The organism is Massilia putida (assembly GCF_001941825.1).
Lineage (GTDB): Bacteria > Pseudomonadota > Gammaproteobacteria > Burkholderiales > Burkholderiaceae_D > Telluria > Telluria putida.
Genome location: NZ_CP019038.1, coordinates 1895283 through 1951814 on the forward strand (window position 1 = coordinate 1895283; position 56532 = coordinate 1951814).

Annotated in this window: 49 protein-coding genes and 1 riboswitch (2 of these 50 running past the window's edge); of the genes, 21 read left to right on the forward strand and 28 right to left on the reverse strand. The window is 67.7% G+C overall.

All coding sequences use genetic code 11. From position 1 onward, the window contains the following. From BVG12_RS10685 to BVG12_RS10695, 3 genes are all read right to left on the reverse strand, one after another. Positions 1 to 397, reverse strand: partial view of a M2 family metallopeptidase gene (locus BVG12_RS10685; RefSeq protein WP_075792366.1) — the 5' portion only. The gene continues 1481 nt to the left of window position 1, outside the view; 397 of the gene's 1878 nt are visible here — the first part of the coding sequence; the start codon lies at positions 395 to 397; its stop codon lies beyond the left edge, outside the window. A 99-nt stretch (positions 398 to 496) separates the two neighbouring features. Next, entirely contained in the window at positions 497 to 2413 is a 1917-nt protein-coding gene (locus BVG12_RS10690) for a flagellar assembly protein A (RefSeq protein ID WP_083684896.1), read from the reverse strand. A gap of 129 nt (positions 2414 to 2542) precedes the next feature. Continuing rightward, on the reverse strand, positions 2543 to 2911 hold the full coding sequence (locus BVG12_RS10695; protein ID WP_156895604.1) for a hypothetical protein: 369 nt from the start codon (positions 2909 to 2911) through the stop codon (positions 2543 to 2545). Positions 2912 to 3126: 215 nt separating this feature from the next. Between BVG12_RS10695 and ompR the strand changes: the two genes are divergently transcribed. The 5 genes from ompR to BVG12_RS10715 all read left to right on the forward strand — a co-directional run bounded on the left by ompR (position 3127) and on the right by BVG12_RS10715 (position 7068). Continuing rightward, positions 3127 to 3891: an osmolarity response regulator transcription factor OmpR gene (gene ompR / locus BVG12_RS10700; protein WP_036230457.1), complete on the forward strand. Its 765-nt coding sequence runs from the start codon at positions 3127 to 3129 to the stop codon at positions 3889 to 3891. Positions 3892 to 3920: 29 nt separating this feature from the next. Next, on the forward strand, positions 3921 to 5267 hold the full coding sequence (locus BVG12_RS10705) for a sensor histidine kinase family protein (protein WP_075792367.1): 1347 nt from the start codon (positions 3921 to 3923) through the stop codon (positions 5265 to 5267). Between the two features lie 119 nt (positions 5268 to 5386). Then, a complete protein-coding gene (locus tag BVG12_RS10710) occupies positions 5387 to 5746 on the forward strand; it encodes a YXWGXW repeat-containing protein (RefSeq protein ID WP_075792368.1) in 360 nt (119 codons plus the stop codon). A 137-nt stretch (positions 5747 to 5883) separates the two neighbouring features. Then, complete coding sequence (locus tag BVG12_RS33990) at positions 5884 to 6111, forward strand: hypothetical protein (RefSeq protein WP_156895605.1); 228 nt, start codon at positions 5884 to 5886, stop codon at positions 6109 to 6111. 174 nt (positions 6112 to 6285) lie between these two features. Continuing rightward, the gene (locus BVG12_RS10715) at positions 6286 to 7068 is read left to right on the forward strand and encodes a helix-turn-helix transcriptional regulator (RefSeq protein ID WP_075792369.1); all 783 of its coding nucleotides are present in this window, start codon (positions 6286 to 6288) and stop codon (positions 7066 to 7068) included. Here BVG12_RS10715 and BVG12_RS10720 read toward each other — a convergent pair. Together BVG12_RS10720 and BVG12_RS10725 are read right to left on the reverse strand one after the other, a co-directional pair. Further along, complete coding sequence (locus BVG12_RS10720) at positions 7007 to 7204, reverse strand: hypothetical protein (RefSeq protein WP_056436405.1); 198 nt, start codon at positions 7202 to 7204, stop codon at positions 7007 to 7009. The genes BVG12_RS10715 and BVG12_RS10720 overlap by 62 nt on opposite strands. Before the next feature lie 19 nt (positions 7205 to 7223). Continuing rightward, positions 7224 to 7556: a hypothetical protein gene (locus BVG12_RS10725; RefSeq protein ID WP_156895607.1), complete on the reverse strand. Its 333-nt coding sequence runs from the start codon at positions 7554 to 7556 to the stop codon at positions 7224 to 7226. Positions 7557 to 7734: 178 nt separating this feature from the next. Here BVG12_RS10725 and BVG12_RS10730 point away from each other — a divergent pair, with 178 nt between their 5' ends. Then, complete coding sequence (locus tag BVG12_RS10730; protein WP_075792371.1) at positions 7735 to 8679, forward strand: DMT family transporter; 945 nt, start codon at positions 7735 to 7737, stop codon at positions 8677 to 8679. 25 nt (positions 8680 to 8704) lie between these two features. Here the strand turns inward: BVG12_RS10730 and BVG12_RS10735 are convergent, their stop codons facing one another. From BVG12_RS10735 to BVG12_RS10745, 3 genes are read right to left on the reverse strand one after another with little or no spacing between them, the layout of a single operon-like run. Continuing rightward, positions 8705 to 9751, reverse strand: coding sequence for a c-type cytochrome (locus BVG12_RS10735; RefSeq protein WP_075792372.1), 1047 nt, complete (start codon positions 9749 to 9751; stop codon positions 8705 to 8707). Continuing rightward, entirely contained in the window at positions 9748 to 11520 is a 1773-nt protein-coding gene (locus BVG12_RS10740) for a GMC family oxidoreductase (RefSeq protein ID WP_075792373.1), read from the reverse strand. The genes BVG12_RS10735 and BVG12_RS10740 overlap by 4 nt, the downstream gene beginning before the upstream one ends. Beyond that, on the reverse strand, positions 11520 to 12323 hold the full coding sequence (locus BVG12_RS10745; RefSeq protein ID WP_075792374.1) for a gluconate 2-dehydrogenase subunit 3 family protein: 804 nt from the start codon (positions 12321 to 12323) through the stop codon (positions 11520 to 11522). Before BVG12_RS10745 ends, BVG12_RS10740 begins: the two co-directional genes overlap by 1 nt. Before the next feature lie 177 nt (positions 12324 to 12500). Here BVG12_RS10745 and BVG12_RS10750 point away from each other — a divergent pair, with 177 nt between their 5' ends. Then, complete coding sequence (locus tag BVG12_RS10750; protein ID WP_075792375.1) at positions 12501 to 12833, forward strand: DUF4124 domain-containing protein; 333 nt, start codon at positions 12501 to 12503, stop codon at positions 12831 to 12833. A 27-nt stretch (positions 12834 to 12860) separates the two neighbouring features. Here BVG12_RS10750 and BVG12_RS10755 read toward each other — a convergent pair whose 3' ends face one another. The 4 genes from BVG12_RS10755 to BVG12_RS10770 form a co-directional block, all read right to left on the reverse strand. Continuing rightward, the gene (locus BVG12_RS10755; RefSeq protein WP_083684899.1) at positions 12861 to 15821 is read right to left on the reverse strand and encodes a putative bifunctional diguanylate cyclase/phosphodiesterase; all 2961 of its coding nucleotides are present in this window, start codon (positions 15819 to 15821) and stop codon (positions 12861 to 12863) included. A 100-nt stretch (positions 15822 to 15921) separates the two neighbouring features. Further along, positions 15922 to 16692 (reverse strand): hypothetical protein, encoded by a 771-nt coding sequence (locus tag BVG12_RS10760; protein WP_075792376.1) that lies wholly within the window; start codon positions 16690 to 16692, stop codon positions 15922 to 15924. A gap of 134 nt (positions 16693 to 16826) precedes the next feature. After that, positions 16827 to 17684 (reverse strand): PhzF family phenazine biosynthesis protein, encoded by an 858-nt coding sequence (locus BVG12_RS10765; protein ID WP_370662835.1) that lies wholly within the window; start codon positions 17682 to 17684, stop codon positions 16827 to 16829. A gap of 28 nt (positions 17685 to 17712) precedes the next feature. Beyond that, a complete protein-coding gene (locus BVG12_RS10770; RefSeq protein WP_075792377.1) occupies positions 17713 to 18609 on the reverse strand; it encodes a LysR family transcriptional regulator in 897 nt (298 codons plus the stop codon). 258 nt (positions 18610 to 18867) lie between these two features. Between BVG12_RS10770 and BVG12_RS10775 the strand changes: the two genes are divergently transcribed. Together BVG12_RS10775 and dkgB are read left to right on the forward strand one after the other, a co-directional pair. Continuing rightward, positions 18868 to 20082: an MFS transporter gene (locus tag BVG12_RS10775; RefSeq protein ID WP_075792378.1), complete on the forward strand. Its 1215-nt coding sequence runs from the start codon at positions 18868 to 18870 to the stop codon at positions 20080 to 20082. Between the two features lie 17 nt (positions 20083 to 20099). Next, the gene (gene dkgB / locus BVG12_RS10780) at positions 20100 to 20906 is read left to right on the forward strand and encodes a 2,5-didehydrogluconate reductase DkgB (protein WP_075792379.1); all 807 of its coding nucleotides are present in this window, start codon (positions 20100 to 20102) and stop codon (positions 20904 to 20906) included. Positions 20907 to 20953: 47 nt separating this feature from the next. Here the strand turns inward: dkgB and BVG12_RS10785 are convergent, their stop codons facing one another. After that, a complete protein-coding gene (locus BVG12_RS10785) occupies positions 20954 to 21661 on the reverse strand; it encodes a glutathione S-transferase (RefSeq protein WP_075792380.1) in 708 nt (235 codons plus the stop codon). Between the two features lie 29 nt (positions 21662 to 21690). Next, complete coding sequence (locus BVG12_RS33995) at positions 21691 to 21933, reverse strand: hypothetical protein (protein ID WP_156895608.1); 243 nt, start codon at positions 21931 to 21933, stop codon at positions 21691 to 21693. Between BVG12_RS33995 and BVG12_RS10790 the strand changes: the two genes are divergently transcribed. The 3 genes from BVG12_RS10790 to BVG12_RS10800 all read left to right on the forward strand — a co-directional run bounded on the left by BVG12_RS10790 (position 21932) and on the right by BVG12_RS10800 (position 26552). Beyond that, complete coding sequence (locus tag BVG12_RS10790; RefSeq protein WP_075792381.1) at positions 21932 to 22888, forward strand: DUF535 family protein; 957 nt, start codon at positions 21932 to 21934, stop codon at positions 22886 to 22888. The two genes, BVG12_RS33995 and BVG12_RS10790, sit on opposite strands and share 2 nt — an antisense overlap. A 90-nt stretch (positions 22889 to 22978) precedes the next feature. Next, positions 22979 to 24136: an iron-containing alcohol dehydrogenase gene (locus BVG12_RS10795; RefSeq protein ID WP_075792382.1), complete on the forward strand. Its 1158-nt coding sequence runs from the start codon at positions 22979 to 22981 to the stop codon at positions 24134 to 24136. 102 nt (positions 24137 to 24238) lie between these two features. Beyond that, a riboswitch (TPP riboswitch) is annotated at positions 24239 to 24338 on the forward strand. Positions 24339 to 24419: 81 nt separating this feature from the next. Further along, on the forward strand, positions 24420 to 26552 hold the full coding sequence (locus BVG12_RS10800) for a TonB-dependent siderophore receptor (protein WP_075792383.1): 2133 nt from the start codon (positions 24420 to 24422) through the stop codon (positions 26550 to 26552). An 85-nt stretch (positions 26553 to 26637) separates the two neighbouring features. Here BVG12_RS10800 and BVG12_RS10805 read toward each other — a convergent pair whose 3' ends face one another. Then, positions 26638 to 27192, reverse strand: coding sequence for an AAA family ATPase (locus tag BVG12_RS10805; RefSeq protein WP_075792384.1), 555 nt, complete (start codon positions 27190 to 27192; stop codon positions 26638 to 26640). After that, entirely contained in the window at positions 27192 to 27821 is a 630-nt protein-coding gene (gene pnuC, locus BVG12_RS10810) for a nicotinamide riboside transporter PnuC (protein ID WP_075792385.1), read from the reverse strand. Before pnuC ends, BVG12_RS10805 begins: the two co-directional genes overlap by 1 nt. A 198-nt stretch (positions 27822 to 28019) precedes the next feature. Here pnuC and BVG12_RS10815 point away from each other — a divergent pair, with 198 nt between their 5' ends. The 6 genes from BVG12_RS10815 to BVG12_RS10840 are packed head-to-tail and all read left to right on the forward strand — an operon-like array spanning position 28020 to position 35165. Continuing rightward, complete coding sequence (locus BVG12_RS10815; RefSeq protein WP_075792386.1) at positions 28020 to 29267, forward strand: efflux RND transporter periplasmic adaptor subunit; 1248 nt, start codon at positions 28020 to 28022, stop codon at positions 29265 to 29267. Positions 29268 to 29283: 16 nt separating this feature from the next. Further along, positions 29284 to 29967, forward strand: coding sequence for an ABC transporter ATP-binding protein (locus BVG12_RS10820; protein ID WP_075792387.1), 684 nt, complete (start codon positions 29284 to 29286; stop codon positions 29965 to 29967). Next, the gene (locus BVG12_RS10825) at positions 29957 to 31198 is read left to right on the forward strand and encodes an ABC transporter permease (RefSeq protein WP_075792388.1); all 1242 of its coding nucleotides are present in this window, start codon (positions 29957 to 29959) and stop codon (positions 31196 to 31198) included. The genes BVG12_RS10820 and BVG12_RS10825 overlap by 11 nt, the downstream gene beginning before the upstream one ends. Beyond that, positions 31198 to 32394 (forward strand): ABC transporter permease, encoded by a 1197-nt coding sequence (locus tag BVG12_RS10830; RefSeq protein ID WP_075792389.1) that lies wholly within the window; start codon positions 31198 to 31200, stop codon positions 32392 to 32394. Before BVG12_RS10825 ends, BVG12_RS10830 begins: the two co-directional genes overlap by 1 nt. A gap of 9 nt (positions 32395 to 32403) precedes the next feature. Next, the gene (locus tag BVG12_RS10835; RefSeq protein ID WP_075792390.1) at positions 32404 to 33798 is read left to right on the forward strand and encodes a sigma-54-dependent transcriptional regulator; all 1395 of its coding nucleotides are present in this window, start codon (positions 32404 to 32406) and stop codon (positions 33796 to 33798) included. Continuing rightward, positions 33795 to 35165, forward strand: a complete 1371-nt coding sequence (locus BVG12_RS10840) for a sensor histidine kinase (RefSeq protein WP_075792391.1) — start codon at positions 33795 to 33797, stop codon at positions 35163 to 35165. Before BVG12_RS10835 ends, BVG12_RS10840 begins: the two co-directional genes overlap by 4 nt. Before the next feature lie 118 nt (positions 35166 to 35283). Here BVG12_RS10840 and BVG12_RS10845 read toward each other — a convergent pair whose 3' ends face one another. After that, entirely contained in the window at positions 35284 to 37422 is a 2139-nt protein-coding gene (locus tag BVG12_RS10845; RefSeq protein ID WP_075792392.1) for a S46 family peptidase, read from the reverse strand. Between the two features lie 245 nt (positions 37423 to 37667). Between BVG12_RS10845 and BVG12_RS10850 the strand changes: the two genes are divergently transcribed. Then, entirely contained in the window at positions 37668 to 38660 is a 993-nt protein-coding gene (locus BVG12_RS10850; RefSeq protein WP_075792393.1) for a bile acid:sodium symporter family protein, read from the forward strand. A 71-nt stretch (positions 38661 to 38731) separates the two neighbouring features. Here BVG12_RS10850 and BVG12_RS10855 read toward each other — a convergent pair whose 3' ends face one another. The 10 genes from BVG12_RS10855 to BVG12_RS10900 all read right to left on the reverse strand — a co-directional run bounded on the left by BVG12_RS10855 (position 38732) and on the right by BVG12_RS10900 (position 54853). Then, entirely contained in the window at positions 38732 to 39121 is a 390-nt protein-coding gene (locus BVG12_RS10855) for a hypothetical protein (protein WP_075792394.1), read from the reverse strand. A gap of 2 nt (positions 39122 to 39123) precedes the next feature. Then, complete coding sequence (locus BVG12_RS10860) at positions 39124 to 40578, reverse strand: efflux transporter outer membrane subunit (RefSeq protein WP_229503856.1); 1455 nt, start codon at positions 40576 to 40578, stop codon at positions 39124 to 39126. Positions 40579 to 40586: 8 nt separating this feature from the next. Then, a complete protein-coding gene (locus tag BVG12_RS10865; RefSeq protein ID WP_075792396.1) occupies positions 40587 to 43877 on the reverse strand; it encodes an efflux RND transporter permease subunit in 3291 nt (1096 codons plus the stop codon). Next, a complete protein-coding gene (locus BVG12_RS10870) occupies positions 43874 to 46990 on the reverse strand; it encodes an efflux RND transporter permease subunit (protein ID WP_075792397.1) in 3117 nt (1038 codons plus the stop codon). The genes BVG12_RS10865 and BVG12_RS10870 overlap by 4 nt, the downstream gene beginning before the upstream one ends. Before the next feature lie 232 nt (positions 46991 to 47222). Beyond that, positions 47223 to 48608, reverse strand: coding sequence for an efflux RND transporter periplasmic adaptor subunit (locus BVG12_RS10875; RefSeq protein ID WP_075792398.1), 1386 nt, complete (start codon positions 48606 to 48608; stop codon positions 47223 to 47225). Positions 48609 to 48918: 310 nt separating this feature from the next. After that, complete coding sequence (gene sppA / locus BVG12_RS10880; protein ID WP_075792399.1) at positions 48919 to 50790, reverse strand: signal peptide peptidase SppA; 1872 nt, start codon at positions 50788 to 50790, stop codon at positions 48919 to 48921. 11 nt (positions 50791 to 50801) lie between these two features. Next, positions 50802 to 52274: a sodium:solute symporter gene (locus tag BVG12_RS10885; RefSeq protein WP_075792400.1), complete on the reverse strand. Its 1473-nt coding sequence runs from the start codon at positions 52272 to 52274 to the stop codon at positions 50802 to 50804. A gap of 45 nt (positions 52275 to 52319) precedes the next feature. Beyond that, positions 52320 to 52748: a hypothetical protein gene (locus BVG12_RS10890; RefSeq protein ID WP_229503857.1), complete on the reverse strand. Its 429-nt coding sequence runs from the start codon at positions 52746 to 52748 to the stop codon at positions 52320 to 52322. A 107-nt stretch (positions 52749 to 52855) separates the two neighbouring features. Then, positions 52856 to 54337, reverse strand: coding sequence for an NYN domain-containing protein (locus tag BVG12_RS10895; protein ID WP_075792402.1), 1482 nt, complete (start codon positions 54335 to 54337; stop codon positions 52856 to 52858). A 93-nt stretch (positions 54338 to 54430) separates the two neighbouring features. Beyond that, positions 54431 to 54853 (reverse strand): DUF1810 domain-containing protein, encoded by a 423-nt coding sequence (locus BVG12_RS10900; protein WP_075792403.1) that lies wholly within the window; start codon positions 54851 to 54853, stop codon positions 54431 to 54433. Positions 54854 to 54914: 61 nt separating this feature from the next. Here BVG12_RS10900 and BVG12_RS10905 point away from each other — a divergent pair, with 61 nt between their 5' ends. Further along, the gene (locus tag BVG12_RS10905; RefSeq protein WP_075792404.1) at positions 54915 to 55124 is read left to right on the forward strand and encodes a DUF3820 family protein; all 210 of its coding nucleotides are present in this window, start codon (positions 54915 to 54917) and stop codon (positions 55122 to 55124) included. A 102-nt stretch (positions 55125 to 55226) separates the two neighbouring features. After that, positions 55227 to 55928, forward strand: coding sequence for a pirin family protein (locus tag BVG12_RS10910; RefSeq protein ID WP_075792405.1), 702 nt, complete (start codon positions 55227 to 55229; stop codon positions 55926 to 55928). Between the two features lie 39 nt (positions 55929 to 55967). On the opposite strand, the gene BVG12_RS10915 is transcribed toward BVG12_RS10910, so the two are convergent. Then, on the reverse strand, positions 55968 to 56532 hold the 3' portion of the coding sequence (locus BVG12_RS10915; RefSeq protein WP_075792406.1) for a class I SAM-dependent methyltransferase. It continues 194 nt past the right edge of the window; 565 of the gene's 759 nt are visible here — the last part of the coding sequence; its start codon lies off the right edge, out of view; the stop codon is at positions 55968 to 55970.

The window sequence follows — 56532 nt, forward strand, 5'->3', positions numbered from 1 at the left end:
CGGCGCGGTCGTCGGCGTTTTCCAGCATCAGCGACTGCTGCATCAGCATCAGCTTGCGGGCGCTCGCTTCCGAGACCTTCAGGCCGTTGTAGCGGCGCGCCTTGAGGGCGATGTCGCCGCTGGCGGTCAGGTATTGTTCGTTGGCCAGCGCCGTCAGCATCTCGGTGTCGAGCGTGATGAAGTTCTCGGCCACCCACTCGGCGCGGCCGGCGTCGAGGCCCAGCTGGTCGAGCTTCTTTTCGGACTCGGCGACGAAGCGTTCGGCATCAAGCACGGTCGGTTTGGCTTTGGTGTTCGTGGCCTTGGTTGCGGCGCTTGCCGGGTTGGCGAGCAGCGCACCGGCGCACAGTGCAGCGACCAGCGCGCCGATCGGGCTGCGCTGGTGAATGGAACGCATGTTGTTCAAGGTTTCCCCTCTTATCTTGTGTGGATTCGCGTTGAATGCGGCCTCGCGGCCGCCCACAAGTATATGCCCTCGCGCGGGCGCCGGGGACCTTTACGCGGCGGTAGGCGCGGCGGCGGGCACGGCGTCGCTGCTCCACGCGAACGTGCCTGCGCCGCCCATGAACAGCAGCTCGCCCGCCTGCGGACCGCGCAGGCGCGTGCGGATCTCGCGCGGCGTCCAGAGGTACGGCTGTCCGCCGGCCGGGCTGTAGCCGAGGATGCGCACCTGCGTCTCGCCCTGCACCGACTGGATCGTCACGCCGGAGACGCTGGCGGCGTCGCTGCGCTGCGCCTCCAGGTTCGCGAGCATGCCCGTACCGGCCTGCTGCTCGGCCTCCGCGGCCTTGATCTTGGCGGAGACGTCGGTGATCGCCTTCAGCGCGGGCCCCACGTCCTGCGCCAGTTTCTGGAACTGGCGCGTCTGTTCGGGCGACAGATTGAGCTCGCCCTTGCGCACGCGCGCAGCCAGCATCAGGTAGCGGCGCACATCCGGCTTGCCCGTCATGGCGTCCATCGCCGCCTTGAGCTGCGCGGCCAGCGCGCCGAACTGCGCCACGCGCTGCGTCACCGCGGCGATCACCTCGTCGAGCTGCCGGCCTTCCGCCTGCAGCACGGCGACGAGCATCTCGCTCTGCTTGCGCGGCATGCTGCATTCGACCGTCACGCGCCGGCCCGCTAGCGCGCAGCCTTCGGCCATGCCAATGACGACTTCATCGCCGACGATCTCGCAATTGACGGCATGCCCGACCTCGACCCGCGTGCCCGCGATGACGCAGCTTTCGGCGCGCTCCAGCACGATCCTGCCGTCTTCCGCGCTGAGCATCGCGGCGGACGCGACGCCGCGCACGTGGATGTCGCCGCGCGCGTTGCGGGCGCTGCCGCCCATGAGGTTCGCCTGCATGACGATCGTGCCGCCGCGCGAGACCAGGCTGCCGAACACGTCGCCGTGCACGGTGATGCTGTCGGCCTCGATCACGCGCTTTTCCTGGACCTCGCCGAACTCCTCGTAGTCGCCCGTCAGGTTCAGGTTGCCCGTCGTCTTGGCGCTGACGCCGTCGTGACTGACGACTTTCTCGTCGACGGAAATCCGGCTCGTCTTCGCGTCGACCATCAGGAAACCGGCCTGGCTGGAGACGAGGAATTCACCGTCGGGCGTGCGCTCGACCTTCGTGCCCGCGCCCGCATACGGCGCGAGATCGGTATCGCGGCCCGGCTTGGGCGGCAGCGGCCTGCCGGACATCTCGAAGCCCGTCGTGCCGGCCGTGGCCGGGCGCTTTTCGAGCAGGCGGATGCCGGGCTGGATCTGCGGGAAGCGGTTCTGGAAGCTGTTCAGGTCGAGGCGGCCGTTGGCCAGTTCGAGCGGCGCGTCGTTGCGGTGGATGTCGTCGGACACTTCGACGATGTGCGCGTCCTCGCCCGGCACCGGATCGCACTGGCGCGCGATCGTGACGCGGTCGGCCTTGTTCGAGGCGATCGCGGCGCGGATGGCGGGCAGGTCGAGGCCGAAGCGGATCCCTTTGCCCCACATGTCGGCAATGAATTCGTCGACGTCGAGACGGGTCGGCAGGCCCTCGCCCTCCGGATCGTCCGGATCGGGCAGCCAGACGGGTTCGAAATAGTATTCGGCATAGCCGCGGCCGATCTTGGCGGCGCGGTACAGCGCGCGGCGCGCCGGATCGAACGGCTGGATGTCGGCGGCGATGCGCACGACGATATCGCCGTCCGGCCCGCGCGGCAGGTCGGGCCCGTGGCCGAACAAGGCTTTCATCAGGATGGGGTAATCGACGCCGACGAAGTAATTCCCCGCGCGGTAGACATTGTCGATCGCGGCGATCAGCGTGGTGCCGAGCACGGACGGATCGGCATGGATCCCGTCGTCACGTTGGGCGATGCAATGCTCGGGGCCGGTCGCGGCGATCCGGGTCGCCGTTGCGTGCGAGTGCGACGCGGCGGGAGAATCAGTAGTCACGATACGCTCCGTGCGGTTGATGCCACGGCATGGGCTGGGCCGGGGCGAATCCGGCTAGCGTATCATGTTGTCAGAGAAAAATAAACAACTGGCAACTAAGTTGATGCAAGGCAAAATTTGACGGCTTGATCAGCGGCGCTGCGGGTACAGGTCCATGCCCGCTTCATTGATCTGGCGGCGCAGGTCGCGCCGTTCGTCCGGCGTCATGCGTCCGCTGCGGCGCTCGTGCTGCTGCTCGCGCTGTTCGCGCTGCTCTATCTGCTGGGCCCGGCGCTGTTCCTCCAGGGCGCGCATGTCGTCGCGCTGGTCGCGGTCCTGCTGCGGCGGCAGGCGGAAGCGCGGCGATTGCTGCATGTCGCCGCGGTCGTCCCGGCGCTCACCGTGTTGCTGGGCAAACGCGCTTCCGGCTCCCAGCACCAGGGCGCACGCCAGCACAGCAAAGCGGCCAAGGCGGCCTGCCTTTTTCGCTGCGTGGTGGGGTGTGAACGCACTGTTCATGGTGTTCCTCATTCGCGATGCCGTGTTAGGAGTAAGCTGTAGGGTGAGCTATGATTCAGCTGCGATTCGATGAGGCCAGTGTATGAGGAATCGACTCCGGGCATAAGGCGAAATGGGTAAAGTTTGTAACACAATGTAATGGCTCAACGATACCCCCTTGGCGTCGAGCCATATGACGTTACCATAGCGACATTAATCTGACAAATACCAGAACGATGAATGCAACGAGCTCGAATGCCGGCACCCCCGGCGCGAATGGCGGCCACTCGGCCCGGATCATGGTCGTCGACGACGACGTGCGCCTGCGCGACCTGCTGCGCCGCTACCTGACGGAACAGGGCTTCCAGGTCGTGACGGCGGAAAGCGCGCCCGCGATGAACAAGCTGTGGCTGCGCGAGCGTTACGACCTGCTGGTGCTCGACCTGATGCTGCCCGGCGAGGACGGCCTGTCGATCTGCCGCCGCCTGCGCGGCGCCGGCGACCAGACGCCGATCATCATGCTCACCGCGAAAGGCGAGGACGTCGACCGCATCGTCGGCCTCGAGATGGGCGCGGACGACTACCTGCCGAAACCGTTCAACCCGCGCGAGCTGGTGGCCCGCATCAACGCGGTCCTGCGCCGCAAGGGTCCGGACGAAATCCCGGGCGCGCCCAGCGAGACGCCGCAGACCTTCGAGTTCGGCGACTTCGTGCTGGACCTGGGCACGCGCACGCTGAAGAAAAACGGCGAGACCGTGCCGCTGACGACGGGCGAATTCTCGGTGCTGAAGGTGTTCGCGCGCCATGCGCGCCAGCCGCTGTCGCGCGAAAAGCTGATGGAACTGGCGCGCGGCCGCGAATACGAAGTGTTCGACCGCTCGCTGGACGTGCAGATCTCGCGCCTGCGCAAGCTGATCGAGCCCGATCCTTCGAGCCCGCTGTACATCCAGACCGTCTGGGGCCTGGGCTACGTATTCATTCCTGAAGGCCAGCCGCGCTAGTGTCCGCATCGACCCCGAAGGAACAAGCCATGCCGCGTCTTTTCGGCAGGATGAAGAGCGGCCTGTTCTGGCGCACCTTCTTCCTGCTGTCCGTGCTCACGGGCCTGTCGATGGCCTCGTGGATCGGCATGCTCAACGTGTTCCAGCGCGGTCCGCAGGTCGAGCAGACGGCCGAGCTGCTCGTCTCCGTCGTCACGATCACGAAGGCCGCGCTGACGCACTCCGCGCCCGATCTGCGGCGCGAGCTGCTGTTCGAACTGGTGTCGAACGAAGGCATCCGCATCTACGACGTGAAGCCGACGGACACGGTCGAACCGCCGCCGCCGAATTCGCTGATGCCGGAAGTGGCCGCCATCGTGCGCGACAAGCTGGGGCCGGACACCCGCTTCTCGCGCATGGTGAACGACATCCCGGGCTTCTGGGTCAGCTTCGACATCGACGGCGACAAGTACTGGCTCATGCTCGAACGCGACAAGCTGCCCGGCCTCACGCGCGTGCAGTGGCTCGGCTGGGCGACCGTCGTCGGCGTGCTGTCGCTGCTGGGCGCCGCACTGATTTCCAGCCTCGTGAACCTGCCGCTGGCGCGCCTGACGGCGGCCGCGCGCTCGATCGCGCAGGGCAAGCGCCCCACCCCGCTGCCCGAGAAAGGATCGCGCGAGATCATCGAGGCGAACCGCAGCTTCAACCAGATGGTCGAAGACCTGCAGCAGCTGGAAAAAGACCGCGCCATCATCCTGGCCGGCATCTCGCACGACCTGCGCACGCCGCTCGCGCGCATGCAGCTGGAAGTGGAGATGGCGCCGCTGTCTGACGAAGCCCGCACCGGCATGCAGTCCGACATCGCCCAGATGGACGCCATCATCGGCCAGTTCCTCGACTTCGCCCGTCCCACCGAAAGCGCGACGTTCGTGGCGGTCAACCTGTCCGAGCTGCTGGAAGACTGCGCGCGCGAGGCGGGCCGCATCGCGGACGTGCGCACGACGACCGACATCGACCCCGACATCCACGTGATGGGCAACGCGACGGACCTGCGCCGCGTGATCAACAACGTCATCGAAAACGCCCGGCGCTACGGCAAGACGCCGGGCGCGGACGTGACGGAAATCGACATCGCCCTGCACGTCAAGATGACGGGCCACGGCCGCCGCGCCATCGTCGAGATCAACGACCACGGCACCGGCGTTCCGGACGACCAGATTCAGCAGCTGCTGCGGCCATTCACGCGCCTGGACAGCGCCCGCGGCCAGGCCAACGGCGCCGGCCTGGGCCTGGCCATCGTCGAGCGCGTGATCACGCGCCACAATGCCGAGCTCACCCTGCGCAACCGCGACGGCGGCGGGCTCATGCTGCAGTTCGCCTTGCCTTTGGCCAGCTGAGTTCCTCCAGCACACCGGGAAAGTTGCGGCGACGATCGACGCAATAAGCGAGACGCCGCACGGTTGTGCCGGCAACGCGGCAGTACAGTCGGCCTACAACCACTTTCGAGGAGGCCAAGATGAAAAGACTGCTCATTGCCGCCCTGGTCGCCGGCTCGCTCGGCGGCGTCGCGCTGCCGGCAAGCGCCGATATCGTCATCCGCACCGCACCGCCGCCGCCACGCGAAGAACAGGTGCCGGCGCCGCGCCACGGTTACGTCTGGGCGCCGGGTCATTGGGAATGGCGCCACCGCCACCACGTCTGGGTCGCCGGCAAATGGCTGCGCGAGCGCCGCGGCTATGTCTACCATGTGCCGAAGTGGGTCGAGCGCGACGGCCACTGGGTGATGGAGCGCGGCGGCTGGCGCCGCGGCGACCGAGACGGCGACGGCATCCCGAACCGTGAGGACGCGCATCCCAACAATCCGAACCGGGGCTGATTGCCGCGCCGCGGCCGGGCCGGGCTGACCGGGCGCGGCGGCTGCGCCAACAAGAAGGCTGTGTGCGCATTAGTTATGTGAACTGTAAGGCGTGGTGGAGGTCAAACGCATCGTCGAGTAAACTCATGAGGGGTACGATGCGCGGCCTGACGTTCGACGAATTGTTCGCGATGTTGTCGGCGGTCACGTTATCGGCCGCCGACCTGGCCCGGCTGCGGGAATGGCTCGCCGGCATCGCGCATCGCGCCGAATGCATTGCCCTTCGGGCAGGGGCCGTGGGCCGGCCGTGTCCGCAATTTGGTTGCGCAACAAGCGCGAACACAGCCAAAAAGAAACCGCCCGCGCATCGCTGCGTCAGGCGGTAAATCCAAGTTTGCACTTGGAGGAGACAGAGGAGACCAGCGACCGGGCGCTGTAACAGAATGGCAAATTGGGACGGCGGCCGCGCCTGCAAGGGGCAGCCTGATAAATTTTTTTCCCGTCGACGTGTAGGCCTGGTCGGACAATCACCCGAGGCCATCGGTGCTAGACTGGCGCGCATGGATGTTTCTGCTCTCCACGTGCGCAGCTACGGCGCCGACCTCGGCGCCGACCGCCACGATTACGCCCAGCTCGTGCTGCCCCTCGGCGGCACCGTGCTGCTCGACATCGAAGGCCGGCAGGACCGGCTGGACCTGCTGCGCGGCGCCTGCGTCGCGCCGGGCGCCTGGCACGCGCAGCGCGCCGAGGGTCCCAACGAATCGCTGATCCTCGACGTCGGTGCCGGCGCGATGTCGCACCCGGCCTGGGCGCGCCTGCTGGAACGCCCGTTCATGACGCTGGGCCCGGGCGCCCGCAAGCTGATCGAATTCATGGGGATGATGCGCGCGCAGCCGGCCTTGCTGGGCGGCTGGGTGCCGCTTCTGCTCGACACCCTCGCGCTGGATGCGCCCCGCCCTGCGTCCCGTCTGGCCGCCCTGCTGGCCCGCGTCGACGCGGAGCCCGGCCTCGCGTGGACGACGGAGACGATGGCGCGCAGTGCCGGGCTGAGCGTCAGCCGCCTGCACGCCCTGTTCCGCACGGAGCTCGATACGAGCCCGCACGCATGGCTGCGCGACATCCGCCTGTCGCGCGCCCGCGCATGGCTGACGGAAACGGCGCGCCCGATCGCCGACATCGCGCTGGCGGCCGGCTTCTCCGACCAGAGCCCGCTGACGCGGGCGTTGCGCGATGCGACGGGGCTGACGCCGGGGGCGTACCGGCGTGCGCGGTCCGGTGGCGTCAGGCCAGCGCCGCCTTGGCAGCCTCCTCCGGCGTCAGGTCATCGTAATACTGATCGGTAAACCATTCGACCTGCTCTTCGATATGGTCCTGCGCCTGCTGGACGGTGGCGCCGCCCGCGACGAGAAATTTTTCCACTTCGATGCACCAGTGGATGAACGCCAGCGTTTCTTCGTCGAGTTCTTCTTTCTTCGCCATGATGTTTCCTCTGCTGTTGCTAATCGGATTCGCGCAGCCAGGACCTGCCCTTGGACTCGCGTTCCGAAGTGTTCTCGACCGGAGCGATATACGTCGCTGGACTGAACTTGCGGTCGACCTCTTGCGGCGGCGCCGGCGCGCGGCCCTTGGACGCCGTGTACGACCGGATGCTCAGCGAACAGCGATAGACCATCGCGCAGGCCGCCAAGATGACGGCGCTTAACGTGATCGCGAGGCCGTCGGGACGGCCCGCCACCACAAGGATACACGCTACGACCACGATGTCGAGACAAACGAGATAGTTGAACCGTGGCCCGCTCTCGGGGCCGGCGTGTTTGACTGGCGTGCTCATTCTGCGAAACTTTTGGCAATACGTTGTCGCGCGAGACGGGGACGTGCGCGATGCTAGATCTTAACATTTCCAAGTAGCAATTTTCTAGAGGAGATTTTGTCAATATCCCAGGAGTCCGCGACAAGACGGCGCGCCCCGCGGCCCCGACAATGGTCGCTTTCCGCACTGGAGCACCACCGTGACCGCCAACAACACCCTCCTCGGCATCGCGTCCGGCATCGTCGCCGGCGCCTTCTGGGGACTCGTCTTCCTCGCGCCCAAGCTGGCTGCCGACTTTCCGCCGCTGCAATTGGCCGCCGGCCGTTACCTCGCTTATGGCCTCGTCGCCGTCGTGCTCATCGCGCCGTCCTGGCGCCGGCTCAACGGTGCGCTCGGGTGGCGTGAATGGCGCGCTCTCGCGTGGCTCAGTTTCATCGGCAATATCCTGTATTACGTGCTGCTCGCGCAGGCCGTGCGGCTCGGCGGCGTCGCGATGACGGCCTTCGTGATCGGCCTGCTGCCGCTCGCCGTCACCCTCGTCGGCAGCCGCGAGCGCCATGCGCCGGCGTTGCGCGCGCTGCTGCCCTCGCTGGCCTGCAGCGCGGCCGGGCTCGTGTGCATCAGCTGGCAATCGCTGGGCGCATCCGGCTGGGGGACGTTGACGGGGTTGTCGTGCGCGGGCGGCGCGCTCGTATCATGGACGACCTATGCCGTCAGCAACAGCCGCTGGCTCGCGCGGCTCGACCACGTGTCGGCGCAGGATTGGAGCCTGCTGACGGGCTCGATCACGGGCCTGGAAGCCATCGTGCTGGCCGTGCCCGCCTTTTACGGCGACACGCTCGTCCACGCGGGCGCGGACTGGGCCCGTTTCGCCGGCCTGATCGGCGCGATGGCCCTGTTCTGCTCCGTGCTGGGCAATGGGTTGTGGAATATCGCCAGCCGCGCGCTGCCGCTCGCCCTCACGGGGCAGATGATCGTGTTCGAGACCATCTTCGCGTCGCTGTACGGCTATCTGTGGGAGGGCCGCCGGCCGACGCCGCTCGAAGGACTCGCGCTGACCCTGCTGATCGCGGGCGTGGTGATGTGCGCGCGGGCGCATCGCGAGGATGCGGCCGTGCCCACGGAAGTGGAAGCCCGCGCGTGACGCGCCGCGCGGATTCCACGCGCCATCAACGGCGTACCGGCGACGTCTCCTGCTGCGGCTGCGTGCCTTGCGTGCCGCCGCCACCGCCCGGTCCCTGCGAACCGCCCGACGTCGCCGCGCCCTGCTCGGTACCCATGCCGCGCACCGTCGCCCCGCCGGCACCGCGCGGTCCCGGGGCGTCGGCGGCAGCCGCCACGACGGGACGCTGGCTGCAACCGGCCGGGATATTGACCCACTTGGCAGCCGACGGCGGTGCCGGCTGCGCGCTGAAGTAGGCAGACAGGGCCGCCACGTCCACATCCGCCAGCGCCTGGGCGATGTGGGTCATCTGGCCGCTGCTGTCCGTCTTGCGCGCGCCGTTCTTCCACGCCGCCATCGCGGCCGTCAGGTAGTTCGCATGCTGGCCGGCCAGGTACGGATACGCGGGCGGGTTGCCGACGCCGCCCGGGCCGTGGCAGTTGGCGCAGGCCTGCACGCCCTGCGCGCTGTCGCCGATGGCCGACAGCGTGCGGCCGCGGTCGGGGCCGGCGGCGGACGGCCTGGCGCCGCCCGCCGCGGCCGCAGGTGCATCGCCGAGCGACGCGTAATACGCGCTGACGTCGCGGATCTGCTGCGCGTTCAGCGCCTTGGCGATGGGCTGCATGATCGGGTTCACGCGCGCGCCGTTGGCATAGGCCCCCAGTTGCTTGCCCAGGTAGGCGGCGGACTGGCCGGCGATGCGGGGAAAGTCCCCCGCCGCATTGCCCTCGCCCTGCGCGCCGTGGCAGCCGACGCAGGCCGTGACGCCGTTCTGCGTGCCGCTCGCGGCCAGTTGCTGGCCCGCCTGCACGTCGGGCTGGCCTTGCGCCGGCGCCGCCGCGGCGCCGGGCACGCCGAGCGCATTGGCTTCGCCGCCGCCCGCATTTTGCCGGGCCAGGCCGCCGGCGCCGCCCTCGGCGCCCGGCTGGGCGGGGGCCGGATGCGCGGCGGTTGGCGCCGGCGGATGCGCCCCCTGGGCCCGGTTCACGTCGTTGGCGCCGTGGTGGCAACCGGCGAGCAGCGCCAGCGCGAGGAAAAGCGTCGTCGTCTTCATGCCTGCACCAACGCCTGACCGGGCGCCTTGAGATAGCGGTTGACGATGGCCTCGGCCGCCATGTACGCCAGCGCGCCGACCGTATCGGTGGGGTTGTAGGTGGCGTTCTGCGGGAAGTTCGAGGCGCCGATGACGAACAGGTTCGGCACGTCCCAGCTTTGCAGGTAGCGGTTGACGACGCTCGTCTTGCGGTCGAGGCCCATCACGGTGCCGCCCGTGTTGTGCGTCGTCTGGTATTGCGTCACGGTGTACGGTCCCTTGCGCCCGGCGCCGACGACCTGGCGTCCGCCCATCGCCTTGCCGACCGCGAGCGCCTTGTCCGTGACGTAGGCCGACATGCGCAGGTCGTTCGCGGGAAAGTCGAACGTGATGCGCAGGAGCGGCTGGTCCCACGCATCCTTGTACGTGGGGTCGAGGTCGAGGTAGTTGTTGCGGCTGGCCATCGAACTGCCGTGCACGTTCAGCACGGACGTGTGGTTGTAGTGGCGGACGACGGCCTCTTTCCACCTGGCGCCCCACGCCGGCGTGCCGGGCGGCGTCGGGTGGAATTCGATGGGACGGCCGTTCGTCATCAGTTCGCCGAAATAGGCGCCGCCGATGAATTTGTGCGGGCCGTGGTCGAAGTTGTCGCCGACGAAGTCCGCGATCAGCGTGCCGTTCGCGCCCGAGCGCATGAACGGGTTGATGTTGACGGATTCGTCGAAGAACACCTGCACGGCGCTCATCGTCTGGTACGCGTAATTGCGCCCCACGACGCCCTGCCCCGTCTTGGGATCGTAGGGCTGGCCGATGCCGGACAGCAGCATCATGCGCACGTTGTTCAATGCGAACGAGCACAGGATGACGAGCTTGGCCGGCTGCTCGAATTCGTGCCCCGCCGCGTCGACGTAGGTGACGCCCGTCGCCGTCTTCTTGTCCTGGGCCAGATTGATGCGCAACACCTGGGACTGCGTGCGCAAGGTGAAGTTCTTGTCCTTGAGGAGGACCGGCAGCAGGATCGTCTGCGGCGACGATTTCGCGTAGTGCTCGCAGCCGTAGCGCTCGCAATAGCCGCAGAACATGCAGGCCTGCAGGGTCAGGCCCTCCGGGTTCGTGTATGGCTGGCTGAGATTCGACGACGGCTGCGGGAACGGGTGGTAGCCCAGGCTTGCCGCGGCCTTGCGGAAGATGGCGGCGCCGTACGGTTCCTTCATCGGGGGCGTGGGGTACGGGCGCGAGCGCGGGTCCTCGAACGGATTGCCGCCCGCGATCTTCTGGCCCTTGACGTTGCCGGCCTGGCCGCTCGTGCCCAGCAGGTATTCGAAGCGGTCGTAATACGGTTCCAGGTCGGCCGCCGTCACGCCCCAGTCCTGCACCGTCAGTTCCGGGTCGATGAAGCCCTTGCCGTAGCGCTGCTCCGTGTGGCTGCGTATCTTGAATTCATCGTCCTGGAAGCGGTAGGTCTGGCCGTTCCAGTGCACGGCCGCGCCGCCCAGGCCCGTGCCGGGCAGGAAGCTTTCCCAGCGCCGGATCGGCAGCGCGACCTGGTTCACGTTGTTACGGAAGGTCATGGCCTCCTTCGTGTTGTCCTGCATGAAGGCCTTGCGCACCGAGTAGCGCAGTTCGTCGTGCATGTGCGGCCCCTGGAAATCGGGCACCGTGAACTGCGCGTTGCCGCGTTCCAGGCCGACGACCTTGAGGCCCGCCTTCGTCAGCTCGCGTCCGAGCATCGTGCCGACGAGGCCCACGCCGACCAGCACCGCATCCACTTCCTTGAGGCGTGTGGCCATCACTTGCCTCCTTTCTTCTTGTCCGCGACGACGGGATTCGGGCCGACGGCCTTGGGCTGCGCCGCCACGGGCTGGATGTGGATCATGCGCCGGTTGTCCTCGCCCATGCTCATGGGTGCGCGCGTGAACAGGACGCCGTGCTGGTCGACGAGGTGGTAGAAGCTCGCGTAGGCGCCGGGGAAGCCGATCATCTTCCACGACGCCATGTCCTTGTTGCCGCCGTAGATCGGGTCGGCGAAGAAGCCTTCGATCGTCAGCGCCAGCAGCGATTCGAAGAACGTGTGGGCGGGCACGCCATTGAGGCTCTGGTTGCCGGTCTGCAGGCTTTCCAGGTAGGCGTCCTGCTCGTTGCCGGGCAGTTTGTCGAAGGTGGTGTTGCGGCGCTTCTGCACGTCGTCGTTGATGGCGCGGAGGGCATTGCGGAACAGCTCGGCCGGCGTGAACGGCAGCTGGTAGCCCTGGCCCGGCAGGCCCGGTTGCCACGGGCCGCTGCGGTACAGGCGCTCGCCCGCGCCCCACGCGCCGCCCAGCTGCCGGTCGATGTAGTTCGGCACCCCGGCCTCGAGCGCGCCGGGACCGTTGGCGTCGAGCGGAATCAGGCGCGCCACGGCCGCTTCGACGAAGCGCGCCTCGTCGGGGCGGAAGTACAGATAGGCCGCCTGCGCGGACGCGCCCGTGGCGGCGGGCGCAGCGCCGTGGCCGTGCCGGGCGTCGTCGGGGGTGAGTGCGTGGGCCTTGGCCGTCAGCGCGGCGGCCGTGGCGCCCGCGGCCTTGAAGAAGGTGCGTCGGGTAAGTTTCTCCATCGTCGGTCCTTTTTGGATTTATTCGAACGTGTGAAACAGGATGGCCCAACGGTTGGAACAACGCACCGGCCAAAGGTTCGGCCGGGCCGGTCGATGTTTGATGCGGACAGGGTGAGGCACCGAACAGATCGAACCGGCCGCGACGGGCACCATTCGAGCCTAGCACAGGAGAACATCATGAAGCGCCCAGTTAGACTGCTGAGCATTATTGCCGCCGCGGTTCTGGCGGCGCCGGCAATGGCCGGCGAGATCGTCAAATGTGTGGACAGCAACGGTCACGTCACCTTGACGGACCAGCCTTGCGCGTCCGGTTCCGCCGCCGTGCCGGTGGCGCGCGACACGCCGCCCCAGCGCCACGTGCTGCCCGCGGCGGAGCTGCCCCGCGTGGCGTGGAAGAAGCCGAACCTCGCGGCGCCCGCGAAGCTGGCGCGCGACATCGCCACCTTGAAGGAAGCGCGGCGCATGCTGATGCTGCAGGATGCGCGGCCACGCCTGGCCGGGTTGAATTAGGTAGGGTGGACGGGTTTCCCGTTCGCCCTACAGCAGGTGATCGTCGAACGACGCGAACCCGAGCAGCTCCGGCTCGTTGGCCGACCCGCCCAGCGTGCGCACGAGCTTCAGCACGTCCTCGCCCTGGATGAAGCTCGCCGATGAACTCGCGGCCAGCAGTTTTTCCGGCGGCTGCGAGCGCGCCACGGCATAGCCCTGCACGTAATCGACGCCGATCTCGGCCAGCGTACGGATCGTGGCCGCATCCTCGGCCCACTCGGCGATCGTGCGCATGCCCAGGTTGGCGGCCAGGTTGACGATCGCTTCCACGATCGCGACGTTGGCCGGGTGGGCGTTGATGTTGACGATGAAGTTGCCGTCGATCTTGAGCACGTCCGCCGGCAATTCCTTCAGGTACGAGAACGACGTATAGCCCGCGCCGAAGTCGTCCAGCGCCACCTTCACGCCGAAGTTGCGCACCTGGTCGATGAAGCGGCGCGTGTTGTCCAGGTCGTGCAGCGCCACGCTTTCCGTGATCTCGATGCACAGGCGGCTCGCCACGTGCGTGTAGCGCGACAGGATGTCGAGCGTGTCCTGCACGAAGCGCTCGTCGTTGAGCGACGCGCCGGACAGATTCATGCACACGAAGCGCGTGTTGACGAGGGACTCGAGGTGGTTCTCGATCCACGACAGCGTGGTCGACAGCACCCAGCGGTCGATCACGCCCGCGCGTCCGCTCTTCTCGGCGGCGGCGATCAGCGGGCCGGCCGGGGACACGCGGCCATCCGCCTCGCGCATGCGCAGCAGCACTTCGAAGTTCAGCGATTCATACGGCGCGGAGAGCGACATGATCGGCTGCATCTCGAGGAACATGCCCTCGGTGGCGTCCGGGCCGGACAGGCGCGCGACGAGATTCAGCTCGTTGGCGCGCTCCTGGAACGCGTTCGAGCCGCGCTCGTACACGACGAGACCGTCCATGTGGCCGCCCTTCGCTTCGCGGCAGGCGCGGTCCGCGGTCGACACGGCATCCTTCATCGGCATGCCCGGCGACACCTCGATCAGGCCGACGGACCCGCGCACGTGGAACGCCTTGTCGCCCACGCGGTACGGCGTGCCGCCGATGCGGTCGACGATGCCGCGGCAGATCAGCGACGCCAGCGGGATCGCGGTCTCGGGCATGACGATCACGAATTCGTCGCCGCCCACGCGCCCGATCTTCTGGCCGCCGGCCAGGGTCAGTTCCATGCGCTCGCACACCTGCTTCAGGACTTCGTCGCCGGCCGCGTGGCCGAACAGGTCGTTGATCAGCTTGAAGCGGTCGAGGTCGATGTAGGCCAGCGCCAGCGGCTTGCCCGCGTTGAGTAACTGCGCGGCGCCGTCGAAGACTTTTTCGATGCCGCGCCGGTTGTAGACCTTCGTCAGCGGGTCGTTGTTGGCCATGAAGCGCAGCTGCTCCGTGGCCCGGTATTGTTCGGTGACGTCCTGCAGCACGGCCTCCACGCGGCCGCGCGCGAGCGTGGCGCTGACCATGAAGCGCTGGGCGCCGTCGCGGCTGACGATCTGCATCTCGGCCTCGCTGCGCACGTGCACCTGTTCCAGCAATTCCGTCCACAGGCTGTCGGCGAAGAACTGCTTCCACGCCGTGCGGCCGGGGACGATCTCGGTCATGCCCAGCATCTTGCGCATGGCCGGGTTGGCGCTCACGATGTTGCCGTACATGTCGAGCGTGAACAGGCCGACGGGCATCGCCTCGTACGCATGCTCCAGCTTTTCCTGGGCCTCCCTGCGCTTCTGCGTTTCCATGCGCATCTGCTCGGCCACGGCCAGCGCGGCCAGCAGGCTCGATGCGAGGGCCGCCGTGACGCTGTTGATCACGTTCAGCACCTGGTGCATGCCGAGCGCCGCCGACACGACCTCCGCCAGCGACGCGACATAGGTCAGCGCGAACGAGGCCGCGAACCAGCCGGCCACGCGGTTGCGCGAGCGCAGGATGATCGTCAGCAGGCCCAGGGTCATCAGCGAGAAGCCGAAGGCCATGATCACCCACAGCATCGGCAGGAACCTCCCGTACGGCAGGGTCACCGCGCCGACGAGCAGCGGGATGCACGCCCATTGCGTGATGCGCAGCGGGATCGCCCAGCGCGTCTTGACGAGCTCTTCGCGGAACAAGGCCTGGTACAGCGTCAGCGTGGACACGCCGTACAGCGCGATCGTCAGCGAGCGGCCCAGCAACATCCATTGCGGCGGCACGGTCATGCCGAGCCATTGGGTGTCCCAGCCGGCGGACAGCCCGGCGATGCGCAGATTCAGGATCAGCCAGCCGGAGAACAGCACGTACAGCGGCTGGCGGTTGATGAGCGCCGTGATCAGGACGAACAGCGACAGCACGATCATGCCGCCGTCGAGCAGGCCCGACTTGCGGTGGTAGCCTTCGATGGACAGGTCGAACTGCGTCTCCGGCCATTGCACGACGTTCACGCGCGCAGGGCCGGCGAAGCGGCCGCGGCACAGGATCTCGCGCGGCAGCTCGGCCGGTTGCAGGGCAAAGCCGGCCTTCGCCGCGTACAGATAGGGCGTGCCCGCCTCGCGCGTGGCCGTGCCGAGCGACTGCAAGGTGCTCGCGTCCCAGCAGGCGATATCGACCGCGTGGCGCGACGGGAATTCAATGACGTCGCCGGAGATGCTGCCGGGCGCGCGCGGGTGGGTGCTGAAACGGAACCACACCGGCGCTTCCGACAGTTGCGTGTCGAAGTACGATACCGGGATGGCGGTGCGCAGGCGGGCATTGGCCGCGGCCGGGCTCAGGGGATCCGTTTCGCGCACGACGCGGATATCGCGCGCATCGCTGCTGCCCGACACGTACTGGCTGTCCCAGCACAACAGGGCCACGATGGAAACGACGCCGATCGTGATCGGAATCAGGTAATAAGCGAACGTCCGGAACGTCAGGTCCAACGCGAACTGCGCCAGGCCCGGCAGTTTCCAGCGGCCGGATGATGTGAATTGCATGAGTATCTGCGAGGCTGGTAGCGCGGCCCCGCGGCGCGGGTGGCCGATATCGTTTCGCAAGGATACAGCTTTACAGTAATGCCGTCATGCAATTATTGAATCAGGCGACCAGTTCATACCGATCCGATGCACGCCACGCAACATTGGTCCCCTTCGCGCTCGGATGCGGCGGCCGCACCCCCGCCCGGCCGCTGACGTCGATGTCCGGATGGTGGATGTGGCAGAAGAAGTCCAGCAGCGGGTGTTTGGCAGCCGTCCAGCGCGCTTCGATCGTCGCGATGTCGAAGGCCATCACGCGGTGCGGGATATTGCCCACGTGGCGCAGCGGGACGAAACCCGCTTCCGGGAACACGTCGACGAAGGTCAGCTGTTCGTATTGACGGTCGATCGGCGCGCGGCCCGTCGCGAGGGCCCAGGCGATGTCGTTGCGCTGGCAGTACATCACGCCGGCCTTGAGCAGCGCCGTCTTGACCATGCGGCCGATGCGGCCGTTGTCCACGCCCAGGCGGCTCATCTCCGCCAGCGGCTGGTCGCGCAGCCAGTCCGGCAGCGCGACGGACTCCTCGACGTGCAGCGGCTCATGCAGATTCGTCTGCATGCGGGCCGTGCCCAGCGGGGCGCCGTCCAGCTTGGACTCGGCCAGGAAAACGATTGCGTCGTCGCCGTAGTCAGAGCTTTCCGGGGTGGCCAGCTGGCGCGCGAAGTCCGGGACGTGGCGTGCATAGGCGGCATGGCGCACGCGGACGGCCTTCCAGAGGTCGGCCTCGTTGTCCACGCGCCGGATCGTGAAAGGCAGGCGTTCCGTCAGCTTGCCCGGGACGCCGGCGGCGACGTGGGTAGGGCGAAGGACGCCGGGGAGGCGCATTTCCATGTTGACTCCTGAGTTGATGTTCAGAAACGTAAATTCCGTTTTAAACTTTATCAACGTTGCAGGGGTTAACAAATTGTCGAAAAAGCGTGTCTTTTGCCCCTATTTCAATTTTCAGTAAATCATGATCAAGGAAATTAATCGTCCGACAATCGACGCGCCGTGCCGCTGACGCGGATCGAACCGCTTTTTTCCCGGCCGATTTCCGCGTGCAGCAACGACCGCATCCCCATGTCCTCGCCCTGCACGACGTCGATGGCGCCGCCGTGCGGCCAGCCGATGTCGCGCAGATAGCCGGCCAGCGCCGCCGTCCCCGCGCCCGTGGCCGGGTCTTCGTAGACGCCCCCGCTGGCGAACGGATTGCGGGTGTGGAACTTGCGCGCGTGTTCGGCCCACACCAGCACGATCGTCGTCAGGCCGTGGCGTGCCATCAGCGCGCGGCCGGCGTCCAGGTCGTAGCGCATCGCGGCCAGCAGGTCGCGGCCGGCCAGCGCCAGCACGAGATGGTTCGCGCCCGCATGCGCGAGGCCGGGCGGAATACGCGGGTCGAGGTCCGCAGCGTGGTAACCGAACAACAACAAGGCGTCCGCGACGAGGTCGGGTTCGGCCGGCCGGCTCCAGGTGGGCGGCGACTGCAGCGCGGCCGCCACGCGCGCGCCTTCACGCCGCCCTTCGACCGTGATGGCGGCCGCGTTCAGGGTCAGCGCGAACACCCCGTCGCCCTCTCGCTGCGCCAGTGCCGCGCCGAGCGCGATCGTCGCGTGGCCGCAGAACGGCACTTCGGACGCGGGCGAAAAATAGCGCACGCGCCAACCCGCCCCCTCCTTTGCCGCGAACGCCGTTTCGGAATAGCCCACCGCGCGAGCCAGGCGCTGCATCTCGTCGACCGGGGGCAGCGCGGGGCCGATCCAGACGCCGGCCGGATTGCCGCCGGCGTCGCCGTCCGAGAACGCCGCGATGCGGAGGATGTCCTTCGTCGTGATAGCTGTCATCATGGTCCTTCACAAAGTGGATGGAAAAGCGTCAGGGCTCCAGCCTGTCTGCCAGGCGCGCGGCGAGAAAATCGACCAGCGCCTTCACGCGCGGCGCCAGCGCGCCCTGTTTGTAGAACACGGCCCACACGGGCTGGGTCCAGGGCAGCGCGGCGTCTTCCAGCAGCGGCACGAGACGGCCGGCGGCCATGTCGGCGCGCGTGAGGAAGTCCGACAGGCTGACGATGCCGGCGCCCGCAAGCGCGAGCTGGCGGACCGTGCCGCCGCTGGTGGCCGTCACGTGCGGCGCGATGCGCACGCCCTCTTCGCTGCCCGCCCGTAGCGGCCACGTGTTCAGCGACGCCGGCGCGGCGAAGCCGATCAGGCGGTGTCTCGCCAGGTCGTCGACGCGCGCGGGGCCGCCGTGGCGTTCCAGGTAGCCTGGCGCGGCCAGCACGCGGATGCGGCTCGATCCGAGGCGGCGCGCGTTCAAGGTGGAGTCGGACAGGTGGCCGATGCGGAGCGCGACGTCGGCCTTTTCCTCGATCAGGTCGACGACGGTCTCGCCGCTCGCGAGCTCCACCTGCACCTGCGGATAGGCGTCGAGGAAGTCCGGCAACAGCGGCGCGATCAGGTGGTCGAGCGCCGGCGTGGCGGCGTTCACACGCACGATGCCCGCGGGCTGCGCGCGCGCGAGGGCGGCCTGGCTCTCGGTCTCTTCCAGTTCGGCGAGGATGCGGCGCGCGCGCTCCAGCAGCCAGGCGCCTTCCCCGGTCAGGTCGAGGCGGCGCGTCGTGCGGTGAATGAGGGTCATGCCCAGCTGCTGCTCCAGGCGCGCGATGGTGCGCGACACGCCGGACGGCGTCTGCCCCAGCTGCTGCGCCGCACTGGAAAACGAGCCGGTATCGATCACGGCCACGAACGCGATCAACGCCCCTACGTCCAGCATTTTTGCTCCCAGGTCAAAAGTCTATTGTACGGCGACGGGTTTTTCTTTGCGGGCCGGACCACGACAATGTGACCTCGAACCCATACCACGTCGCCCTGCGATCAACCATGTCGCTTCCGCGATCAACCACGTCGCCCCCCGCGCAGGCGGAGGCCCAGGTACTGTCCGCATCGCCGTAACGCGAGCGACATCGGGCTCCGCCTCCGCGGGAAGTCGTTTCCGGCAGTGCCGCAGACGACGGTCTTTTAGGAGAACACCATGCCTCTCGCCCTCTGGGCGCTCACATTGAGCGCCTTCGCCATCGGCACGACGGAATTCGTGATCGTCGGCCTGATCCCCACCATCGCCGCCAGCCTGCACGTGTCGGTGCCGTCCGCCGGCCTGCTCGTCAGCCTGTACGCGCTGGGCGTCGCCATCGGCGCGCCCGTACTGACCGCCCTCACCGGCCGCGTGCCGCGCAAGACGCTGCTGCTCGGCCTCATGCTGCTGTTCACGGCCGGTAACCTGACCGCGTGGATGGCCCCCGGTTACGCCGCGCTGATGGCCGCGCGCGTGCTCACCGGCCTCGCGCACGGCGTGTTCTTCTCGATCGGTTCGACGATCGCCACGAGCCTCGTGCCCAAGGAAAAAGCGGCCAGCGCCATCGCCCTGATGTTCAGCGGCCTGACCGTGGCGCTCGTGACGGGCGTGCCGCTCGGGACGTTCATCGGCCAGCGTTTCGGCTGGCAGATGACGTTCCTGGCCGTCGCGCTGCTCGGCGTGATCGCGTTCGCCGGCATCGCCCTGCTCGTCCCGCGCGACACCGCCGGCAGCGCGCCCGCGGGCCTGCTCACGCAACTGTCCGTGCTGAAGAAACCGCGCCTGCTGCTCGTATACGCGATGACGACCCTGGGCTATGGCGGTTCGTTCATCGCGTTCACGTATCTCGCGCCGATCCTCGAACAGGTCGCGGGCTTTTCGCCGACCAGCGTCGGCCTCGTGATGCTCGTGTACGGCGTGTCGGTCGCCTTCGGCAATATCTGGGGCGGCAAGCTGGCCGACCGCAAGGGTCCCGTGCGCGCCCTGCAGATCGTGTTCGCGCTGCTGGCCGGCGTGCTGTTCGTCCTCGACGCCACGGCCGCCAACAAGATCGCCGTCCTCGTCACCGTGCTGGCCTGGGGCGCCGTCGCCTTCGGCAACGTGCCGGGCCTGCAGGTGTACGTCGTGCGCCGCGCCGAGATCGACGCACCACGCGCCGTGGACGTGGCATCTGGCCTAAACATCGCCGCGTTCAACGTCGGCATCGCCCTCGGTGCCTGGGGCGGCGGCCTGATCGTGGCGCACCTGGGCCTGATGCACACGCCGTGGATCGGCGGCCTGATCGTCATCGGCGCCCTCGCCCTCACGATGCTGGCCGGCTGGCTGGACCGGCGCGATCCGGCGCCGCAACCCGGCCACGCGACGCGCCGCGAACGCGCCGTCGCCATGCACTGAGTTTTCAAGGAGTGTTCATGCACACCACCATCCCGCAGCTGGGCCTCGGCACCTTCCGACTGCAAGGGCAACAGGCCATCGACGCCGTCGCCACCGGCCTGGCACTGGGTTACCGCCACGTCGACACCGCGCAGATCTACGGCAACGAGGCCGAGGTCGGCCAGGCGCTCGCGGCATCCGGCGTGGCACGCGGCGACGTCTTCGTCACCACCAAGATCTGGACGGAGAACCTGGCAGCAAGCCGCCTGCGCGCCAGCCTCGAAGAAAGCCTGGCCAGGCTGCGCACCGACTACGTCGACCTGACGCTGATCCACTGGCCGTCGCCGGGCGGCGCGGTCCCCGTCGCGGAATCGATGGAAGCACTGCTCGCGGCGCGCGAGGCGGGCCTGACGCGTGCCGTCGGCGTGTCGAACTTCCCCATCGCGCGGCTGGCCGACGCCATCGCCGCCGTCGGCGCGCAGAATATCGCGACGAACCAGGTCGAGCTGCACCCGTTCCTGCAGAACCGCGCATTGGACGCGTTCATGGCCGATGCGGGCATTCACCTCACCGCGTACATGCCGCTCGCCTACGGGAAGGTGCTGGACGACGCGACGATCCGCCGCATCGCAGGCGCACACCGGGCGACGCCGGCCCAGGTGGCGCTGGCGTGGGCGCTGGCGAAGGGCCATGCGGTGATCCCGTCGTCGACGCGGCGCGCGAACCTGGACAGCAATCTGGGCGCGCGCGACCTGATCCTGTCCGGCCGGGACATCGCCGCCATCGACGCGCTGGACCGGGGCGAGCGGCTCGTCAGCCCGGACTTCGCGCCAACGTGGGACTGAATGCCCGCATCGCGTAGGGTGGACGGCGAGCCGCCCACCCTGCTTCGCTATTTATCCAGCTCCGCGTAGTGGCGGAAAATCCCTTCCTCGTTGAAGGCCAGCCGCCGCTTCGATTTCAGATAGGCCGCGATGCGCGGCCGCGCGGCCACGCGGTCGTGCAGCGCCATCAACAGCGGATAGCCCGCGTCGATGCGGGCCAGCGCCTTGGGAAAGGCGTAGCGCAGGCCGGCGACGAGCTGGAACAGCGACAGGTCGGCATATGTGACCGCGTCGCCCAGCAGATAGTCTTTCGGTTCCGGCCGGGCCAGCAGGTTCTCGAACCAGTCGAAGAATTTCGGAATGCGCGTGTCGATGAAGTCGGCCGCGCGGCGCTTGGCTTCCGGGCGCTGGTCCTCGTAGTACAGCGACGTGGCGATCGGGTGGTGGGTGTCGTGCGCCTCCGCCACGATGTCGGCGATCGTCAGCTGGATCTGGTTCACCCAATATTTACCCTGCGCATCCTGCGGCGCCAGCCCGTGGCGCTCGCCCAGGAACATCAGGATGTTGGCGGTCTGGCCCACCGTCACGTCGCCCGCCTTCAGGAACGGCGGCGCGAACGACGGGTGGTCGGCGCCGTCCATCGCCGCCATCATGCGCGCCATGCCGCCCGGCTCGCGCGCCACGTCCACGTAGTGCACCCCCGCCTCTTCCAGCGCCAGCCGCACGAATTCGCCGCGGCCCTGGATGCTCGGCCAGTAAAAAAGTTCATACACCATGCCACGCTCCTCAACTTGTTCGGTCTGACTCAATTATTGAGCAGCTTTTCGATGTTCGGCGCGGCAATCGTGCTAGTCTTGCGTCTGGCATGTGCCTGACAAAAGATCAACAAAGAGAGACATGAAGACAACAATAAAAAGAGTGGGGATGCGTTTTCGATGGTGCCGATCTTGATCTGCTGAACGATTTTTTCCCGTTGAGTAATCCCGCCCGCCAGAACGGTGGGGGGACGAGATGAACCACCGATAACGAATCGCCCGGAGCGCACCATGATTTTCGCTCACCTGACCAAACACTGGATGGCCCGTCGTCGCCAGTACAGCCTGTCGTCGTGGATCCTGTGCATCGCGCGCAGCCTGCGCGTGCTGGCGTATTACCGCGACCACCGCGCGCTGTGCCGGCTCGGCGTCTACCGCAACCACGTCGCCGGCTCGGCCAACGACGACCTGTTCCACCACCTCAGCCACCGCGACTACCTCATCAAGGGCCTCAGTCCGCGCCAGCGCGTGCGGGCCGTGCTGAGCCACTACCGTTTCGAGGAAACGACGTTCAACGACGTCTACCTGGACGCCGTCTACGGCCAGCGCTGCCTCCCGCTGTGGCAGCACGAGGCCGAGGGCAGCACCTTCATGATCCAGCTGGAAATGGCGTCGCGCAGCAATGCCGAAGGCGACCTCACCGTCGCGCTCATCGCGGACGGCAAATGCCTGCACCGCCTGTCCTTCAGCTGGCTCGAAGGCGCGATGGTGGGCGTCGACATGCCCATCGTTCCCTTCATCGCGCGCAACCAGGGCCGCTGGATCGATTCCGGCGCCGCGTTCGAAGCGTTCGAGCGCATCTTCCCGAACAACTCGCCCAGCTTCTTCTGCTTCGCGGCCATTCAGGGCATCGCGCTGGCGCTCGGCATGGACAAGGTCGTGGCGATCCGTAGCGAAGCGCACGTCGCCTACGACCCCGACCCGGAAAAACATTTCGCCAACGCGTACGACGGCTTCTGGAGGATCCTCGGCGGCGAGGAAATGCCGGGCCGCGACGGCTATCTGATCGCGCTGCCGTTCTACGTGAAGCCGCTGTCCGAAATGCCGTCCAAGCACCGCAAGCGCGCGGCCCTGCGGCGCGAGCACTGGCGCCTGATCGGCGAATCGTCGCGGTCCGTCGTGCAGCGCCACCTGCTGCACGCGCGGGCGCACGTGGCGCATCCGGCGGCGATTCCCGAGCCGGCCTGAACGTCATCCGGCCGACATCGGCCGGCCGACTGCCACGACGGCTGTCCGTCTGCGCGATAATGATCCTCTGAACAAAACCGGAGGATCATCTTGCACAACTTCGACTTCCACAATCCCACCCGCATCCTGTTCGGCGACGGCCAGATCGAGCGCATCGGGACACTGGTTCCGCCGGAGGCCCGTGTCCTCGTGCTGTATGGCGGCGGCAGCATCCGCGCCAACGACACGTACGACGCGGTGATGGCCGCGCTGGCCGGCCGCACCGTGTTCGAGTTCGGCGGCATCGAACCGAATCCCACTTGCGAAACCCTGTCGGAGGCCATCGCGCTCGTGCGCCGCGAACGCGTGGACTTCCTGCTGGCCGTGGGCGGCGGCTCCGTGATCGACGGCACCAAGTTCGTGGCGGCCGGCGCCCTGCTCGACGCCGATCCGTGGACCATCCTCGAGCAGCACGCGGCCAACGTGCATGCCGCGCTGCCCATCGGCGTCGTGCTGACCCTGCCGGCGACCGGTTCCGAGATGAACGCGGGCGCGGTCATCACGCGCAAGCGCACGCAGGAGAAATTCGCGTTCATTTCGCCCGCCGTGTTTCCGCAGTTCGCCGTGCTCGACCCGACGCGCACCTACACGCTGCCCGCGCGCCAGGTCGGCAACGGCGTCGTCGACGCGTTCGTGCACGTGATCGAGCAATATATGACCGTGCCCGCCCAGGCCAAGGTGCAGGACCGCTTTGCCGAAGGCCTGCTGCTGACGCTCGTCGAGGACGGCCCGCGCGCACTGGCCACGCCGCAAGCGTATGACGTGCGCGCCAACCTGATGTGGACGGCCACGCTGGCCCTGAACGGCCTGATCGGCACCGGCGTGCCGCAAGACTGGTCCACGCACATCATCGGCCACGAGCTGACCGCGTTGTATGGGCTCGACCACGCGCAGACGCTGGCGGTCGTGCTGCCGGCGATGCTGCGCGTGCGCCGCGCCGCCAAGCGGGACAAGCTGCTGCAATACGCGGCGCGCGTATGGGACATCCATGCCGGCGACGAGGACGCGCGCATCGACGCGGCCATCGACCGCACGGAAGACTTCTTCCGCACCATGGGCGTCGGCACGAAACTGTCCGACTACGACCTGGGCCGCGACGCGATCCCGGCCGTGATCGCCGCACTGGAGGCGCACGGCATGACCGCCATGGGCGAGACCGGCGACGTCACGCTGGACGTGGCGCGCGACGTGCTCGAAGGCGCGCTCTAGCCACACCCGTTCCGCGCGTCGGCCGGCGGCGCGCGGAACCATCGGCTTTACAACATGTCTATTAGCAGACGCACCATAAAAAGGCGCGCTGTGCTACACTCGCGCCTTCGCTAGGGGTCCTGGGAGTTCGCTTCCCGGGTGAGAGATACCCTCCGTACCTGATCTGGATAATGCCAGCGAAGGAAAGCGCAACGCAGCTCCCATCCTTGTTTGCCCTTCCCCCGTTGGCTCCGGCTTTTAGAAGAAAGCAGCGTGCCCATCGCGGCGCGAAAACGAGCAAACCATGAACCGTCAATTGAAGTACACCGCAGCCGCGTATGCCATCGCGCAAGCCTTCGTCGCGAACGCGCACGCACAGGACACCACCCGCCCCGTCGCCGAAGTCATCGTGACGGGCAACCGCTTCATCGCCGTCGACCGCGCCAGCGTCGGCGGCTTCGGCGAGGCGTCGCTGTTCGACACCCCGGCCTCCATCACCGCCATCGGCCGCACGCAGATGCAGGACCTGTCGATCCGCTCGACGACCGAGGCGATGCGCTTCGACGCGTCCGTCGCCGACGCCTACAACGCCGTCGGCTATGCCGAACAATTCTCGATCCGCGGCTTCGCCCTGGACAACAACTACAGCTACCGCAAGGACGGCTTCGCGATCCCGGGCGACACCCAGATCCCGCTGGAGAACAAGGAACGCATCGAAGTGCTGAAAGGCCTCGCGGGCCTGACGGCCGGCATCGCCACGCCGGGCGGCATCGTCAACTACGTGACCAAGCGCCCGACGAACACGCCGCTGCGCTCCGCCACCGTGGAGGTGAGCGAACGCGGGACCTTGTACGGCACCGTGGATCTCGGCGGCCGTTTCGACGACCGCCGCTTCGGCTACCGCATCAACGCGTCCAGCGCCGACATCCACCCGTACGTGCGCGGCGCCAACGGCGACCGCCAGTTCGTGTCGGCCGCGTTCGACTGGCAGATCACGCCCGATGCGCTGCTCCAGCTGGACATGGATTACCAGCGCAAGGCCCAGATCACGGCGCCCGGCTTCCAGCTGATCCGCAACGAGGTGCTGCCGACGGGCGTGTCGCCCAAGATGCTGCTGAACGACCAGCCGTGGACGCGCCCCGTCAAGACGAAGGACAGCAACCTGGGCCTGCGCTTCGAATACAAGCTCGCCCCTAGCTGGCTCGCGACCGTGGCCGCCAACAAGCACTGGTTCAAGCGCGACGACTTCACCGCCTTCCCCTACGGTTGCAGCAACGAGGGCGCGGGCTATTATCCGGGCTACTGTTCCAACGGCGACTACGACGTCTACGACTACCAGAGCACGGGCGAGCGCAAGTCGCCGTGGGGCGTGCAGGCGCAGGTGCAAGGCAAGTTCGCGACCGGCATGATCCGCCATGCCCTCACGGTCGGCACCTCGTACTCCGAGCGGCACGACAGCTTCGGCGATTACGTCTACGACTACGTCGGCTACAGCAATCTGTGGCACCCGCTCGTGACGCCGCACGTGGCGGCCACCCGCGTGACGGGCCCCGTGTTCGAGCGCCGCAGCGACGAGGAACGCGCCCTGTTCGCCCAGGACATCGTGAGCCTGACCGACCGGCTGACCGTGCACGCGGGCCTGCGCCACGTCCAGGTCAAGCGCAGCGAATTCGTCGACGAGGCCACCGGCTACGTGCACAGCGACGACTCGTTCCTGCTGCCGAGCGCCGCCCTCGTGTTCAGCCCCGCGCGCGACTGGAACGTGTACGCCGCCGTCAGCCACGGCCTGCAGCACGGCGGCATCGCGCCGATGCAGACGACGAACGAGAACCAGGTGCTGGCGCCGCAGCGTTCGCACCAGGTCGAGATCGGCGCCAAGGCCGCGCTGGACAATGGCATCAACCTGTCGGCCGCGCTGTTCCAGATCCGCCAGGGCCTGGAGTACACGGACGCGCACAACACGTTCGTGCGCAACGGTAAAGAAACCCACCGCGGCCTGGAATTGACGGCGCAGGGCAAGGTCACGCCGGCGCTGGACTGGAGCCTGTCGTTGATGGCCCTGAACACGCGCCAGGAAGGGACTAGCCAGGCAAGCATCGACGGCAAGCGCGTGACGGACGTCCCCGCGTTCAAATCGACGGCGTGGGTGCAGTATGCCGTGGCCGCGGTCCCGGGCCTGAAGCTGGACGGCACGTGGCAGTACTCGGGCAAGAAAGCGTTCGACGTCGCAAACACGGTGTTCGTGCCGGATTACCACGTGTTCGGCGTGGGCGCGTCGTACGGCGTGAAATGGGGCGCGACGAACGTCACGCTGCGCGCGCGGGCCGAGAACCTGTTCGACAAGTTCTACTGGCGCGACGTGACGCCGGAGCTGGGCGGCTACCTGCTGCCGGGGGCGCCGCGGACGTTCAGGGCATCGGCGCAGTTCGATTTCTAACGTAGCCTGCAAACCGTCGTTTCCGGCATTGCCGGAAACGGCTTCCCGCGCAGGCGGAAACCCATACCGAGGCGACTGCGGATATTTAGTATGGGTTCCCGCTTTCGCGGGAACGACCGGTGGGCGGGCCAATCAGTTCTTCCACCTGCCGCAAGCGCGCCTCGAGTTCCCCCGTCAACAACGTGAACGGAATCCCGCGTGCATCGAGCACGTCCAGCAGCTGCGCATGCACCCGCTGCCGCACCTCTTCCGACTCGCGCTGCAGCCCGTCCGGCACCCACGGCAGATCGGGCGCCGCGACGAGCGTCCAGGCATAGTCGTGCGCCGCTTCCAAAGCAAGCAGGTCGGCCGGCACGCGCCCCCAGTAGACGCGGCTGTACACGGCCGTCATCAACGGCGTCGTGTCGACGAACAGGAAGTCCCGCACGCGCGCGTCGTCCGCCAGCACCTGCTCGCGTGCGCGCTGGGTGCGCGCGATGCCGACCTGGTCGTCCTCGCGCGGCACGCGCGCGTTGACCTCCACGAATTCGCGCAGGTATTCCGCCACCCACAGCGTGCCGTAGCGCGCCGCCAGCGCCTGCGCCAAGGTCGACTTGCCCGTCGATTCCGCGCCCAGCAGGGCGATCCGCTTCGGCGTCATCACACGCCCCCGGCCACCGGCACGCCGGCGGGCGGCGCCGCATCGGCACGCGCGGCCGCCGTCCACGCGCGCAGGCCCAGCACGGCCAGCACGACGAACACGGCGTACAGGATCGCCGTCAGGTGCAGGCCCTTGTAGACGTACAGCCCCACGTACAGCACGTCGACGACGATCCACGTGTGCCAGTTCTCGATCTTCTTTTTCGCCGTGAGCAGCTGGCCCAGCAGGCTGCCGGCCGTGAGGAAGCCGTCCATATGCGGCACGTCCGTGTCCGTGAAGGCTTTCAGGAACGCCGACAGCGCGACAAAACCGATGGCCCAGCCGGCCAGCGACGCGATCCAGCCCGGGCGCGTCAGGCGCGTCACGGGCAGCGGCCTGCCCTCGGCGCCGCGCAGCCACTGCCACCAGCCCCAGATCGAGGCGGCGATGAACACGCCCTGCAAGCCGGCGTCGCCGTACAGGCGGGCGCCTGCGAACACGACGCCGTACGTGGCCGACGAGACGATGGCGAAGAACCAGCCCCAGTGATTGCGCAGGATCGTGAGCACGACCGTCGCGACCGACAGGACAAAGCCGAGCAGTTCGAGCGGCGTGGTGGTGAAGCCAAGCAGGACCAGGGTATCGTTCATGGAAGAAGAGATGCGGGCGAGTCGGCGATTATGGAAGGAGCCGGACGTTTATGCAACCCGGCGGACGAGTGTCCGTTTCCGGACACCGTTGCCCGCCGCCGGGCAGTGCGAAGAGCCCACACGCCCTCCTCCTCCAGGGAAACCATGCTGGCACGCGCCTTGCAACACAGGCAGCATCGCAACGCATCGCCGCCAATCATGGACCAGGCCCTCAGTCTCGACATCATCCGCCGCCGCACCCGCCTGCGCGTCGCCGGCACGCTTTTGCTGCTCGGCGGCCTGTGCGCCGGCGCGTGGGGCTTGAACCGCATGCTGCGCCCCGGCGTCTCGGTCGAGGACGTCGTCATCGCGCAGGTCCGGCGCGGCAACGTCGACAACACGGTGGGCGCATCCGGCATCGTCATCCCCGTGCGCGAGGAAGTGGTGGCGAGTCCGGGCGCGAGCCGCGTCGCGAAGGTTCACGCCAAGCCCGGCCAGCCAGTACGGGCGGGCGACCTGCTGCTGGAACTGGACGACCGCGAGATCCGCCTCGCGCTGGAAGCGTTGAAGGAACAACTGGCGCAGCAGGACAACCGCATCGCGACCCTGACGCAGGAACTGCAGCAGAAGCGCACGCAGATCTCAAGCAGCATCGAACTGCTGGAAATCGACCTGCAGGCCGCGCGCGCCACCTTGGAACGCAGCGAGAAGCTGCGCTCGAGCGGTCTCGTATCGGGCGAGAACCTGCTGACGGCGGAACTGAACGTCAAGCGCACGGAGATCCAGCTGCGCCAGCAGCGCGCCCTGCTCGAGGACACGCGCCGCACTACGGCCAGCAACATCGCCGCCGCCGACCTGCAGAAAGCGATCCTGCAAAAGCAGATCGCGCAGCAGGATCAACTGCTGGACCGCACCCGCGTGCGCGCCCCGTTCGGCGGCATGCTGACCTGGCTCGTCGAGGAAGAAGGCGCCAGCGTGGCGGCGGGCCAGCTCGTGGCGCGCGTCTCCGAATCGGACAACTACCGCGTCGAGGCGACCTTATCGGACTTCCACGCGCGCCAGCTCGCGCCAGGGCAGGCCGTGCGCGTGGAACAGAACGGCGAGATCCTGGCCGGCACCGTCCACACGATCCTGCCCGAAATCCAGAACGGCACGATCAAGCTGCTCGTCGACCTGGCCCAGCCCCGCAACGCGCACCTGCGCAACAAGATGCGCGTCGACGTCAACGTCGTCACCGAACGCCGCGCGCACGTGCTCGTGGTCGACAACGGCGCCGCGTTCAACGGACGCGGGCCGCAGCCGGCGTTCGTCGTCGACGGCGATGTGGCGCGCAAGCGGACGGTCACGCTGGGCGCGAGCGACGGCAAGGTGGTCGAAGTCGTCGCGGGCGCGCGCGAGGGCGAGCGGGTGCTCGTCTCGGACATCCGCGCATTCAAGGACCTGGACACCATCCGCATTTCGAATTAAACACAGCGAGGACCTCATGATCAGACTGAACAAAGTCAGCAAGACCTACCGCACGGACAAGGTCGAGACGCTGGCACTGAAGGACATCGATCTCTCCATCGAGCGCGGCGAATTCGTCGCCATGATGGGCCCCAGCGGCTGCGGCAAGAGTACGCTGCTGAACATCATCGGCCTGCTCGACCGGCCCGGCCAGGGCAGCGTGGACATCGACGGCGCCGCCATCGCGTCGTACCGCGACAAGGAAGTGGCGCAGCTGCGCAACCGCATGTTCGGCTTCGTGTTCCAGAGCTTCCACCTGATCCCCGACCTGCGCGTGATCGACAACGTGGAACTGCCCCTGCTCTACCGCAGCGTGTCCGGCGGCGAGCGGCGCCGGCTCGCGCGCGCGGCTTTGGAGCGCGTGGGCCTCGGCGCGCGCATGGACCACTATCCGAACCAGCTGTCCGGCGGCCAGCAGCAGCGCGTGGCGATCGCGCGCGCCATCGTCGGCCAGCCGCATGTCCTGCTGGCCGACGAGCCGACGGGGAACCTGGACAGCAAGATGGGCGCCGAGATCATGGACCTCCTGCTGAAGCTGAACGCCGAAGGCACGACGATCGTGATGGTCACGCACGACGAGATCGACGCCCGCCGCGTCGGCCGCATCGTGCGCGTGTTCGACGGCCAGCTGGTGCAACCGGAGCGCCTCCATGCTGCGTAACTACCTGCTGACCGCGTACAAGGTCTTCATGCGCCGCAAGCTGTTCACGGCGATCAACCTGGCGTGCATCGTGCTGACGCTCGTCGTGCTGATGGTGATCACCGCGCTGCTGCAGACCACGTTCTGGCCGAGCGGCGTGGAAGGCAGGAGCGACCGCTTCCTGCAGGTGTACGGCATCCGCAGCGAGAGCCCGGACGGCAAGAACACGCTCACCACCCTCCTGGGCTACAAGACCATCGACAAATACCTGAAACCGATGACGGGCGTCGAGCGCGTCTCCGCGTTCACGGTTCCGGGCACGGTGTCCGTCTACCAGGGCGACCGCGTCAGCCAGCTCGACATGCGCCGCGTCGACGCCGACTACTGGAAGATCCTCGACTTCCACGTGCTGGCCGGCCGCCTGCCGAACGAGGACGACGACCGGCTCGGGCACCTCGTCGCCGTCGTCAACGCATCGACAGGGCGCCGCCTGTTTCCGGGCGCCGCCGCGGTGGGGCAACGCATCAGCGTGGGCGGGCAGACGTTCGAGATCATCGGCGTCGTCGCGGACGTCATCCACATCAATGCCTACGCCGACATGTGGACACCGCTGACGACGTTTCCGTCGACCGATTACCAGAAGGACCTCACCGGGCCCTTCGCCGCCTTGCTGATGGCGCGTTCGCCGGATGATCTGCCGCGCATCCAGCGCGACGTCGCGCGCATTGCGACGACCTTCGTCAGCGCCGACCCGCGCACCTACCCGACCACGCGGTTCTGGGCCGACAGCAAACTGGATGTGTTCGCGCGCATGCTACTGGGCCGGCAAAGCGTGGCCGACTCCGGTGCTGCGCGGCTGCTGACGATGATCGGTGCCGGCATGCTGCTGTTCATGCTGCTGCCCGCGCTGAACCTCGTCAACCTGAACATGGGACGCATCCTCGAACGCAGCGCCGAGATCGGGGTGCGCAAGGCGTTCGGCGCCACCAGCCTGCAGCTGGCGGGCCAGCTGGTCGTCGAGAACGTGCTGCTGTGCCTCGCGGGCGGCCTGCTCGGCCTCGCGTGCGCACGGCTCGTGCTGTGGTGGCTCGAAGCGTCGCAATTGATTCCCTATCTGGAGGTCGACATCAACCTGCCGGTGTTCGGCTGCGGCATGCTGCTCGCCCTCGTCTTCGGCCTCCTGTCCGGCGCGCTGCCCGCGTGGAAGATGTCGCGCCTCGATCCCGTCCACGCCCTGAAAGGAGCCGCGTGATGCTGCGCCACCTGTTGCGACTCACCTGGAAGCGCAAGTCCAGGAATCTGATGCTGAGCCTCGAGATCCTGCTGGCCTTCGCCATCGTGTTCGGCATCGCCGCGGTCGGCCTGCGCTTCTGGCAGTTGTATCGCGAACCGATCGGCTTCGACGGCATCGACACATGGTCGGTCGCCATGCAGTTCTCCGACATGCCGGCCGATGCGATCTCCCCCGACACCTACGACCTGCTGCGCCGCAGCCTGCTCGAGCTGCCGGAAGTGCGGGCCGTCGGCTTTGCCACCCACGCGCCGTACACCTTGTCCACGTGGACCACCAGCTTCAGGTCGCCGCAAACCGGCGCGAAGGTGGACACGGACACCATCGAGGTGAGCGACGACGTCGCCGCCGCGCTGGGCGTGCACCTGACGGCCGGGCGCTGGTTCGACGCCACCGACGAAGGCCAGCCGGATCTTCCGGCGGTGCTGAACCGGCGCATGGCGGCCGCGCTGTTTCCCGGCCGGCAGGCGCTGGGCCAGCGCTTCACGAGCGCGGAGAATGGCCCGCCCCGCACGTACCGGGTCGTGGGCCTCGTCGACGCGTTCCGCAACAAGGGGCCTTTCATGACGCCGACGAACTTCGTCATCGCCCGCTTCGCGCCGCACACGAGCCAGTCGCGCGCACGCACGATCCTGGTCAAGGTCGCGCCGGGCACGCCGCGCGCGTTCGAGGAAAAGCTGAACCGGCGCCTCAAGGCGGTCCGCAACGACTGGTCGTACGAGATCGCGCCCCTGGCCGCGATGCGCGCCACGCTGCTGAAGGAGCAACTGGTGCCGCTGGCCGTCGTCGCCGTCATCGCCGCGTTCATGCTGCTGATGGTCGCCTTCGGCCTGTTCGGCGTGCTGTGGCAGAACACGACGCGCCGGATTCCCGAGATCGGCCTGCGCCGCGCGCTCGGCGCCAGCGCCGGCAGCATCTACCGGCAGATCGTGTTCGAACAGTTGCTGCTGTGCTCATTGGCCATCGCCGCCGCGCTGGTCCTGCTCGTGCAGCTGCCGCTGACCGGCGCGCTGGGCGAGACGCTGAACTGGCCCGTGTTCGCCGGCGCCGCCCTGCTGTCGATGGCCGTTATCTATCTGCTATCCTTGGCGTGCTCGCTCTACCCGGGCTGGCGCGCGAGCCGCCTCGATCCCGCGGCGGCGCTGCATTACGAATAAAAGGCATCCATGGAACTACAACGGAGACGGCGCGTACTGGTCGTCGACGACGACCACGCCGTCCAGGTCTCGCTGGCTTTGCTGCTCAAGCAGGCCGGCTTCGACGCGGTCTGCGCGGACGGGCCGCGCGAGGCGCTGGCGCAGCTGGCATCGAACGCGTTCGATCTCGTCCTACAGGACATGAATTTCTCGCTGCAGACGAGCGGCGAGGAAGGCCTGGCCCTGCTCGCGCAGATCAAGGCCGCGCATCCGGGGCTGCCCGTCCTCCTGATGACGGCCTGGGGCTCGATCGCGCTGGCCGTGCGCGGCGTGAAGGCCGGCGCCGCCAACTTTTTTACCAAACCCTGGGACAACGCCCAGCTGGTCGACCTGATCGAAGCGACGCTGGACCTGGGCACGTCCGCGGCGCCGGCCTGCCGCACGCGCGCCGCGCTCGACGCGAAGTACGACTTCACGGACATCGTCGGCGAGCATCCGAAGCTGCTCAAGGTGCTGGAGACGATCGCGCAGGTCGCGCCCACGCGCGCGCCCGTGCTGGTCCTCGGCGAGAGCGGCACGGGCAAGGAACTGATCGCGGACGCCATCCACCGCAACAGCCCGCGCCGGCTTGCTCCCATCGTCAAGATCAATATGGGCGCCGTCACGACGTCGCTGTTCGAGAGCGAGATGTTCGGCCACGTGCGCGGCGCGTTCACGGACGCGCGCGACAACCGCAAGGGCCATATCGCCAGCGCCGAGGGGGGCACGCTGTTCCTCGACGAGATCGGAGAACTGAACCGCGGCGACCAGGTCAAGCTGCTGCGCGTGCTGCAAGACCAGCGCTACCAGCCCGTCGGCGCGAGCCGCGCCGAACAGGCGGACGTGCGCGTCATCTCCGCCACCAACCGCGAACTGGCGGAACTGGTGGCGGCCGGCGACTTCCGCGAAGACCTGTTCTACCGCCTGAACCTGATCACGATCCGCCTGCCGCCGCTGCGCGAGCGGCGCAGCGACATTCCGCTGCTCGCGCGCCACATCGTGGCAACCGTGGCCGACAGCTACAATATCAAGACCGTCGGCCTGGCGCCGCAGGCGCTGGACTGGCTCGCCGCGCAACCGTGGCCCGGCAACATCCGCCAGCTGAAACAGACGCTGGAGCGCACGCTGCTCCTGGCCGGCAAGGACGTCCTCACGCAGGCCGATTTCCTGGCCACGAGCGCCGTCGACGAGAACGTGCCGGGCACGCGGCTCGGCGTCGACGGCATGACGCTGGACCAGGTCGAGCGCCTGATGATCGACCAGGCGCTGCGCCAGCATGCCGGCAACATCTCGCGCGTGGCGAAGGCGCTCGGCCTGTCGCGCACCGCGCTGTACCGCCGGCTGGAACGCCACGGCCTCGGCGACGGCGCCCAGCACGCGGAATGATGCGCATCAAGCTCGGCACCTACGTCCTGGCGCTGCACGTGCCGCTGTTCGGCTGCGCCGCCCTGCTGCTGCCGGGGCGTCCGCTGTGGTTCGTCGGCGCGGAAGCCCTGCTGCTGGCCAGCCTCGCGCTGGGCTGGCTGCTGGTGCGCCAGGCTTTGGCACCGCTGGGTTATACCCGCCGGTTCCACGACCTGCTCCAGGACCAGCAATACGCCAGCCGCCTGGCGGCGCCGGCATCGCCGGAACTCGAGGACCTGGTCGGCACGTTCAACACGATGCTCGGCGCGCTGCACCGCGAGCGCCTGGCCATCGGCGAGCAACAGGGATTTCTCGACCGCCTGCTGGAAGCGACGCCCGCCGCCGTCCTCGTATTCGACTTCGACGGCGCGATCAGCCTCGTCAACGCGGGCGCGGGAGAACTCCTCGGCCTGGACGGGCCGCAAGGCCGGCGCCTGAGTGCGTGGACCGAAGGCGGCGGCGGTTTCATGGCGAGTCTCGACGCGCGCGGCCGCGCCCGCAGCCGCCAGCTGATCGCCGCACTGGATACCCTGCCGCTGGGCGAATCGCGCCTGCTGACGGACCTCGACGGCCGCCGCTACCGCGCCCAGCGCGGCCAGTTCTACGACCGCGGCTTCGCGCGCCACTTCCTGATGGTCGAGGAGCTGACGGCCGAACTGGAGGATTCCGAGCGCGCCACGTACGAACGCCTGATCCGCGTGCTCGCGCACGAAGTGAACAACACGGTGGCCGCAACCGGCTCCGTGCTCGATTCGCTGCTGTACTACCGCGGCCAGCTCGACGAACGGGACGCGGGCGACTTCGCGACGGCCATCGTCGCCGTCCAGCGCCGCAACGCGAGCCTGGGCGAATTCATCGACCGCTTCACCAAAGTCGTCAAGATGCCGCCGCCGGAACCGCGCCCGACCGACCTGAAGGCCATCGTCGACGACATCCTGTGGCTGAACCGGGAACAGTGCAACAGCCGCGGCATCGCGCTGGGCTGGCACCGCTGCGATCCGGTCGCGCCGCTGGCGCTGGATGCGCAACTGATCGAGCAGGCGCTGCTCAACATCGTCAAGAATGCGATCGAGGCGATCGACGAGGCCGGCGCAGCGGGCGGCTTCGTGCGGCTGGAACTCGCGGACGAAGGCCAGCGCGTGCGGCTGTCCGTGATCGATTCGGGCGACCTGCTGGCGACCGGGCCGGCGCGGCCGTTGTTCACGCCGTTCTTCACGACGCGCAAAGGCGGCCAGGGGATCGGCCTGATGTTCGTGCGCGAGGTATTGCAGCGGCACGGGTGCACGTATTCACTGGCGCCGGGGGCGCCTGGCGAGACGCGGTTCGATATCCGGTTCCCGGCCGCGTGAGGCAGGCGTTCGCGCGGGCACAGGGTGCCCACCCTACGGTCGAACCGTATCGTAGGGTGGGCGGCCTCCGCCCACCATGCAAACCGTTAGTGGGCACAGCGTGCCCACCAGCCCACCGTCAGCTCTTCGGGTATTTGATGGTCATCTCGTGCAGCAGATTGTCCGCATGGTCGACCTCCTTCATCACCCACAGCAGGTAGCGGATGTCGACGTGGATCGCGCGCGTGATCACCGGATCGAAGTACCAGTCCTTCGTGATCGACTCGTAGGTCGAGTCGAAGTTGAGGCCGACGAGCTCCCCGCGCCGGTTCATCACCGCCGATCCCGAATTGCCGCCCGTCGTATCGGCGCTCGACAGGAAGTTCACGGGCACCGTGCCCAGCGCCGGGTCCTTGAACGCGCCGTAGCGCTTGTCGCGGATCGCCTGCAGCAGCCCGGCCGGCGCGTCGAACGGCGCCTTGCCCGTCTGCTTTTCGAGGATGCCTTCCACGGTGGTGAACGGTCCCTTGACGATGCCGTCACGCGGGCTGTACGGGGCCACGGTGCCGTACGTGACGCGCAGCGTGCCGTTGGCGTCCGGGTAGACCGGCTTGCCCTGCGATTTCTTCCACGCGATGACGGCATCCATGTACAGCGGGACGATGCGTTCCAGGTTGCCCTCGACTTCCTTGCGGCGCTCTTCCAGCGCCATGCCGACGTCGTGCATGTGCACGGCCAGCTGGATGAACGGGTCGTTCGATTTGCGGAACGCCTCCGCATCCTTGCCGATCCACGCGAGGCGCTTGGCCGTGTCGCCCAGTTCCGTGCCCTTGTACAGCGGCGCCAGCGCGTTCTGCGCCGGCACCACCGCATCGAGGCCGTGCGGGCGGGCTTTCGGGTCGAGTTTGGCGTAGCGGACCAGCGCGGCCTGCCAGCGGGCCTGGTCGACGCTGGCCACGAACGATTGCTCGAGGCGCGTCAGGCGCGCCTTGATGAACGAAACGTCGCGGTCCTGGTAGCCCGCTTCGCGCTGGGCATCGGGCTTCTGGTGTTCCAGCGCGAGGCGGAACAAAGTGCGGGCGCTTTTCAACAGGTCGCTGTGGGTCGCTTCCATCCACGCCGTCTCCTGCTGCGTCGTCGCCATGTCGGCGGCGATGGCGGCGTCCAGGTCAGCCAGCAGGTTTTTCGGCCCCGTCCCATGCTGCTTGTACCAGGCGCGGAACTCGGCATCCTGGGCGTCCTTGATGCCGGCGATGTCCTTGCGTGCGAAGCCGTCCAGCAGGCCGCGCGTCTTCTTCAACACATTGTTCAGGCTCTTGGCCACGCTGGCATAGCGCACCGTGTAGTCCGGATTGCCCATCGTGGCGGCCGCGATCACCGACAGGTCGGCCGTGATCGACGCGACCTTCGCCGGGTAGTCGACATCGCGCGCGAAGCGGATCTCGGCCGGCAGCTTGTAGCGGCTCGTGCGGCCCGGGTAGCCGGCCAGCAGGATCGGGTCGCCGGCCTTGAGGCCCTCGGCGGAGACGACGAGGAAGCTCTTCGATTTGTACGGCACGTTGTCCGGCGACGGATCGGCCGGGCGGCCGTCGCGGCCGACGTAGGCGCGCAGGAAGGAAAAGTCGCCGGCGTGGCGCGGGAATTCGTAGTTGTCGATGTCGCCGCCGAAGTCGCCCACGCTGTTGGCCGGCGCGTACACGAGCCGCACGTCGCGGATCAGGAGCTGCTTGATGCGGTAGTACGAACCGCCGCGGTTGAACGCGGGGACCGAGCAGCGGAACGCCTTGTCGCTCTCGCATTCGGCGATCAGGGCCTTGATGCGCGCCTCGACCTGCTCGTGGCGCTCGCGGCCGGACAGGCCGGGCGCCAGGCCTTTCAGCACGCGGTCCGTCACGTTCTCCACCTTCTCCGTCACATAGACGACCGTGTTCGGACCGCCCGGCAGTTCCTCCGCGCGCGTCCTGGCCAGGAAGCCGTTGGCGATGTAATTGTGTTCCGGGGTCGAATTGCGCTGGATCGCGCCGTAGCCGCAGTGGTGGTTCGTGACGACGAGACCGTCCGGCGACACGAACGACGCGGAGCAACCGGGCGTCGCGACGATGGCGCTCATCGGATGTTTCGACAGGTCGGCGAGGCGCTCGGCCGGGATCGTGATGCCGATGCGTTTGAGCTCGGACTTCAGCTGCGGCAGCTGGTGCGGCTGCCACTGGCCCTCGTCGGCGAGCGCACAGGCGCTGGCCCCCAGCAGGGCGACGGGAAGGACGACGGATTTGAACAAGACAAACCTCGGATGCAAAAAAACAAACACGAGTATATCGCCAGTGCCTCTTGTTCCGGAAACGAAATTGTCATGATTCGTCGCATCGTAGTATGTACAGACCGCATATCAGCGTCGCGCGGGCGCCACATCCCGCAAAAACGGCAATCCAGCGTATTTACATTATTCCACCTCCGGGGCCTCGCCGCTCTGCAGCAGCCTGCGCAAGCCGGTACAATAGGCGATTTGGTCCGCCCGTCCCCGCCATGTCCAGCATCCTCGAGCGCACGTCCGCCACCCTGCGCCGCCTGTCGATCGACACCTTCACCATCCTGCTGCTGTGCACCGTCGCCCTCGCGAGCGTGCTGCCGTGCGCCGGCCTGACGGCCGTCGTCCTCGGCAAGGTCACCACGGTCGCCATCGGGCTGTTGTTCTTCCTGCACGGCGCCAAGCTGTCGCGCGAAGCGATCGTCGCCGGGATGACGCACTGGCGCCTGCACCTGCTGGTGCTCGTGTCGACGTTCGTCATGTTCCCGCTGCTGGGCCTCGCATTGAAGCCGTTGGCGGGCAACGTCGTCACGCCCGAACTGTACGTGGGCATCCTGTTCCTGTGCACCCTGCCCTCGACCGTGCAATCGTCGATCGCGTTCACGTCGATGGCGCGCGGGAACGTGGCGGCGGCCGTGTGCAGCGCGTCGGCGTCGAACTTCGTCGGCATCTTCGTCACGCCGCTGCTCGTGTCGACCTTGATCGTGCGCGGCGCGGCGGGCGGCTCGTCGCTGGACGCGGTGCTCACCATCGTCGAACAGCTGCTGCTGCCGTTCCTGGCCGGCCAGTTCCTGCGTCCGTGGATCGGCCGCTGGGTCGACCGCCACAAGCCGATGCTGAAGATCGTCGACCAGGGTTCGATCCTGCTGGTCGTCTACACGGCGTTTTCCGAGTCCGTCAACGAAGGCCTGTGGCACAGGCTGTCGGGGGAAGCGCTCGCGGGCCTCGTCGTCATCAGCTGCGTGATGCTGGCGATCGCGCTGGGCCTCGCGACGTGGACGAGCCGCCGCCTGGGTTTCAGTCGGGAGGACGAGATCACCATCGTGTTCTGCGGCTCGAAGAAAAGTCTGGCAAGCGGCGTGCCGATGGCAAAGGTGCTGTTCGCACCGAGCGCGCTGGGCATGGTCATCCTGCCCGTGATGCTGTTCCACCAGATCCAGTTGATGGTCTGCGCCGTATTGGCCCAGAAATGGGGGCGCGAAAAGCGTTAACACCGGGGTCAGAGCCCGATTTTTGGAAATTGCCTTGGCGTCGTTGCCAAAATCCGGGCTCTGACCCCGGTTTATCTGGCGAGGGCCAGGCCGCCCCACCACACTTCGGGCAGCGCGGCCGCCAGCATCATGCCGGGGCCCAGCGCCGTGATGAGCCAGCGGCGGCGCGGCGGCAGCCACGCGGTGCGCGGGTCTGCGATGCTCGCGCGGATGTCGCGCCAGCCGAAGCCCACCAGCGCTGCCATCCCAACCACGAACAAGGCCCACAGCGCCGCATCGTTCAGCAGCGCCGCGAAGTCCTTGTCGAGGTAAGCGAGCGCCGGCAGCGCGAGGCTCACACTGCCCAGCAGTTCGGCCGTCGCGACGACGGCCGCGCGGCCGCGGCGGCGGAAGTCGCGGCGCAGCATCCACGCCGACAGCGCGACGTCGCCGGCCAGGTACAGGGCGCTCCAGCCGGGCATGGTCACTCCTGCGCGGTAAGCTGGTCGGCGTGCCATCCGCCGCCCAGCGCCTGGATCAGGGCCACGGCCGTCGTCTGGCGGTTGCCCTGCGTCTGCACGAGCGCGCGGCGCGCGTTCAGCGCCGTCACCTGGGCCTGCACCACTTCCGAATAACTCACCTGGCCGGCCTTGTAGCGGTTCAGCACCTGCTCTTCGACCTTGTCCGCGGCCTCGGAAGCCTGGCGCTGCAATTCCTGCTGCTGCGCCAGCACGCGCGTCGCGGCCAACTGGTCCTCGACGTCGGCGAAGGCGGTCAGCACGGTCTGGCGGTAGCGCGCGACAGCCTGCTCGCGGGCCGCGTTGGCGCCCTGCACCGCGGCGCGGTTGGCGCCGCCGTTGAAGAGGGTCTCCGTGGCCGACAAGCCCAACGCCCACGCGACGCTCGACGCCTTGAACAAGTCGCCGATGGCGCTGGCGGACGGCCCGTACGATGCCGTCAAGCCGATCTGCGGGAAGTAAGCGGAGCGCACGATGCCGATCTGCGCATTGGCCGCGGCCACGGCGCGTTCGGACGCGGCGATGTCGGGACGGCGCTCCAGCAACGCGGACGGCACGCCGACCGGCACGTCGGGCACCGTCACCTTCCACTCTGCGCTCGCCAGCGCGAAGTCGGCCGGCGCCTTGCCGATCAGGACGGCGATCGCGTGCTCGAACTGCGCGCGCTGGCGGGCCAGCGTGAGGTCGTCGCTCTGCGCGCTGGCGAGCTGGGTCTGGGCCTGGTAGACGTCCGAGTGCGGCACGATGCCGACGTCGAAGCGGTTCTGCGTGATCTTGAGCACGCGCCGGTAGCCCTCGATGGTCGTGGCCAGCAGCGCGCGCTGGGCGTCGACGGAGCGCAGCGAAAAATAATCCGCCGCCAGTTCGCCCTGTGCGGACAGGCGCGCGGACGCCAGGTCGGCCCCGCTGGCCTGCGCATTGGCCTGCGCCGCCGACACGCCCGCGCGCAGGCGGCCCCACACGTCCGGTTCCCAGCTGGAGCCGATGTTCAGGCGGTAGCTGTTGGACGTGCGCCCGTTGCCGTTGCTGTTGCCGTTGTTGCCGGACCCGCCGCCGCCCCCGCCGCTGCCGTTGCGGTTCGCGCCGCCGGTCAGGGTCACGGTCGGGAACAGCGACGCGCGCTGCTCCGCGACGAGCGCGCGCGCCTGGCTGTACGCGGCGACGGCGGCCGCCACGTTCTGGTTGTTGACCTCGACCTGCCGCACCAGGCCGTCCAGCACCGGATCGGAGAACAGGTTCCACCACGGGCCCCGTTCGAGCGCATCGGCCGGTGCGGCGGGCGCCCATCCCTGCAGCTCCTTGAAGGCCGCCGGATTCGGCGTTGCCGGGCGCTCGTACGCGGGCGTGAAGGCGCAGCCGGACAGCACGGCGGCGGCGAGCAAGGCACAGGTCAGCGGACGGATGGTCGTGGAAAATCGCATGGTGTGGTTCATGTCCGGGAAGTCGATGGCTGGTCCTCCAGCGGATGGCGGACCAGGTGATGCTCGTCGGCGTTGCGGCGGCGGAGCTTGTCGAGGTAGACGTAGACGACGGGCGTCGTCAGCAAGGTCAGGAGCTGGCTGGCGATCAGGCCGCCGATGATGGCGATGCCCAGCGGCTGGCGCAGCTCGGAGCCCTCGCCGAAGCCGATCGCCAGCGGCAGCGCGCCCAGCGCGGCCGCCAGCGTCGTCATCAGGATCGGGCGGAAGCGCAGCAGGCATGCTTCGCGCACGGCTTCTGTGGCCGACAGCCCGCGCGCACGCTCCGCCTCCAGCGCGAAGTCGATGATCAGGATCGCGTTCTTTTTCACGATGCCGATCAGGAGGAACACGCCGATCAGCGCGATGATGGAGAATTCCATGTGGAACAGCAGCAGCGCCAGCACCGCGCCCACGCCGGCGGACGGCAACGTCGACAGCACGGTGACCGGGTGCACGAGGCTTTCGTACAAAATGCCCAGCACGATGTAGATGACGACGATGGCCGCGAGGATCAGGAGCGGCTGCTGCTGGTTCGATTCCTGCGCCTGCTTGGCCTGGCCCTGGAAGCTGCCGCGCACATTGGTCGGCATGCCGATGTCGGCTTCGGCCTGCATCACGGCCCGCTGCGCATCCGACAGCGAATAGCCCTGCGCGAGGTTGAACGAGATCGTTGTCGCCAGCTCGCCGTCCTGGTGGTTGACGGAGCTGGGCGTCGCGCGTTCGGCGAAATGGGCGATGGCCGACAGCGGCACCATCGTCGTGGGATTCCCGGACAGCGCCGAGCCGCTGGACGGGTCGCGCGCGGCGGTCAGGTTCGCGGGCGCGGCCGGCGTGCCGCTGGTCGACGTCGTGCTCGTACCGGACGTGGCCTTGGCGGTGGCCGTGGTGGTCGTGGACCCGTTCGCATTCTTCGCCGGCACGTAGACATCGTCCAGCGCCGCCGGCGAGCGCGCATACTTCTGCGCGACGCCCATGATCACGTGGTACTGGTTCAACTCGTCGTAGATATTGGCGACCTGGCGCTGGCCGAAGGCGTCGTACAACGCGTTGTCGACGTCCTTCGCACTGATGCCCAGGCGCGACGCCGTCTGCTTGTCGATGTCGACGTAGGTTTCGACGCCGTTGTCCGCCTGGTCGGTGTCGACGTCGGTGAGCGCCTTCTGCCCCTTCATCGCGTCGGCCAGCCTGGTCGCCCACATCTTGAGGTCGGCGCGGTTGTCGCTCTTGAGCGTGTACTGGTACGTCGAGTTGGACTGGCGCCCGCCCATGCGCAGGTCCTGCACGGGATTCAGGAACAACTGCACGCCCGTCACGCGGGCGAGCTTGGGCCGCAGCCGCGCGATCACGGCCTGGCCGCTCTCGCCCTTGGCGCGCTCGCTCGCGGGCTTCAGGTTCATGAACATGAAGCCGCCGCCCGCGCGCGAGCCGCCCGTGAAACCGACGACCGTGTCCACGGCCGGATCGCTCTTGATGATGTTCACCAGCTGGCGCAGCTTGCCCTGCATGGCCTGGAACGAGATGCTCTGGTCCGCGCGCATGCCGCCGTTGACCTGGCCCGTGTCCTGCTGCGGAAAGAAGCCTTTCGGCGCGGCGGAAAACAGGAATACGTTCAGGCCGACGACGAACACGAGGATCAGCATGACGAGCGGCTTCATGTCCAGCGCCCAGTCGAGCGCGTGCTCGTACGATCGCAACACGCCGTTGAACCCGCGCTCGGCCCAGCGCGCGAGGCGGCCCTGCTTGCGTTCCACGCGCTCGTGCAGCTTCTGGCCGGGCTTCAGCAGCATGGCGCACAGCATCGGCGTCGTCGTCAGCGAGATCACGAGCGAGATCATCACGGCGGCCGACAAGGTGACGGCGAATTCGCGGAACAGCCGTCCGACCTGCCCGCCCATGAACAGCAGCGGGATGAACACGGCCACGAGCGACAGGCTGATGGACAGCACCGTGAAACCCACTTCCTGCGCGCCCAGCAGGGCCGCCTTCATGCGGTCCATGCCCTGCTCGACGTGGCGGCTCGTGTTTTCCAGCACGACGATGGCGTCGTCGACGACGAAGCCGGTGGCCACCGTGAGCGCCATCAGCGACAGGTTGTTGAGCGAGAAGCCCAGCAGGTACATCACGCCGAAGGTGCCCAGCAGCGAGACGACGGTGGCGACGGCCGGCACGACGGTGGCGCGGGCGCTGCGCAGGAACAGGCTCACCACGAGCACCACGAGCAGGATCGAGATCGCGAGCGTCAACTCGATCTCGCGCAGCGAGGCGCGAATGGAATTGGTGCGGTCCGACGCCACCTGCATGCTCACGTCCTGCGGCAACTGCGCCTGCAGCTGCGGCAGCAGCGCGCGCACGCCGTCCACGGTCTCGATGACGTTGGCGCCCGGCTGGCTGGTGATCAGGACGATCACGGCGGGCTGGCCGTTGAACAGGCCCAGCGTGTGGATGTCCTCGACGCCGTCGGTGACGTCGGCCACGTCCTGCAGGCGGATCGCGGAACCGTTGCGCCACGCGACGACGAGGCCCTTGTAGTCGGCCGCCGTGCGGCCATTGGTCGGCGTGTTCGCCTGCGAATAGATCTGCAGGCGCATGCCCTGGCCTTCCAGCGCGCCCTTGGGCCGGTTGGCGTTCGTGGCCTGGATCGCGGCGCGCACGTCCTCGGTCGACAGGCCGTATCGATTCAATTGGTAGGGATTCAGGTCGACGCGCACGGCCGGCAGCGAACCGCCGCCGAGCTCCACGTCGCCCACGCCCTTCACCTGCGCGAGCTTTTGCTGCACGACGTTCGACACCTCGTCGTAGATCTGGCCGGGGCTGCGCGTCTTCGACGTCAGCGCCAGGATGATCACGGGCGCGTCGGCCGGATTGGCCTTGCGGTAGGTCGGGTTGCTGCGCAGGGTCGCGGGCAGGTCCGCGCGCGACGCGTTGATCGCGGCCTGCACTTCGCGCGCGGCGGAATCGATCTGGCGCGTCAGGTCGAACTGCAGGTTGATGCGGGTGGAGCCGTTGCCGCTGCTGGATGTGATCTCGTTCACGCCCGCGATGACCGCGAGCCGCCGTTCCAGCGGCGTCGCCACCGACGTCGCCATCGTGTCCGGACTCCCGCCCGGCAGGTTGGCGGACACGGAGATCGTCGGGAAGTCGACCTGCGGCAGCGGCGACACCGGCAGCACGAAGAACGCGCCGATGCCCGCCAGCGCGATGCCGATGGTGAGCAGCACCGTCGCGATGGGCCGCCTGATGAACGGTTGCGACAGGCTCATGCCTCGACTCCGCCGGGTTTCGGCGCCGTGCGCGGCTTCGCGTGTTCCTCGCCGCCCCAGCGCCGCGCGAGGCGGTCGAACGCGAGGTAGATGACGGGCGTCGTGAACAGCGTGAGCAGCTGGCTGACGATCAGGCCGCCGAAGATGGCGAGGCCCAGCGGCCGGCGCAGCTCGGCGCCCTCGCCCCAGCCGAACATCAGCGGGATGGCGGCGAACAGCGCGGCCAGCGTCGTCATGATGATCGGGCGGAAGCGCAGCATCGCGGCCTGGTGGATCGCCGTTCTCGGGTCCTTGCCCTCGTCCCGCTCGGCCTCGATGGCGAAGTCGATCATCATGATCGCGTTCTTCTTCACGATGCCGATCAGGAGGATGATGCCGATGATGCCGATGACGCCGAGGCCCTGCCCCGTCACGCCCAGCGCCAGCAGCGCGCCCACGCCGGCCGACGGCAAGGTCGAGAGGATCGTCAGCGGGTGGATGTAGCTCTCGTACAGCACGCCCAGCACGATGTACACGCAGACGACCGCCGCCAAAATCAGCCACAGCTGGTTCGACAGCGACGCCTGGTAAGCGCCCGACGCGCCGAGGAAGGTCATGCTGACGGCGCCCGGCAGGTTGATCTCCCTGGCGACGTCCTTGATGGCGGCGACGGCGGTGCCGAGCTTGATGCCGGGCGCCGTGTCGAAGCCGATCGTCGTCGCCGGGTATTGCGCCACGTGCGTGATCTGCAGCGGCGCGGCCTGCTCCGTGACGGACGCGATGGCGGACAGCGGCGTGGGCGAGCCGGAACCCGTGCGCAGCTGCAGGTTTTGCAGCGCGTCGAGCGACATCGACTCGTCCTGCTGCGCTTCCAGGATCACGCGGTACTGGTTCGTCTCCGTGAAGATGGTCGACACGATGCGCTGGCCGAACGCGCTGTACAAGGCGTCGTCGACGTTCGATGCCGTCACCGACAGGCGCGACGCGCTGTCGCGGTCGATGTTGACGTAGGCGGCCGCGCCGGTGGCGCCGGCGTCCGTGACGACGTTCGCCAGCTCCTTGCGGCGCGCCATCGCGTCGACCATCTTCTTCGCCCAGTCCGTCACCGTCTTCGTGTCCGCGCCTTCGATCGACAGGCGGTATTGCGTCGGTCCCGTCTCGGCATCGATGGTGAGATCCTGCGTCGGCTGCAGGTACAAGGTGACGCCGGCCACGTTCCGCGCGACGCGCGCACGCAGGCGGTTCATGATGTCCTGCTGGTCGTCGTGCCTGGCTTTCAGGTTGATCAGCATGGTGCCCGTGTGGAGCATCGTGTTGTTGGCGGCATCCACGCCGACCGTCGACGCGAGCGATTCGACGTCGGGGTCCGCGAGGATCTCGCGCGCGGCGGCCTGCTGCATGTCGGCCATCGCCGTGTACGAAATCGCCTGGCGCGCTTCCACGCGCGCCTGCAGCTGGCCCGTGTCCTGCGTGGGGAACAGGCTTTTCGGGATGAACACCCACATCAGCGCGGTGAGCACCAGCGTGCCCAACGCGACCAGCAGCGTGAGGCCTTGGCGTTCCAGCACCCAGTTCAGGCCGCGGTCGTAGTGGCCGACGGTCCAGTCGAACAGCGACTGGAACTTGCGCGCGAATGGCGTCTCATGTGCCTTGTCGTGCTGCTTGAGCCAGCGCCCCGACATCATCGGCACGAGCGTCAACGAGACGACGGCCGAGATCAGGATCGTGATCGCCAGCGACACCGCGAATTCGCGGAACAGCCGGCCCACGACGTCGCCCATGAACAGCAGCGGAATCAGGACGGCGATCAGCGACACCGTCAGTGAGATGATGGTGAAGCCGATCTGCGTGGCGCCCTTCAGCGCGGCCTCCATCGGCGGTTCGCCTTCCTCGATGTAGCGCGAGATGTTCTCGATCATGACGATGGCGTCGTCGACCACGAAGCCGGTCGCGATGGTCAGCGCCATCAGCGACAGGTTGTTCAGGCTGTAGCCCAGCAAATACATCACGCCGAACGTGCCGACGAGGGAGATCGGCACCGCGAGGCTGGCGATGACGGTGGCGCGCAGGCTGTGCAGGAAGGCGAAGATCACGAGCACGACCAGCACCACGGCCAGCACCAGCTCGATCTGCACGTGTTCGACGGAGGCGCGGATGCCGTTTGTGCGGTCCGACAGCACGTCCATGTGGACGCTCTCCGGCAGGCTGGCCTGCAGCTCGGGCAGGCGCTGCTTGATGGCGTCCACGGTGGCGATCACGTTGGCGCCCGGCTGGCGCTGCACGTTCAGGATGATCGCCGGCTTCATGTTGGCCCACGCGCCCAGCTTGACGTTTTCCGCGCTGTCGACGACCTTCGCCACGTCGCCCAGGCGCACGGGCGCGCCGTTGCGGTAGGAGACGATCAGGTTCGTGTAGTCGGGCACCGTCACCAGCTGGTCGTTGGCGTTGATCGTGTACGCGCGCAGCGGACCGTCGAAGCTGCCCTTGGCGCTGTTGGCGTTCGCGTTCGTGATCGCGGTGCGCAGCGTGTCCAGACCGAGGCCGTTGGCCGCGAGCGCCTCGGTATTCGCCTGGATGCGCACGGCCGGGCGCTGGCCGCCCTGCAAGGTGACGAGGCCGACGCCCGTCACCTGGCTGATCTTCAGCGCGAGGCGCGTGTTGACGAGGTTCTGCACCTCCGTCAGCGGCATCGAGTCGGACGTGATGGCGAGCGTCAGCACGGGCGCGTCGGCCGGGTTGACCTTCGCGTAGACCGGCGGCGCCGGCAGGTCGGTCGGGAGCAGCGAGCCGCCCGCGTTGATCGCGGCCTGCACTTCCTGCTCGGCCACGTCGAGCGTCTGGCCGAGCGTGAACTGCAGGGTGATCACGGAGACGCCGGCCGCGCTGTTGGAACTCATGCGCGCCAGGCCCGCCATCTGGCCGAACTGGCGTTCCAGCGGCGCCGTCACGGTGCGCGCCATCACTTCCGGGCTCGCGCCCGGGTACAGCGTCTGCACCTGGATCGTCGGGAAATCGACCTGCGGCAGCGCCGACAGCGGCAGGAATTTATAGCCGACGAGGCCCGCCAGCACGATCGCCAGCATCAGCAGCGACGTGGCGACGGGGCGGCGGATGAAGGGGGCGGATGGGCTCATGGGGCGTCTCCGCTCAGGCCGTCGCCCCCGTGCAGGCCAGGGTCCAGCCTGTGCAATGAGGCTTTCACAGACAAAAGCCGTCGTTCCCGTGAAAGCGGGAACCCGTACTGAAGCGCCGACGTCGGTCCATTGAAAGACTTATGGCCTCTTTGACGTACAGAATTCTGCAGCTCAGCAGGGATTCCCGCTTTCGCGGGAATGACGTTCCTTTTTCCGCCGGATACTGACGACGTCATTGCGCCGCCCCTTCCTGCTGGCGGCGGCGGTGCTGACGCTGCGCGCCGTCCTGCCCGGCCTGGCCCGGCTTGGCGCCCGCCGCACCGGCCTGCCCGCCCTGTCCGGCCTGCCCGCCCTGCCCGCGTCCCGGATGATCGCCCGGCAGGATCACCTTGGCGCCATCCTTGAGGCGGTCGGCGCCTTCGGTGATGACGGTTTCACCGCCTGTCAGGCCGCTCGTGATCTCGACGCGCTCGGCGTTTTCCTCGCCGCGCTTCACGCCCGTCAGCGCCACCGTGCGGGTCTGCGGATTCAGCACGTAGACGTAGTCGCCGTTCGCGCCGTGGCGCAGCGCCGTCACGGGCACCGTGATCGCATTCTTGATGACGTCGATCTGCAGGCGGACGTTTACGAACTGGTTGGGGAACAGTTTGGAGCCCTCGTTGCCGAAGCGCGCCTTGGCCTTGACGGTGCCGGTCTGCGTGTCGACCTGGTTGTCCAGCGCCATGAAGCGGCCCTGCGCCAGCTCGCGCGTGCGGGTGCGGTCCAGCGCCGTCGCGGGCAGGGTCGCGTTCTCGTTGATGCGCTGCTGGATCGTGGGCAGGTGGTCCTGCGGCATGGCGAATTCGACGTCGATCGGCGATTGCTGGGTGATCACGGCGATGCCGTTGGCGTCGCTGCTGGCCACGAGGTTGCCGATGTCCACCGTGCGCAGGCCCACGCGGCCGACGATCGGCGCGCGCACCTGCGTGTAGCCGAGATTGATCCGGGCGATGCCTTCGGCCGCCTTGTCGGTCGTGACGGCGCCCTGCAACTGCTTGACGAGGGCCGCCTGCGTATCGACGTCCTGGCGCGCGATCGAGTCCTGCTGGAGCAGCGTCTGGTAGCGGCCCAACGTCACCTTGGCCGTTTCCAGCTGCGCTTCGTCGCGCTGGCGCTGGCCCGTCGCCTGCAGCAGCGCCATCTGCGCGGAGCGCGGGTCGATCGTCGCCAGCACCTGGCCCTGCTTGACGAGCTGGCCTTCCGTGAACAGGATCTTCTGCAACACGCCGCCGATCTGCGGGCGGACGGTGGCCACGGCCGCCGGGGTCACGGTGCCGAGGGCGTCCAGCACGATCGGGATGTCGGCCCGCTCGGCCTTGCCGACGCCCACCGTCGTGGCGGGCGCGCCGCCGCGTCCGCCGCCCGGACCGCCTCGGCCGGCGGCACCCGGGCCGCCCGCGCCAGGCCTGCCCGCACCGCCGGGGCCGGCCTGCGGCTCCTGGTGCACGAGATGCCAGGCAAGCAGCGCCAGGCCGACCATCGCGAGGACGGCAACGATGGTGCCGATGACGCGGGTGCGGCGCGAGCGCCTGGGCTGGGTCGGGGTCTTGTTTTTGTCGGGAGTGACGGTCGAATCCATGCTGTTCCTTGGCGGCCGGGTAATCAAAAGCACAATAAAAGTTCCATGGCAATGTAGCACGCTCCAGAACCACCTTATGTTTCGTAACGTACGGACGAGCAAACCCTCAGCCCGGTGATCGGGCGTCCCGCCAGGCGAGAAAACTTGCCTCTTTACATGGATTTACGCAGAAGCCTTCCGTATCCCGGAAGATCGAAACAAAAACGGGCGTGGGGGAGATCCCACGCCCGTTTCTCGGCGGCGGCGCCGTGTGTCGGCGTATGGTTGGCGGACTACAAGCTGTTACAAACCTTAACGCCCCGGAAAGGTTTCAGGGCAGTGCGCACAGGCAGTGCGTCACCGCCGCGAACGGTTGCCTGCGGTCGGCGACGCCGGACAGCCAGCCCAGATCCTTGCCGATGGCCGCCGCCGTGCCGCCGCCGAGTGCCGCCGCGCCCAGGTCGGCCGGCAACAGACCCAGCCTGACCTGCACCGTCAGCGCCTGCGCGTCCGACAGGCCCATGCGCTCGAGCAGGCGCTCGGCCAGCGTGGTCGGCTGCTCGGCATACGTGACGCGGAAATCGTCGCCCAGGTTCGCCCGCTTGGCGGCCGAGCGCAGCGCGTCGCCGTAGCTGCCCAGGCGGTCGACGAGGCCGCGCTCCTTGGCCTGCGCGCCCGTCCACACGCGGCCCTGGCCCACCTCGTCGATCTTCGCGGGCGTCGTCTTGCGCGCGATGGCGGCCTTGGTCGTGAACTCGTCGTAGATGTGGTTGATGGTGGACTGGATCAGCTGCCCGAAGCGCGGATCGAGCGGCCGCAGCGGATTGTAGGCGTCGGCCAGCCACGTCGTCGTCACGCCGGCCGTATGGATGCCGAGCTTGTCCCCGACCTTGTCCGCCGTCGGCAGGATGGCGAACACGCCGATCGAGCCGGTGACCGTGGACGGGTCGGCGATGACTTCATCGGCCGCCATCGAGATCCAGTAGCCGCCCGACGCGGCCACGTCGCCCATCGACACGACGACCGGCTTGCCGGCCGCGCGCGTCAGTTCCAGCTCGCGCCGGATCAGTTCCGAGCCGTAGGCGCTGCCGCCCGGCGAATTGATGCGCAGGACGACGGCCTTCACGGAATTATCCTCGCGCACGCTGCGGATCAGGTTCGCCGTCGCGATGCCGCCCACCATGCCGGGGCCGCCCGTGCCTTCCGTGATGTCGCCGGCCGCGACGACGACGGCGACGGCATCGCCGAACGGCTTGTCCGGATGGCGCGTCACGTAGTCGTCAAAGCCCACCTGGCGGAAGCTCTTGATGCGGTCGTCGTACGCGCCGCGCTTGATGAACATGTCGCGCACTTCGTCGCGCGTCTTGACGCCGTCGATCAGCGTCCAGTCCAGCGCCACCTTGGCCGCGTTGCCGTTGGCGGCCGCCAGGCGCTGCGGCAGTTCGTCGATGCCTTTCGCGACCGCGCCCGCCGGCAGCTTGCGCGCCTTTTCCACTTCGTCCGTGTAGCTGGTCCAGAGGCCGTTATACAGGAAGGCGTCCGCCTCCTGCGCGGCCTGCGACGGGCCGTTGCCGATGAACGGCTCCGCGAAGCTTTTATAGGTGCCGACCTTCATCAGGTTGACGGTGACGCCGAGCTTGTCCAGTGCGTCGCGGTAGTAGTTGCGGTGACGGCCGAAGCCTTCGATCAGCACCATGCCCATCGGGTGCAGGTAGATCTCGCTGGCGTGCGCGGCGATCAGGTAGCGCTTCTGGTCGAAATTGCCGCCCCAGACGACGACCCGCTTGCCGGCCGCCTTCACGCGTTCCACGGCCGCGCCGATCTCGCGCACCGACGCGAGGCCGCCGCCGGCCATCTCGTCCAGCAGCACGAGGACCTCGCTGATGTTGGCATCCTTGGCGGCGCCGTCCAGCGCCTTCAGGACGTCCGGCAGACGCACGAGGCGGCGGCCGTTGCCCGACAGGCCGGCGACGACGGAATCGCGCACGCTGCCGGCGCGTTCCTCGACGAGCTCGCCCTTGAGGTCGAGCACGAGCGCCGTCTTGGGCGCCAGCGGCTTGAGCCCGCCGCCGAACATCGCCCACACGATGGCGATCAGGACGAGCAGGAAGATCAGGTTCAGCACGAAGCGGCGGGTGGCGTCGAGGCCGCGCCACAAGGCACCAATTCCGCGGCGCAGGGAAGACAGGGGCTTGAAGGACATCGGATCTCCGGCTAGTTGAAATGAGGTTCGGTCAGGGGCGACGCCGCGGGGCGCGAGATCGCGAACAGGCCGGCGAACACGAGGGCGCCGTTCACGATCAGGAGTTCGAGGCCGAGGCGGTAGCTGCCCAGCAGCGCGTGCTGGTGGTATTCCAGCAACGCGCACAGGACCGGCGCCCCGACGGTTACCCACGGCACGAAGCGGTCGTGGAGCAGCCGCGTCGTCATCATGCCGAAAGCGAACAGACCGAGCAAGGGTCCGTATGTATAGCTTGCGAGCTTGAGGATGACGACGATCATGCTGGGATTGTCCACCCATTTGAACACGAGCACCATGGCCAGGAACAGCAGCGCGAACGCGAGGTGCACGTGGCGGCGCAGGCGCATGCGCTGGCTTTCCGTCAGGTCGTCGCGGCGCCTGATGCCCAGGATGTCGATGCAGAACGCGGACGTCAGCGCCGTGATGGCACCGTCCGCGCTGGGGAACAGCGCCGAGATCAGCGCGATCAGGAAGATGATCTGAACGAACGGCGGCAGATGGCCCATGACGACGGCCGGGAAGATTTTATCTCCCGTGGCCGTGACGCCGGCTGCCGGCGCATACAGGTACAAGAGGCCGCCGAGGAACAGGAAGGCGCACAGCACGACGACGAGGACGGCCGTGAGGCTCAGCAGATTCTTTTGCGAGGCGGCCAGGGTCTTCACGGAGATCGTCTTCTGCATCATTTCCTGGTCCATGCCCGTCATCGTCAGCACGATGAAGATGCCGGCCACGATCTGCTTGAGCCAGAAACCGGGGCTGTCGGGATCGTGCGTGAACACGCGCGCGAGGCCTTGTCGCTGCATCTGCTGCAGCGCCTGCGGGATCGTCAGGTCGAGCTGCCCCAGCATGAAGAATACGCAGGTGAACAGGCCCACGAGCATGCACGTGGTCTGCAGGGTATCGGTCCAGACGATGGTCTTCACGCCGCCCTGGTAGGTGTACAGCAGGATCATGCCGAGGATGACGAAGGTCGTGAGCCAGAACGGCACCCCGAGGCCGTCGAGGATGATGGTCTGCAGGACGGCGACGACGAGGTACAGCCGGGCCGTGGCGCCGAACAGCCGCGACAGGATGAAGAACCCGGCCCCGCTCTGGTAGGCGCGCAAGCCGAGGCGTACGTCGAGGTAGTGGTAGATCGAGGTCAGGCGCAGGCGGTAGTACAGCGGCAGCAGCAGGTAGGCGACGGCGACGTAGCCGATCACGTAGCCGATGAGGATTTGCGCATAGCCGAAGCCGTCCGCCCCGACGGCGCCCGGCACGCTGATGAACGTGGCGCCGGACAGCGTGGTGCCGACCATGCCGAACGCGACGAGCATCCAGTTGCTGCTCTTGTTGCCGATGAAAAAGCTGTCGTTGTTCGCGCCCCGCGACGTGGCCCAGGCGACGCCCAGCAGCAGGGCGAAGTAGGCGATGAGGATGCAGAAGAGTAAAGCCGGGGACATCGGGGACCCAAAGTTATCTGACCACCGGGCAATATACACCCAAGCTCAGATCCCCTGCCCCGGCATGCGCTCGAACGGCCCGATGCACGCATCCATGGTCTCGTTCTGGCACATGACGAAGCGGGCGCCGGACGGGTGGAAGCGGATGTAGTTGGTGGCGCGCGTGCCCGGCTTCATGACCTCGCCCGAGCAATCCTGCTTGCCGTTGTCCTTCACGATTTTATCTTCGAGCTTGTAGAAGCCCCTGGCGCTGGGCTGCTCGGCCACCGTGAATTCGCTTTCCGACACTTCTTCCGCGCTTTTGACGAGCGTCGTGCCGTCGCCGCGGAAGTGGTACGTCTCGGAACAGCCGAGCTGGGGAATGGTCAGGATCCAGATGCCCAGCAGCGGATGCGACGCCGACGGCGCGGCGGCTTGGGCCGGCGAGGCGGCGGCAAGAACCAGGGAGGCGAACAGTCCGGGAAGCGTACGCATGACAGGCCTTTGCATGAAAAGCGCGGGATCTTGTCATTATGGCACAGGCGTGCCCGGGGCGGGCGCGCGAAACGACGACGTCCCCGCGAAAGCGGGGACGTCGTCGTTCAGCCGTTTTCCGGCGGCGTCTTCGCCTTCGCGGGCCGGCGCGGTGCGCGCGTCGCCGGCTTGCGCGACGGGGCCTTGTGCGCCGGGCGGCTCGACTTCTTGCGGGCCGGTTTCGCGCCCTCGTCTTCCGTCGTGGCGCTGTCGTCGGACGGCGCCGCAGCCGGCGCCGCGACGGCACTGTCTTCCTGCGCCACCTCGTCCGGCGTCGCGGCCGTGACGGGCTCCGGCGCTTCCACGGCAGGTGCCGCCTCCTTGCGCGCGGCCGGCTTGCGCGGCGTGCGCGCGGCGCGGCGGCGTTCCTTCACGGGCGCGGGCGCCTCCTCGGCGGCCGCGGGCGCTTCGGCTTCGACGGCGTCAACGGCCGGGGCCACCGGCTCGATCGCTTCGGCCAGGTCCGGCGTCGGCGCCGGCCAGGTGGCCATCGCGGTGTCTTCCGACGCGACCGGTGCCTGGCCTTCGCGGCCCTTGCGTCCACGGCCGCCGCGGCGGCGCGGTTCGCGGGCCGGTGCCGGTGCCGGCACTTCCGTCGGCTGCTCGCCCTGGGTTTCCGCCGCCAGTTCGTCGGCGGCTTCGGGCGCGCTCTGCACCGGCTCGACGTCCGGCGCGCCCGCCGTTTCGACCGCCAAGGGTTCGGCCGGCTGCAGTTCGACCTGGGCGTTCGAACCGCGGTAGACGTAGGTGCCGGATTTTTCGTCGCGGCCGAATTCGAACAGGCCGCGCGTCTGCGCTTCTTCCAGCAGGTTGCCGAAGGTGCGGAACCCGTAATAGGTTTCGGAGAAGTCCGGACGGCGGCGCTTGAGGGTGTCCTTCAGCAGCGAGGCCCAGATCTTGCCGGTGTCGCCACGCTCCGAGACGAGCGCGTCGAAGGTCTCGACGACCATCTCCAGCGCCTGCAGCTTGCGCGCTTCCATCTCTTCGCGCTTGCGGTTGTCGCCGTCGGACGGGCGGCGGCCCTGCTGCGGCTGCGCCTTGCGCTCGTCGCGCTTGGCGGCGGCGCGGCGCTGTTCGCGCACCAGGTCGTCGTAGAAGATGAATTCGTCGCAGTTCGCGACGAGCAGGTCGGACGTCGACTGCTTGACGCCCACGCCGATCACCCGCTTCGCATTCTCGCGCAGCTTGGAGACGAGCGGCGAAAAGTCGGAGTCGCCCGACACGATCACGAACGTGTTCACGTGCGACTTCGTGTAGCACAGGTCGAGCGCGTCCACGACCATGCGGATGTCCGCGGAATTTTTGCCCGATTGGCGCACATGCGGGATTTCGATCAGTTCGAAGTTCGCTTCGTGCATCGTCGCCTTGAAGCCCTTGTAGCGATCCCAGTCGCAATAGGATTTCTTGACCACGATGCTGCCCTTGAGCAGCAGGCGTTCGAGGACGGGCTTGATGTCGAACTTCTCGTAATTCGCATCGCGCACGCCGAGTGCGACGTTTTCGAAGTCGCAGAACACCGCCATGCTGATATTGTCTGGAGATGAAGCCATGTGTGTTGTTGTGTGGTTGGTAGACAAGCTGACCAGGGATTATACGCAACAACGTTGACAGCGCCGCCGCGGACGCGTCTCCCCGCGGAATCGTCAGCCCAGCCGCTCGAGCGTGGCCGGATCGGCGCGGCCGTCGAAGAACTGGTCGAGGCAGGTCTGGAAGATCGCTTCGTGGGGCGCGATGTCGGCGAACAGGGTCATCGACGAGTGGAATTTGAGGTTGTCGGGGTAGCCGAAGATCTCGTCGACGCCGCGGTCGTGATGGCTTGCCACGGCTTGCGCGCAGGCGCGCAGGCGCGGGCCCAGCACGGGATGCGCCAGGTAGGCGGCGGCCTCGTCGGCCGAACGGATCGCGTAGCGCTGCGCCATCGCGCTGTGGCCCAGTCCCTCGACCTGCGGGAAGATGAACCACATCCAGTGGGTGCGCTTGTGGCCGGCGCGCAGCTCGGCCAGCGCCTTGTCGTAGATGCCGTTCTGGGCTTCGACGAAGCGTTCCAGGTTAAAGTCGGGTGCCATGGCGTTTCTCCTCTCCGGCGCATGCTACGCCGATCGCGGGATTTGCTAAAGTGTCCGCACGATGAAAACCGAACACCTCACCCTCCTCCTGACCCGCGAAATGCCCTATAGTAAGTACAAGGGCCGCACGATCGCCGACCTGCCCGGCCACTACCTGGGCTGGTTCGCCCGCGAAGGCTTTCCCAGGGGCGAGCTGGGCGAGCTGCTGGCCCTCATGTACGAGCTCGACCACAACAACCTGCGCAGCCTGCTCGATCCGCTGCGTCGATGATCGATTTTTTCGATCGCAGCCCGTCAAACTACTCGTTTTTCTTCTCCGGGCGGCTTCCCTATACTCATTCCATCGACAAACGATCAAACCAAGGAGCAGATCATGATGGAAGTCCGCAGGAGCGCTGAACGGGGCGCCGCCCACCACGGCTGGCTGATGTCCAAACACAGCTTTTCGTTCGCCGATTACTACGACCCGCGCCACACCGGCTTCGGTCCGCTGCTGGTGATCAACGAAGACCGCGTCGCGCCCGGCGCCGGCTTCGGCACCCACGGCCACCGCGACATGGAGATCATCTCGTACGTGCTGGACGGCGCGCTGGAGCACAAGGACAGCATGGGCACCGGCTCCGTCCTGCACTATGGCGACGTGCAGCGCATGAGCGCCGGCACCGGTGTGCGCCACAGCGAATTCAACGGGTCGCAGACGGATCCCGTGCACTTCCTGCAGATCTGGATCCAGCCGGATACGCAAGGCATCCCGCCCAGCTACGAGGAAAAGCATTTTCCGAAAGAAAGCAAACAGGGCAAGCTGCGCCTGATCGCCTCGCGCGACGGCCGCCAGGACTCCGTGCTGATCCACCAGGACGCCTCGATCTACGCGGCGATCCTGGACGAAGGCGACAAGCTGGAACACGCGATCGACCGTGCCCGCCTGGGGTATGTGCACGTGATCCGCGGCGACGTCACGGTCAACGGCGTGTCGCTGAAGGATGGCGACGCGCTCAAGATCGGCGGCGAGGACCGCGTCGTGTTCGACAACGCCGAGGCCGCGGAACTGCTGTTCTTCGACCTGCCGGCATGACTCGAAGTCACCCGGCCGGGCCGCGGCGCGGCCGGATTGTCATACTCTGCCGATGCGCATATTGATGGGCCACGACACCGGACGCTTCGCGTTCGGGTCGCCCCACAGCGCGGCGATGTCATCGAAGAACGCCATCAGCAGCGCGTCCTTGCCGGCTTCCCTGGCACTGCGCGTGGCCGACCACGTCAGCACGTAGCCGATGAAATCGGACAGATGCCATTCGAGCCGGATGTGCAAGGACGGCGGCGCCAGTTCTTCGAACGGAAAGTCGAGGGTCGCATAGCCCGTGTCGACGAGCTTGCGCTCCGGCGGCCAATACGGCCCGATCTCGTCCCGATAAAACGTCTGGAAACGTTGATCCAGCAGGGGCTCCAGCGTGAGGACGCCGTAGCTGACGAGCGCCACGATGGCGCCGGGCACGGCGATCCGGCGCACTTCCCGATAAAAGACCGGCAGGTCGAACCAGTGCGCGGCCTGGGCCGCGGTCACCATGCTCGCGCTCGCGTCAAGCACCGGCAGCTGCTCGGCGGGCGCGCATTCATACCGGATGCGCGCGTTCGGGACCGCATTCGCGATCTGGTCGGCGCTCGGGTCGAGCCCAACC

Bases quoted from the DNA above. Each gene is read 5' to 3' on its own strand.
- BVG12_RS10695 (WP_156895604.1), bottom strand. From the start codon at position 2,911: ATGAACAGTGCGTTCACACCCCACCACGCAGCGAAAAAGGCAGGCCGC.
- ompR (WP_036230457.1), top strand. From the start codon at position 3,127: ATGAATGCAACGAGCTCGAATGCCGGCACCCCCGGCGCGAATGGCGGC.
- BVG12_RS10705 (WP_075792367.1), top strand. From the start codon at position 3,921: ATGCCGCGTCTTTTCGGCAGGATGAAGAGCGGCCTGTTCTGGCGCACC.
- BVG12_RS10710 (WP_075792368.1), top strand. From the start codon at position 5,387: ATGAAAAGACTGCTCATTGCCGCCCTGGTCGCCGGCTCGCTCGGCGGC.
- BVG12_RS33990 (WP_156895605.1), top strand. From the start codon at position 5,884: ATGCGCGGCCTGACGTTCGACGAATTGTTCGCGATGTTGTCGGCGGTC.
- BVG12_RS10715 (WP_075792369.1), top strand. From the start codon at position 6,286: ATGGATGTTTCTGCTCTCCACGTGCGCAGCTACGGCGCCGACCTCGGC.
- BVG12_RS10720 (WP_056436405.1), bottom strand. From the start codon at position 7,204: ATGGCGAAGAAAGAAGAACTCGACGAAGAAACGCTGGCGTTCATCCAC.
- BVG12_RS10725 (WP_156895607.1), bottom strand. From the start codon at position 7,556: ATGAGCACGCCAGTCAAACACGCCGGCCCCGAGAGCGGGCCACGGTTC.
- BVG12_RS10735 (WP_075792372.1), bottom strand. From the start codon at position 9,751: ATGAAGACGACGACGCTTTTCCTCGCGCTGGCGCTGCTCGCCGGTTGC.
- BVG12_RS10740 (WP_075792373.1), bottom strand. From the start codon at position 11,520: ATGGCCACACGCCTCAAGGAAGTGGATGCGGTGCTGGTCGGCGTGGGC.
- BVG12_RS10745 (WP_075792374.1), bottom strand. From the start codon at position 12,323: ATGGAGAAACTTACCCGACGCACCTTCTTCAAGGCCGCGGGCGCCACG.
- BVG12_RS10750 (WP_075792375.1), top strand. From the start codon at position 12,501: ATGAAGCGCCCAGTTAGACTGCTGAGCATTATTGCCGCCGCGGTTCTG.
- BVG12_RS10755 (WP_083684899.1), bottom strand. From the start codon at position 15,821: ATGCAATTCACATCATCCGGCCGCTGGAAACTGCCGGGCCTGGCGCAG.
- BVG12_RS10760 (WP_075792376.1), bottom strand. From the start codon at position 16,692: ATGGAAATGCGCCTCCCCGGCGTCCTTCGCCCTACCCACGTCGCCGCC.
- BVG12_RS10765 (WP_370662835.1), bottom strand. From the start codon at position 17,684: ATGATGACAGCTATCACGACGAAGGACATCCTCCGCATCGCGGCGTTC.
- BVG12_RS10770 (WP_075792377.1), bottom strand. From the start codon at position 18,609: ATGCTGGACGTAGGGGCGTTGATCGCGTTCGTGGCCGTGATCGATACC.
- BVG12_RS10775 (WP_075792378.1), top strand. From the start codon at position 18,868: ATGCCTCTCGCCCTCTGGGCGCTCACATTGAGCGCCTTCGCCATCGGC.
- dkgB (WP_075792379.1), top strand. From the start codon at position 20,100: ATGCACACCACCATCCCGCAGCTGGGCCTCGGCACCTTCCGACTGCAA.
- BVG12_RS10785 (WP_075792380.1), bottom strand. From the start codon at position 21,661: ATGGTGTATGAACTTTTTTACTGGCCGAGCATCCAGGGCCGCGGCGAA.
- BVG12_RS10790 (WP_075792381.1), top strand. From the start codon at position 21,932: ATGATTTTCGCTCACCTGACCAAACACTGGATGGCCCGTCGTCGCCAG.
- BVG12_RS33995 (WP_156895608.1), bottom strand. From the start codon at position 21,933: ATGGTGCGCTCCGGGCGATTCGTTATCGGTGGTTCATCTCGTCCCCCC.
- BVG12_RS10800 (WP_075792383.1), top strand. From the start codon at position 24,420: ATGAACCGTCAATTGAAGTACACCGCAGCCGCGTATGCCATCGCGCAA.
- BVG12_RS10805 (WP_075792384.1), bottom strand. From the start codon at position 27,192: ATGACGCCGAAGCGGATCGCCCTGCTGGGCGCGGAATCGACGGGCAAG.
- pnuC (WP_075792385.1), bottom strand. From the start codon at position 27,821: ATGAACGATACCCTGGTCCTGCTTGGCTTCACCACCACGCCGCTCGAA.
- BVG12_RS10815 (WP_075792386.1), top strand. From the start codon at position 28,020: ATGGACCAGGCCCTCAGTCTCGACATCATCCGCCGCCGCACCCGCCTG.
- BVG12_RS10820 (WP_075792387.1), top strand. From the start codon at position 29,284: ATGATCAGACTGAACAAAGTCAGCAAGACCTACCGCACGGACAAGGTC.
- BVG12_RS10825 (WP_075792388.1), top strand. From the start codon at position 29,957: ATGCTGCGTAACTACCTGCTGACCGCGTACAAGGTCTTCATGCGCCGC.
- BVG12_RS10830 (WP_075792389.1), top strand. From the start codon at position 31,198: ATGCTGCGCCACCTGTTGCGACTCACCTGGAAGCGCAAGTCCAGGAAT.
- BVG12_RS10835 (WP_075792390.1), top strand. From the start codon at position 32,404: ATGGAACTACAACGGAGACGGCGCGTACTGGTCGTCGACGACGACCAC.
- BVG12_RS10840 (WP_075792391.1), top strand. From the start codon at position 33,795: ATGATGCGCATCAAGCTCGGCACCTACGTCCTGGCGCTGCACGTGCCG.
- BVG12_RS10850 (WP_075792393.1), top strand. From the start codon at position 37,668: ATGTCCAGCATCCTCGAGCGCACGTCCGCCACCCTGCGCCGCCTGTCG.
- BVG12_RS10855 (WP_075792394.1), bottom strand. From the start codon at position 39,121: ATGCCCGGCTGGAGCGCCCTGTACCTGGCCGGCGACGTCGCGCTGTCG.
- BVG12_RS10860 (WP_229503856.1), bottom strand. From the start codon at position 40,578: ATGCGATTTTCCACGACCATCCGTCCGCTGACCTGTGCCTTGCTCGCC.
- BVG12_RS10865 (WP_075792396.1), bottom strand. From the start codon at position 43,877: ATGAGCCTGTCGCAACCGTTCATCAGGCGGCCCATCGCGACGGTGCTG.
- BVG12_RS10870 (WP_075792397.1), bottom strand. From the start codon at position 46,990: ATGAGCCCATCCGCCCCCTTCATCCGCCGCCCCGTCGCCACGTCGCTG.
- BVG12_RS10875 (WP_075792398.1), bottom strand. From the start codon at position 48,608: ATGGATTCGACCGTCACTCCCGACAAAAACAAGACCCCGACCCAGCCC.
- sppA (WP_075792399.1), bottom strand. From the start codon at position 50,790: ATGTCCTTCAAGCCCCTGTCTTCCCTGCGCCGCGGAATTGGTGCCTTG.
- BVG12_RS10885 (WP_075792400.1), bottom strand. From the start codon at position 52,274: ATGTCCCCGGCTTTACTCTTCTGCATCCTCATCGCCTACTTCGCCCTG.
- BVG12_RS10890 (WP_229503857.1), bottom strand. From the start codon at position 52,748: ATGCGTACGCTTCCCGGACTGTTCGCCTCCCTGGTTCTTGCCGCCGCC.
- BVG12_RS10895 (WP_075792402.1), bottom strand. From the start codon at position 54,337: ATGGCTTCATCTCCAGACAATATCAGCATGGCGGTGTTCTGCGACTTC.
- BVG12_RS10900 (WP_075792403.1), bottom strand. From the start codon at position 54,853: ATGGCACCCGACTTTAACCTGGAACGCTTCGTCGAAGCCCAGAACGGC.
- BVG12_RS10905 (WP_075792404.1), top strand. From the start codon at position 54,915: ATGAAAACCGAACACCTCACCCTCCTCCTGACCCGCGAAATGCCCTAT.
- BVG12_RS10910 (WP_075792405.1), top strand. From the start codon at position 55,227: ATGATGGAAGTCCGCAGGAGCGCTGAACGGGGCGCCGCCCACCACGGC.